Source organism: Butyrivibrio sp. ob235, from assembly GCF_900109475.1.
GTDB lineage: Bacteria > Bacillota > Clostridia > Lachnospirales > Lachnospiraceae > Butyrivibrio.
The window spans coordinates 57672-115342 of record NZ_FOBE01000009.1; the positions used below are offsets into that span (position 1 = coordinate 57672).

Below are 57671 nucleotides of genomic sequence, written 5' to 3' on the forward strand. Positions count from 1 at the left end.
ATTTATTGTTCAGAAGTAATAATGGCGAATAATAGACAGCAATTCTCAATTTGATTCAGCTCCAATTGAATGGGCACTTCCAAGGGAATATACTATATTTATAGGATTATGGCACTAATAAATGAAAAGGTGTTACTGTGGAAAAACCTGTTAAAAATTCACCGAGGTACATTATGTCAGACACAAATACAAGAGAAAAAGACTGGTACAAGCGGATGGCGTTTTACCAGATATGGGTTAGGAGCTTTGCGGACGGAAACGGAGACGGAATAGGTGATCTCTATGGCGTCTACGATAAGCTCGAATATGTAAAGTCGCTCGGAGTAGACGGCATCTGGTTTTCGCCGCTGTATCCATCTCCGAATGCGGACTTTGGCTACGATATCTCGGATTATAAGGACATTCATCCCGATTACGGAACGCTGGAGCAGTTCAAGAAGGTGCTGGATAAAGCCCACAAACTGGGGCTTAAGATAATCATGGACCTTGTAGTAAACCACACCTCAGACGAGCATCCCTGGTTCAAAGAGAGCAGGAAGGGGAAGGACAACCCCTACAGCGACTATTACATCTGGCGGGATAAGCCCAACAACTGGGACAGCTTATTTGAGGGAAAAGCGTGGGAGTACGACGAAGAAAGAGGCCAGTACTATCTCCATATCTTTGCAAAGAAACAGCCCGACCTCAACATGGATAACCCCAAGGTAAGAGAAGAAGTTAAGTCCATCATGCGCTTCTGGCTTGATATGGGAGTTGACGGCTTCAGGGAGGATGTCATCAATTTCATTTCCAAGAAGGAAGGACTTCCGAACGGATTGCCGTTTCTGCCTGCCGTAAACGGAATGCCCTACTACAAGGACGGACCGCATATCCATGAATATCTCGGAGAATTCCGAAAGGTGTGCCAGGAGTATGACTGCTTCCAGATAGGCGAAGGACCTATGACTACGGTGAATTCTGCGCTTAAATACCTGACGGGAGAGAATAAGTCCCTTGACATGATGATCTCCTTTGATCACATGATGGCGGACTGTGTCTATACGGAGTACATTCACAGACCGTTTTCACTTGTAAAACTGAAGAAGGCCTTCACCAAGTGGCAGACAGCACTTGCGGGAAAAGCGTGGAACAGCCTGTATCTTGAAAATCATGATCATCCCAGAATTGTCAGCCGCTACGGAAGTGAACACTATCACAGGGAGAGCGGGACGATGCTTGCCGCATGCTATCTGTTTTTGCAGGGGACACCTTTCATCTACCAGGGGCAGGAGATTGGAATGACCAACATACGCCTTCACTCGATCGACCAGTATGTGGACATCTCCAGCAAGACCAACTATCACACCTACCACACCAAGGATGATGAGAAAAAGCGCATGCGAAGGATACACATCTCCAGCAGGGATTCCGCGAGAACTCCCGTACAGTGGGATGACTCAAAGAACGCAGGCTTTTCTAAGGCAAAACCGTGGTTTTATGTGAATCCGAATTACAAAAAGATCAACGTGAAAGCGCAGGAGAAGGACGAGTTCAGTATCCTCAATTTTTACAGAAAATGCCTGTCTCTCAGAAAGAGCTCCAAGGCGCTCCTCTACGGCGATTATAAGGAATATTATCCGAAGGATGGCAACATCTATATGTATGAGCGAAGCCTCGGGTCAGTGAGTTATCTGATAATCTGCTCTTTTTCAAGACTACCTGTGAAGGTCAGCATTCCTGAAAAATTCATAGGTAAAAAGGGACAGCTGATGCTCTGTAATTACCCGGACAGAAAGCAGTACATGGGCAGTGAGAGTGTGGGCGAGAAACTGAAGGAAGAATTCAGGAGCCTTAAGGAAACCGGTGGGGATTCCGAGGCTATAGGTGACATGATGCGAAAAGAGCTCAGCACCTATGCAGTTCACCATGGTATGTACAGGCCTTATGAGGTGAGAATTTACCGCTTCCGAAATAGATTATAAAAATTTAAGGATTGCTAAATTGTTGCCCCTATTTTATAGCGGTAAAATTAAAGCATGAAACGCATAAAATCATGCTTACTAATTACATATTGTATTCTCATGGCGCTCTTTTCCTTCGCACAAAAGGTCAATGCGAAGGATAGTTTAGAGCGCCAATTTCGTGTACTTTTCATTTCGTCCTATGGCTTTTCAAATGCTGCGGTTCCCGAGCAGCTAAAGGGCTTCGAAGCGGGAATTGATGGGATAAATGTGGATATCTGCTATGAGTTTATGGATGCAGACAAGTATTACGGCGGAATGGATATCCAGAACTTCGATAAATACTTGAAATATAAGATTTATTCGGTTAGATCCTATGATCTGATTGTGGCTTCGGATGATTCCGCTTTGCGATATGTCATTAATAACAGGAACGAGCTGTTTCCCGATACCCCGCTTGTTTTCATGGGTGTGAGCAACAAGACAGAAGCGATGACCGCTGCTGCGATGAAAAATGCGACGGGCATCACGGAGATCCCTGACTTTGAGGGTAACTATGCCCTTATGAAGAAGTTGTTCCCCGGTAGGGATCACCTTAATGTCGTTGTGGATGCGACAATAGCCGGGCAGGGTGATTATGTCGAGTACATGAAGTTCAAGGATGAAAATCCCGACATAAAAAGCACGGTGATCAATACCTCGTATTATACCGCCAATGGACTAAAAGAGCTTTTGGGGTCTCTCGGCGATGACGATATCATTCTTTTCCTTGATTTTGCAAGGGACGGAGACGGGAATTCCTACTCTCTTGCGAATGCGTCCGACTTTATGTCGACCTATGCGCCGGATGTGCCTATCATGAGGCTTGCTTCTTCTGACATAGAACACGGAGTTCTGGGAGGAATTTCCTACTCATTCTACGATGCCGGATGGATTGCGGGAGATGCTGCGAAGAGAATTATTCTCGGGGAAAATGCGGACGATATGCCGCTTATGACTTCCACGGTCACTACTCCTTACTTTGAACAGGGAAGCATGGATCATTTCGGTATTAAGTATTCAATGCTGCCCGATGGTTCGCAGGTTTTGAATGAACACAAAAATCTTGCGAAGTTTTACCGCGAAAATACTATGCTCAGTAACCTTGTTATAGTTATTGTTCTGTTGATGATTGCTATTATTTTCATCCTGAATATAACCAATGCCAAGAGAAAAAGGCTGATGCGTACGGACTTCCTTACCCAGATGCCAAACAGAATGAAGCTTATAGAAGATATGAACCAGACGATTGGGCTGCAGATGCCCTATGGTCTGATTATGCTTGACGTCGATCATTTTAAGGATATAAATGACACCTACGGACATAAGGTCGGAGATGAGATTATTGCCGGAGTGGGTGAGAGACTGAAAAAACTCTCGAAAAATCAGCTGCATTTTGCAAGGCTTGGAGGAGATGAATTTTCCGGACTTTTCACATCACCTTCCAATGAAAAAGCCAAGAAGATATGCGAGAGCATAATAAAGAGTACAAAGGCTCCGTTCAAGACTTCTGCGGGAGAATTGAAGCTCACCGTCAGTATCGGATGCGCAATGTACCCTCTTGATGTGGAAGATCCAAACAAGGTCATGGAGAGCGCCGACAGCGCACTGTACGTGACCAAGGAAAATGGGCGAAATGGTTATACTTTATTTGACAGCATAGATAAGACCTGATGCATTGCGGGCGTAGTAGCCGGTGTCGAACAGCTCTTTTTCTATATTATCAATTGTTATGGTGTACGGCTGAAGGAGATAGGAATTGACTACCTTTATGCCGTTGTTATAATCCTTCGTATTATAGGCACATTCAAAACTCCACGAGGAATTATCTATAAGGTCGTAGTTCGGAGTTTCTCCGGATAAAAGAGCTGTTCCAAGCGATACGGTCACGATGGATTCCTGTTGAAGCGCTTTGTATACGGTCATACTCTGGGTTCCCTCGAAAATATTGTAAATATTCGCGATGTCGCCATCTTGTCCTGTCACAAGGACTGTGTTTGTGCCGGTGTAGTCGGATTCGAGAGCGCGAACTGCGCCGAGGGCGGTGGAGTCGTTGGCACAAAGAACCGCGTCAAGTCTTGTTCCGGGAGGGTAGTAGGAATTGAGAATAATCTGAAGCCGCTGTTGCGCAATATCCGTGGACCACTGCGCGGTGGAGGTCTCATAAAAACCGGTCTGGGTGGACAGCACCTTAAGTTTCCCCGAATCAATATAGGGCTGCAGGTTATCCATTGCTCCCTGATAGAAAAAGCGGGCATTGTTATCAACGGGATCACCCGTTACAAATTCTATGTTTTTCTCGGTGCCTTCCTCTTCAAGACCAAGTTTGTCTATAAGGAAATCTGCCTGAAGTACCCCGACTTTATAATTGTCAAAGGATACATAATAATCAACGGAATCAGTGTTCATGAGGAGTCTGTCATAGGCGATTACTTTGACGTTCGCCTGTTTGGCTTCGTCCAGAATGGAAGTCAGCGCTGCGCCGTCAACTGCCGCGATGACAAGAAGATCTGCGCCGTCCTCAATCATCTCCCTGAGGTCATTTATCTGGGTATCAATGAGATTGTTTGCATATTTGAGCTCCACATCGCAGCCGGCTTTCTTAAATTCATCTTTCAGGAAAAGTCCGTCGCGATTCCATCTCTCCAGGAGATTATCGGGCATGGAAATACCAACCACCGTGCGCCCGTCATCCGAGTGGGTGTCAATGATTTCAGGCTCTGCCTCTGCCAGAGCAGTGTCCCCTGAAACGGCCTTGGTCGGGACACATCCGGCAAGAGACAACGCTGCCAATGAAGTTATAAGAAAAGCTGATAGCAATCTCTTAATCATAGTAATTTACTCTCTGCAAGCAGATTGATGATTACTACATAATTATATCATTTGGTGGGTATGATAAAGATTTTGCAGATGGAAAAATGATATTAAAATTTTATAAAGGAGTCATTTTCATAATTGTTTAATTAGCGTCTTAATTGTGTTAAAATCGATAGTAGTTTTTTCCAAGATATATGGGAAGAGTAGTGAAAAGAGCAATTTGAGGAGTAAGAAAAATGCCACACACTTTTAGTTTTTACAACACGCTTTCAAGAAAAATCGATGATTTTGTGCCGAGGGAAGAGGGCAAGGTTTCAATGTATACCTGCGGCCCCACCGTTTATCATTTTGCACATATCGGAAATATCCGTACATATATAATGCAGGATGCGCTCATCAAGGCGCTTGAATATTGCGGCTACGATGTGAAAAGAGTTATGAATATCACTGACGTCGGCCACCTTTCATCAGATGCCGATACAGGTGAGGATAAGATGCTTGCAGGTGCAAAGCGCGAGCACAAGACAGTTATGGAGATCGCTGATTTTTATACCAAGGCTTTCTTCAAGGACTTTGATGCTGTGGGCAATAAGAGACCTGACGTGATCGAGCCCGCTACAAACTGCATTCCTGAGTTCATACACATGGTTGAGACTCTTCTCGAGAAGGGCTATGCCTATGTTGCAGGTGGTAATGTATATTTTGATACCAGTAAGCTTGAGGACTACTACGTGTTCTCATCTGCTATAGAAAAAGAGGAGCTTCAGGTTGGTGTCCGCGACGATGTTGAAGAGGATACCGCTAAGAAAAATAAGACAGATTTCGTGCTTTGGTTCACAAAGTCTAAGTTTGAGGATCAGGCACTTAAGTGGGACAGCCCGTGGGGCGTTGGTTATCCCGGTTGGCACATCGAGTGCTCATGCATTTCCATGAAGCATCTTGGTGAGTACATCGACATCCACTGCGGCGGTGTTGATAACATTTTCCCTCACCACACCAATGAGATTGCGCAGTCTGAGAGCTATCTCGGACATGAGTGGTGCAAATACTGGTTCCACTCCAATCACCTTAATGACAGAGCGGGAAAAATGAGTAAGTCAAAGGGTGCGGTTCTCACCGTTTCCGTACTTCAGGAGAAGGGCTACGATCCGCTTGTTTACAGATTCTTCTGCCTGCAGTCACACTACAGAAAGCCTCTTGAGTTTTCATTTGATGTTCTTGATAACACAGTGACAGCTTATAACAACCTGGTTAAAAAGGTTGAGGCGCTGATAGCTTCAGATGATGCTCTTAAGGCAGCAGATAAGAATTTGGAGAGCTTCCTTAATACTGTAAGAAACAGTGCTGATGTTGATAAGGCTGTGCTTAAGGAATTTGAGGACAAGTTCGCTGATGCGATTTCAAACGACCTCAACACTTCCATGGCAGTAACACTTCTCTATGATGTGTTTAAGGCTGATACCAATGCTGCAACCAAGCTCGCTATCATCGACAGCTTCGATATGGTTCTCTCACTTGATCTTATCGGACATGCACTTGCAGATGATTCTGCAGACATCGATCCCGAGCTTGAAGCTTACATCAAGGATGCGATCGAGCGCAGAGCAGCAGCCAAGAAGGCTAAGGACTTCGCAACAGCTGATGCTATCCGCGATGAACTCCTCGCCAAGGGCGTTGAGATTAAGGACACACGCGAAGGCGTGAAGTGGACACTTGTCTAAATAAAGCTAAAGCCTTCCCCCTGGGGGGCGCTCGACGTCCGGTGGACGTCGGTCCAGCGCGGACCGAAGCGGAGCGTAGACAGGTGGCGCGTAGCGCCGGATGAGGGGATAAACAAACTAAAGGAATTATGAAGAAGGTCTTGAGAGCAGCGCTCCCAAGGCCTTTTTCTGAAGGGGGTGTTGGGGAATTAGGTGGGAAGATGTGTCAGTTCATCTGATAAAATATGCTTATGAGAAGAATAACTGCTAAAATAAAATCATGTAATCTGAAAAAATAGTCGAGGGGGAATAAGCTTATGAAGAAAATCACCAGAATAGTAGCAGCGGTAATGGCCGGATGTCTTATGCTGTCGTCACCTTCCGGGGTATATGCGGCAAAAAATGCAAAAGAGTTCAACACAAACATAAACCATAAGGTGTATGCGATCGGTAGCTACATCAACTGGGAAGGGGTATCCAACGTATCAGAATTTACGGATGAAAACGGGGATTACTGCTTCGCATATTGCAAAGGGAAGACCGTAACTGTAGTAAGGAATAAAAACGGAAAAGTAAAATCGAAGAAAAAAATTAAGATGCAGTATCCGATTTTCGGTGCTGTTTCCTGCGATCAGGAAGGGAATCTCTACGTTGTCAGCGGTAGGAAGAATAACTCATCCGATCAGACAAAGAATACGGTTTTCATCACAAAGTATTCTAAAAACGGGCAGTTCCTTGCAGCTGTCGGTGATAATGGCAGCGGCTGTTTTCAGAAATACTCTGAAAGGTATGGCTATAGTAGTTCTACCAGAGATACAGATTCCAATACGAAGATCCCGTTTGAAGCAGGGAACTGTGATGTGGCGATAAACGGAAATTATCTTGCGGTCAATTACGGAAGAGGAATGTATAACGGACATCAGAGTAACACCGCGCTGATAATCAACAGAAATACCATGCAGCTGGTGCAGCTTGACAGGTACTATAATTCCCATTCTTTTGCGCAAAGGGCGATTCCGTATCAGGATGGCTTTATCCTTGCAAGCGAGGGAGATGCCTACAACAGATCATTTTCGGTTGGATTCACAACACCCTCTGAGACAGTGCTTCCTCCTGATGAAAAAGCGGCAGAAGAAAGTGCCTGGTCAAATTATGATGCATATGCTCCCGCTTATAAGGACGCAGATAAAGCAGCCCGTGAATATACTACATCGGGATATTCCAGTGTGAGAAATTACGATATATTCCATTTCTGGATAAAAAAGAATTCCGCCTATAACATGTATGTTGTCAACAACAATTATGCCCATATGGGAGGCGTTGCCGTAGCTGATAACAATCATGTCGCACTCGTCGGAACTTCGGTGAAAAACCTGGATAAGAAGGCGGCAAAGCAGAAAGAATGTCTTTTCATACAGATATTTGATCCTACCCAGAGCCTTAAGTCAGAAAGTGCTTTTACGATGAAGACCACAAGGTCCGGAAAATCAGGTATAGCCGGGACACAGGACGTAACTGATTATGGCATTAAGTGGCTTACGAACGGATCATTTACCGTAAGTAACCCGCAGGTAACAGCTGATGCCAAGGGACGCTTTGTGATCCTGTTTGAAAAATATGTTGGCGGAAGTTACAAAGGCGTATATTACATGGTCATAAATAATGATGGAAAAGTGGCAAAGAAGGCTAAGCTCTTTTCGGCAGCTGCCTACCTCAACCCCTGCGAGACGCCCAAGACTTGCGGCAATTATATCTACTGGACATCCAACAGAGGAGGTACTTCAAATCTGCATACATACAGACTTAAAGTAAAATAGTAGGCGATGTTTTTTACATCGCCTCTAATTCGTAACTGACGGAGAAGCCTTCGTGGCCCGGTGCGTCGTCCCAGGTCTTGACTACACGATCAATCGGAACGAGCTGGTCTTCACCCTCGATGTTTGTTAAAAGGGCGACTGCCTGGTTTTTACCTGTGGGAGCAACTACGTCGTTAGAACGAAGTGTCCCTGACAGAATACTGAAAAACTGATCCATTATCTCATCGGACAATTCTTTTCCTTCTTCAGCATTTAACGTGAACTGCACAATCGTTACCTTAGCGTCCGTACGGCGGGACAGGCGGTCGAAGGTGCGATAGATTGCCTGGAGCTTGTTGAAATCAACCTTGAAAGCACCCTTGCCTTCGTTTCTTTCGCCCAGAATTTTCCTGGTTCCGGCGATGCCCTTGGCGATGCTGTCTTCCTCGGTGGTGAGCTTGGGATTGGACTTGCGATACATAGCATAGCCATGTTTGCCGTTTTGTTTTACATTGTATAGAGCCTTGTCTGCAAGCCCGAAGAGCTCCTCGAAATCGGTACCTTCATCGGGAGCACAAACCGCACCGATAGAAGCTCCGAGAGGAATAGTCATATCTTCGCCCATGAATTCCTTGGCCGATTTTACTATCTCTTCGTTGATGTGCTCAGCTTTAGAAGCTACTACACTCTCGTCGTTGGTTCCCATGATATAAGCAATGAATTCATCACCGCCCATTCTGCCTGCAATATCGGTTTCTCGGATGCAGGAGCGAATGATGTCTGCAAACCTGATCAGAATCTTATCACCCATATCATGACCGTAAAGATCATTTACCAGCTTAAAGCTGTCAAGGTCGATCATCATGAGAATTCCCTGCTTGGTTTTACACAGTTCGGTGAGCTCTCGCTTGGAAGCTGCTTTGTTGAGGAGTCCGGTCATGGGATCGGTTGTGGCTTCAAGCTTCCAGGTTCTGGCATTTTTGATAGCCTGTATAATTCTGCGGATAACCCATCCGATAAACGCAACAAGCAGAACTCCCAGAATGAAAAGGATTACCTTAAAATAAGTTCTTTCGTAGAGCTGGGAATCTTTTACTACATCATATACTTCATCTCTTATGATGCTTCTGTCACCTGAATCCAGAACCTGCACGTGGAGCTTATAATTTCCGTAAGGCAGGTTGGTGTAAACAAGACTGCTCATCTCATTCTGCAGACAGGTAATACCTTCATCCTTGGCACCCTCCAAGAAGATCTTCAGAAGAGGGTTGGAAAGTGTGAAGTTGAGGACAGCCACATCAAATTCAATACGTCCCTGGATAGCCGGGATTCTGTAGGTTCCGTTTTCTTCATGTATAATTTCATCGTCCGCGAGAACTCTTGATACGCGGATTTCGTAATCATTATCAAAGGAATTGTAGTCAGTCAGGGATATTTTTCTTACGCCATCGGTACAGCAAAGGTAGAGGTCATCACCTTTGACCGCATTTTTGGCATTGGCTGTAAGCGTTGTGTAGAAACCGCGACTTCTGTTGAGCAGTGTATAACTGTAGTTTTCGTTTTTCAGAAGCGCATCCTCATCTACTACGAAAATACCGGCACTGGAGGTTACCCATGCCTCACCGGATTTTGAGATATATACGTCATAGTTGTTGCTGTAAGGAAAAGCGTTCAGCTTGGTGACAGCACTTCCTGTATAGTAGTAGAGCGAATTACTTGTTACGAGGATGTATCCGCCCTTGCAGGGAACGACCTTCAGGACGACAAGGGAACCAAGGCCGTCATCTTCGTCTATGGTATCAATAATCTTTCCATCTTCTATAATATATACGCCATTTCCGTCAGAGCCCGCGATGATTTTTCCATCATCAGCCTGAACCATGGAGAGAATCTGAGTTCCGAGTCCATCGTCTTCGGAGATGGTTTTCACAACTTTTCCATTATCAATGTAGTTAAGGCCTGTACTGCTGGCTGCAAGAATCTGTCCGTTTGCAAGTTCAAGGGTGGAGCGGAAGCGGCTGCCGACAGTGTTTTCGGTGTTCTCGTTATATGCTTTGAAGCTTCCGTCTTTTCCAAGCACCATGAGACCATCCTGACCATAGGTGCTGGCCCAGATATTGCCCGCACTATCAAGCATCAGGTGACGAACCCTGACTCCTTCAAATTTCCTCTCGTTCATGTAGGAAATCTGCTCATCGGTGTCAAGGTCAATTGCGATAAGGCCATTATCCATGCCGACATAGAGGAAGTTATTCTTGATAAGAAGGCTGTTAACAACGCTTTCATCAACCTTCGCCCGTGCGAAGATATTCACAAAGGGATTAAGGGAATAGCGCTCTACGCCCTGCTTGTTGGAGGCGAACCACATATTGTCCTGATAATCTATGAAAACATCACTGACTGAGCTGCTGAAACCATCAGCAGACATATCGGTAATCTTATCGTTGTTGCCGATAAATCCGAGACCATTTTCGCAGCAGAAGAAATACCCGTCATTTTCCGGGGAATAAAGAAGCTTGTTAAAGTAAGAAATTCCGTTTGTGTGGATTTGCTTCAAGGTTTTGAGGGAACCATTTTCACTGAGAAGGAACTTCAGGGCGTAGTCTGAGCTTGTTCCCACGAGAACTATGCCCTTATCGTTCATAGCTGCAGCAGCATAGTAAACGTTATTTTCATTCTCCATGGATCTCATAGCGAGAAGCTTTCCGTTTTTGATGAAAAACAGCTCGCCGCCGTTGGTGACACCGACGATGATATCGCCTGAAACACTAAGAGTGCGCACGCTGTATATCTGGTCGCCAAGGAACTCTTTTATTTTTCCGTCAGGTGAAATAATGCAGAGCTGACTGGTGGTGCCGACATAGATGTTTCCCGACTTGTCTTCGCAGATGGCACGGATTGCATTGGAAGGAAGACCTTCAGCAGCTGTATAGAAGCTGATATTGCCGCTTTCCGGCTCATAACAGGCAATTCCGCTATCGTTCGTACCAATCCAGAGATGATTCTTACTGTCGACAAACATCTGCATTACATTGTTGATGCGCTCATCAAGCTGGATTTTCTCAAATCTGTAGCCGTCATATCTGTACATACCGGAATAGGTACCGGCCCAGATATAGCCGTCACTTGTCTGGGCAACAGCGTTGATCTCAGCGGATTCAAGTCCATCCTCTGTATCGTAGCCGATTGCTGCGTAGTCTGAGGAGAAGTTTGGCAAAGATGTCTTTGACGCTTCTGAATTGCTGTCGGAGGAAGACTGGGTGTCTCCTTTTGCGGATGCAACCAGCATATTTGTGCCTTTAGCTGCTTCTAATAAGTTTGTGCCTTTAGCAGCAATGGTTAATGAATATGAAGACACTGTTAGTAAGGCTCCGGCCATGCATATCGCCAGTACCACTCTTGTAGAAATGCGCGATTTTTGCTTATTAACACTCTTCATTCATATCCCTCATAAGAAAGCCAATTATTCTATACGGAATAGCAATTAGGCATAATTTGGTAGATTATAAATTCCTACATACACAATTAGTTTATCGTATTGCCAGTGAGGGAGGGTTAAACGGGGATAAAAAGAGTATTAAATTTGCATAACTCATTTCTGGGAATTGGGAATTATTAAAATTTGATAAACTCTGCAGGATAGGAATAGAAATAAAATTATGCCGTGGTATAATAATAAAGCCGCGCCTATAAAACAATATAATCATAAAATGTGATTTATGCTTTTGCTTATTTTGGTTTTTGAGGTAGCTCATGAATAATCTTTTATTTAAATCCACTCAGATATCTATTGTATTTTTTATATGTTTTTTGATTTTTACTCCGATTAATGCCAAAGCCACCAATGGTGAAGCAAATGAGAATAACTGGTACGAGGATTTTACTTATAATCTGGATGAAAACGCAGGAACTATTAAATTGTCAAGATATAACGGTAATAATGAAAATCTTGTCATCCCTGTGAGAGCAGTTATTGATGGTAAGACATACTCAACAATAATAGTAAATCTTTCTTCCCAAAATAGAAATGTTATAAAAAAACTTAGCTTTGAAAACGGGGTTAAGCTTGTTAATGGTATTAAATTCGGAAATATTGATACGCTCGAAGAGATTGATTTTACGGGTGTTGATACCTCTGAAATGACGGATATGAGTTATATGTTTGAATCCTGCTACAACATTAAAAATCTTGATCTCAGCATGTTTGATACACGAAATGTAACCACAATGGAGTACATGTTTAGTGATTGCATGGCACTTGAATCTGTTGATTTGACTAGTTTTGATACATCAAAGGTTACGCTTATTAGACGCATGTTCTCGAGATGTTATCATCTTGAAAGTCTTGATCTTAGTAACTTGAATTTTCAAAGTATAAAAAGGAACGACTCTAATAATAATACTATGTTTGATGAAATGCAGTGGCTGGCAACATTGAAGACACCCATAAATGTTCCGGCTGATAGCAGAATTTCTCTGCCTACCGGCACAAATTATTGTTATTCATATGTTGATGAAAGTGGGGAAAAAATAACATATTTACCTTATGGTGATGCCAGCAGTGTATCCAAAGTGATTACGCTAAAAAATGAAAGTGTTCTACCCGGATATATATACCATGTTGACAGCACAAACAAGAAAATTGATCTTTTCGGTTATAATGGCAATGCACAAACTATCACAATACCACGATATGTGACAATTGATGGAGAAAGCTACTCAGTCAATATTAGCAGCTGCCAGATTCTAAATGCGAAGGAAGTACACTTTGAACCCGGAGTTACTATTTCAGGAAGCTTTTTCGGATCAGAATTTGAGAAAATTGATTTAACCGGAATTATAGGTTTCACAATTGCAAATGGAGATGCTTTATTTTCTAATTGCAGAAATCTGAAGCAGGTAATTTGGGGTAATACTTTTGATATTACCGGAAATAATAGAATCAGTGGGTGGCAGTGGCTATTTACCGATGCACGTAGCCTCAAGGAAATTGATTTGAGCAGATTTTCGCCAAGGACTGTTGAACATATATATCAAGCATTTAAGGGGTGCTATAGTCTGGAAAAGCTGAATTTGAGTTCCTGGGATATGAGCGCAATACAAACAGATGCTATAATGTGCGATTGGGGACTGGATACTTGTCAGAATTTAAAATACATATACTGCCCTAAGAACCTTCCTGCAAATGTTTCCATTCAGCTTCCAGGGATATTTTTTGATCAGAATAACAATATGTATTTTCAACTTCCAACAGGGCTTAGCGAGTCAATCCTTATTGTATCTGAAAAAATAGCAGATGAAGTAGATGGCTTTAACGATAATTCAAATGATACAACCTGGCAGAATGCTTTTAGATATACAAAAGAAGAATACCTGGAATTGGAATTACATGAGTATATCGGGAACAAAAATGCTAATATTTGCATTATGCCGGAGGCGATTATTGCTGGCAGAACGCGTACTACTTTTATTAAAGAGATAAAAATCAGGACGACAGGTACGGTTTCATTCGGTGAAGGATTTAGGCTAAGCGGATCCACTATTTTTAAGAATTCAAGCTTTTCAACAATTGATTTTACAGGAGTAAAAGCAGGAAGCATTAGAGGAAACTCAGACATGCTTAAGGGCTGTAAAGGTATTACAAAAATCATTGCGCCTGTTGGCCTTTCAGCAAATGCCGATGTTGTTCTTCCATATACTTTTGTTGATACTGATGACAATGAGTATGATTCTCTTCCAACCGGTCTTAGCACAACTAAGATTCTTCTTGTAAAGAATGCTGAGGATGCGGTAGTTCCCGAAGAACCTGAAGAAATCGAGCAGATCGGCGGGACATCCGGAACTGAAGGTGGGAATACAGAAGGCGGAAATACTGAAGGAGGACAGGGCGGTTCACAGTCAGGTAACCAGTCCGGTGATGAAGAGCAGAGCGGATCACAGCCCGATGGTCAGACTTCAGAAGAAGCTAGCGATGTGGATACTCCTAAAGTTGGTGAAACTACAAGCTACTCCAATGCTGTGTATGAAATAAGCGGCGAAGGTACTGTAACATATAAGCAGGCGCAGAATAAGAAGAAAAAGAAGGTTACAATTCCCGCCAAGATCAGTATTAGCGGAGAAAGCTATACTGTTACTTCAATCGATAAAAATGCTTTTAAGGGTAACAAAAAACTGACAAGCATCGTGATACCTTCAAGCGTAGTTAGAATTGAAGCTAAGGCATTTTATGGATGCAAAAACCTGAAGAAGATCGTAATCAATGCCAATTCTAATCTTACGATTGGCAAGAATGCTTTTAAGAACCTCCATCCGGACTGCGTTATTCAAGTAAAGGGAGTAGGGGGAAAGACTAAGGATAAAATTGTTAGGGCAATTAAAAAACAAACAAATGCCACTGTAAAGTAAAAATCTTCTTTCGTAAGGCGACTAAACAAGAAAATTTAGAGGCTAAACAGAAATTCAGAGGATAAAAAAGAGCCCCAACTGCATAAAATCTCAGTTGGAACTCTTTATATTTATCTTCTGGCCCTATATTTCAGAGCTATAAATATTGCAACAAGTAATGATACACCGCATGCTGCGAGATATATCAGATTAGTGGGTGAGATGGTTGCTGCTGACATTCCTGAGAAGTCAGGAGGACCACCATTAGAGTCTCCACCGGGGAATCCTGAAGAGTCATCCCTGCCTGAGAAACCACCGCTTGGAGGACCGAAGGATTGCTTGCTGTCACTGCTATCTGAGCTCTGATCAGCATTTTCAGTATTCTGGCTGGCATCTTCTGAGCTTAGGCTTGTAATGTCAGTACTCTGAGCATCAGAAACTTCAGTTGAGTTCTGTTCTTCTGACTCAGAAGAACTATCACTGCCCGGAAATCCGCTCGGAGGTCCACCGCCGGGGCCGCCTCCCATGCCTCCGCCCATGGAGCCCAGGTCGGAGAGTGTGATGGAGGATGCGTCTATCAATGCATCAGGGTTGGATTCCTGCTCGGAATCTGTGGAACCGATAGTTCCGTCAAGCTGTCCCTGGATGCTCTGGCTGCGAAGCTCTACAAAGCTTCTTAAAGTTTCAACACCTTTGTCAAATTCCTCTGTAGTGCAGAACTTGGTAGGATCCTTATCAACATAGTCGCGAATCATCTCATAGGTTGTATCAATAAGATCTGTCATGTAACCGCTGGTGTAGAACTGCTCAATGAAATCAGCAAAGTATTCATGATACATCTCAAGGTATTCATCACAGGAGGTTATCCATGTGAACATAGGTCTGTCATTACTTCCTTCGGTAATGGAAAGAGGTGTATCGATAGGATCATTCACTGCTGCACTTGAATCGGAAGCCTGGAAGGTTCCGTAGGCAAGGTTATAATCCCAGGGAATCATTGACAAAATTCCGTCTTCCTCGTAGAGGTAGTAGTTGTGGATCATTGAACCTGTGTAGCTGTCGCCGTTAACCACAAAGTTATGAACTACCATGTATCTTAAAACCTTGTCTATATCTACAGCTTCAGCGATTTCTTCAGCATCCTGATTCTCGATTCCTTCATTCAGAGACTTAAGTGAATTTATAAGTCTCTTCTTATCGGACTTCTTAATAGTAGTCTTGGCACTGTTGAAAATGGTGGAATAGCTGTCAGTATCATCGTCTATGTACTGGAGCTTTGCATCAGAGCTTCCCATTCCGGAGCCGCCAGAACCGCCAAATCCTCCGCGGCCACCTGAACCACCGTGACCAAAACTGTGATCTCCATCAGAGGATTCACCGGATTCAGCTGAACCTCCAGACTCATCGGAATCCTTATCCTCAAACGGATTCGAAATTCCCATCTTGTCAAAGTCCATGTTCTTCATATCGAAGTCGCCGCCGTTTCCGCGGCCGCCGCCCATGGTCATGGTGTCGGGCTTGTAAAGCTCGCCATAGCTTGTGCCGTTATTTCTCTCAAGGAAAGAATCTTCAACAGCCTCTACCGCAAGGTACAGACCCCAGTCTTCACCGTTTACCGTGATGTAGGTGTAGCTTACAAGAGGAGCATCAACGCCGAATTCTCCCATGAGTTTGTAGGCCAGATAATCCTTCATCATGGTGTAATCCTGGATCAGATTATTCAGGCAAAGCTTATCAAGACCGTAGTAGTTATTGCTTGATTCATAAGCATCAAATTCTATTTTAAAACTGTATCTTTCACTATTTAACTGGGAAACAGTTGAAAGAGAAGTATTTCCCTTACATCTGATGCCGACATTTTTCATGGTCTCTCCGTCAATCACAACGTCGGCCGCCGAGTACTCCTCAGATGCTGCATTAGCAATCAGACTTTCCCAGTCGTCTTCATCTATCTGAATATCTATTGTATGAACATAGCTGTCATCAAAGATTTTGTCGGTATATTCCATCGTAATCGAATCATCTGCGGCAATTCCGATGGAGGTACCGTTCATAAAAATTACTGTCACAAGAATCGCTAGGATAGTGATAAAGATACAGACTCTGTCTATATTCTTGTGTGTTGACATTGCTGGCTCCTTTTTATCCCATGTACTCACCGTTGTAGCTTACAAGTACTGCGCTGTTGATGCCTTCCAAATCTGCAAGTGCATTGATGAAATCTGTGTTATCTTCATTAAGTCTTACTTCGAGGTTCAGCTCAAGGCTACCCTTCTGTGCGCTCTTACTCTTAACAACCATACGATTTACAGTTCCCTTGATAAAATCGCAGGCTCTCTGCTCTGCCTCATGACCTGTGCAGTTAAGCACGATTATGTAGGGCATAAGATGTGATTTTCTGTTTGCGAATACGAGAAGGATGAGACCGATGATCACACTTCCGAAAACTGCGAGCGAGATAAAACCTGCTGCAAGGACGATACCTACTGCAATTGACCAGAACAGGAATGCGATGTCCAGGGGCTCTTTGATCGCTGCTCTGAAACGAACGATGGAAAGGGCACCGACCATACCAAGTGAAAGAACTACGTTACTGGTAACTGCCAGGATAACGAGTGTGGTGATCATCGTAAGTGCTACAAGTGTTACGCCAAAACTGGAGGAGTACATTACTCCCTGATAAGTCTTTTTGTAAATCAGAAAAATGAAAAGTCCTATTGCAAAAGCGAGCACCATGGCAAGTGCCATATCCAGGATGCTGATGCTGCTTACATTTTCCAGAAAGCTTGATTTAAAGATGTCATTGAAAGTCATTTTTTTATTCTCCTTTTTTATGTCTGTTTTCTTATTTTTGAAAAACTGTTTAATGATTGTTGTTTAATACTCACCATATCCATGTTCTATCATGGGTATTCTGCAGGCCTCATATTTTGAGAACGCTCCGCCTCTTGCGTGTGGAAGCTGGACTACGTCCCTTATTATTTCTGGTAAAAATTCGTCCCATTTTACTTCCATGATGCAGATGCCCTTTGCTGCGGGAATTGTGATGCAATCGGTATCAAGAAAATCGGTGTTCCTTAATCCTGTCCGGATATCGTAATCAAGTGTAACCCTGACATTTCCGGGACCGTAGATAAAGGGCTCTCTTGTGTAATCAACGATTGTTTTGGGTTGAAGTCTTTCGGAAACCATTTTTGAGTAAAGCTCTTTTATCAAGGCATCTTCCGACTTCTCCATCCATCCGATGTCGCCGTTTACAATAGATTTTGCCTGATCCTCTGTGAGGTTTGCGGAAATCTTTGTTCCAAGACCGCCTACCTTGCACTTTTTTTCAAGGTGGATCACTGACTTGTTGCCGTTGTAGTATCTTATTCGGAATTTCTGCCTTCTGCTGACGCCCGCCTGCTTTTCAAGCAGTGCTTTGTCATTCGGGGTGTCAAAATACAAGCTTCTTATAAGATACTTTCCGTCTATAGCATGTTCGTCCGCTCTGGCGACTGCCCGGAGTCTTTGACGAATCGTGATCATATCCGCGGTGGTGATTTCATGTTTTAATTCATGTCTGTACTTCACGGTGCCTCTCCCTTCTGTTTTAATCACTTTCGCAATTATATTCCGCTAACCTAAATCAAACCTAAAAGAAATTTAAGTTACAAATTTATTAGGATATATCTGAGGTTACGACGAGTACTTTAGAAGATTTTTTATAATCATTTTATGTAGAATTCATATATTTTTTAGCGAATTCTTTTATATGTTGAAACCTGCGTTGTTATAATTAGAAAGGTGGAAAACAGCAAAAAAGGGGAGCGAATATGATTAATTACAATATTAAGGAAAACCAAAACGGACCAACTATCGGATACGTCAAGGCCGGCGTAATCGAGAAGAATGGTCTTTTTTTCAAGGATTCGGAAGGCACCGGTGAGCTCCTTCCCTATGAGGATTGGAGACTGTCACCTGAGGAGAGGGCGAAGGATCTGGCATCAAGGCTTTCAGTTGAAGAGATAGCGGGCCTTATGATGTACAGCGCGCACCAGATAGTGCCTGCAGAGGCAGGAGGGTGGTTCGGAGCTACCTATAACGGCGGAAAAGCCTTTGAAGAGAGCGGCGCAGCGCCTTCTGATCTGACAGACCAGCAGAGGAAGTTTTTGACAGAGGATCACGTGAGATATGTTCTTGCGATGATGCTGAAAAACGGCGAGATTGCAGCTAACTGGAACAACGAGATGCAGGCGCTCTGCGAGGAGATGCCACATGCAATTCCGGTTAATATAAGTACGGATCCAAGACACGGTGCCGGAAGTGCCTCCGCAGAATTTAAAACCGAAGCGAAGGACACCAGCAAATGGCCGTTGGGGCTTGGACTTGCCGCAACCTTTTCACCGGAGCTTGTAAAAAGGTTTGCGAGAGTCGCAGCCAACGAGTATCGCGCTCTGGGAATTACAACGGAACTCGGACCGCAGATAGATCTTGGAACAGAGCCCAGATGGATGAGAGTTCCCGATACCTGGGGACCTTGTTCTAAGCTTGCCACGGATTATGCGAAGGCATATTGCGAGGGACTCCAGACCGATCCCGACGCTGTAAGCGGTGATGGTAAGACCAAAGGCGGCTGGGGCAGCAAGAGCGTAGCAGCCATGGTTAAGCATTGGCCGGGTGGTGGTCCCTGCGAGTCCGGAAGAGATGCCCATTATGGCTTTGGAAAATTCGCAGTATATCCGGGTAACAATTTTGAGGAGCACTTAAAACCGTTCCTTGAGGGTGCCTTCAAGCTTGACGGCGGCACCAAGGAAGCTTCTTCCGTGATGCCCTATTACACAGTTAGCTATGGAGTGGATCCCTCCGGCAAGAATGTCGGAAACAGCTACAGCAAATATATAATCGGAGATCTCCTTCGAGATAAATACGGCTATAAGGGAATTGTCTGCACAGACTGGGGAATCACCGCAGATCCCGATCCGGAGATGGATTCCTTCGGTTCAAGATGTTACGGAACAGAGGACCTTAGCGAAGCCGAGAGACATCTTCAGATAATTGAAAATGGCGTCGATCAGTTCGGCGGCAATAACAACATAGTCCCGATCCTTGAGGCATATCGCATAGGCTGCGAGCGCCACGGCGAGGAGGCTATGAGAAAGCGCTTTGAGGAGAGTGCGCAGAGACTTCTTGTTAACAGCTTCAGGTGCGGACTATTTGAGAATCCTTATCTTGATGCGAATAAGAGCAAGGAAATCCTCGGCTGCGACGAGTATGTGGAAGAGGGCTTCAAGGCGCAGCTTCAGAGCATTGTTATGGTGAAAAATAACGGGGTACTTCCTATAGAAAGTGGCGCCGCTTCCGACTCTGCTCAGGCAGGTGTTACCAGGAAGAAGGTTTACATACCGGATCGCCATATCGACGAGCACAAGGGCTTTATGCGTTTTATGGAAAAAGCGCTTGATATCCCCGGAGCAAAGCAGGAAGATGTGGAGCCTTTTTATGAAGTAACGAAGGATGCGGCAGAGGCCGACTTTGCAATCTGCTTCATCGAGAGCCCCATCAGTGACGGCTACACAAAGGAGACAGGCTACAGACCTGTGACACTACAGTACAGGGAGTATACTGCAACTGCTTCCAGAGCAGAGAGCATCGGTCAGGGTGACTTCAGGGAAAAAGAGAATCCGAATCGCTCATACCTTAGAAAATCAAATAAGGCAGCCAACGAGAGCGATCTTGATGCGGTAATCGAAACCAAAAAGAAGATGGGTGATAAGCCCGTAATCGTGGTCATCCGCATGAACAATCCCTGCACGGTTTCCGAGTTTGAGGAGTATGCTGATGCGATTCTTGTAAACTTCGGAGTGGAGACTAAGGCTGCACTTACTGTTATCGGCGGTGGCTACGAGCCTACAGCCATGCTTCCCGTGCAGATTCCGAAGGACATGGAGACAGTGGAGAAGCACTGTGAGGACAAGCCTTTTGACTATGAGCCTTACAAGGATTCTATTGGGAATGTGTATGACTTCGGCTTCGGTCTTAACTGGAGCGGTGTAATTAAGGACGAACGTTTTAATAAGTATGTGAAAGGATGAATGGTCTGAAAAGATGAATTGCCCCAAAGGGTAAGTTTTCCGAAAGGAGGGGGATTATGTTTAAGCTAAGGAAGTACTTCACGGTGATTTTTTTACCGGTATTGTTTCTTTCGTTCACGATGCAGGACAGTGCTGCAGCTGCGACTCCGAAGCAGACGACGGCGACGGTGAGCAGACCAGTGCTGACTAAAACGTCAACAGCATCAAAGGCTGCTTCCGATGAAGATTTTATAGGCATTTGGAAGTATGACGATGTTTCGGTCTATATCACCATTGAAAAAGATAAGACCTGGAGTGCAACTAACGTCTACCGCATGAAAGTTGATGGCGGAACTTATGAGATTGATGGAGACAAAATCACCCTCACTTTTGATTCAGACGGAGCAAAAGACAGCTATACGCTTAATAAGAGTGGGAAGCTTGTCGATGTAGGCGGATCGGAGCTCACTAAAGTAGATGAGATGGTGCTGCTCCCGGCGCCCGAGGATAAGCTGACGCAGATGACCAGCTTCCCTGATAAATTCGACAGCGTTGATATCTACTATCCTGAACACATGCTTACATCACCAAGAAAAGACATATCCCACGCCTTGAATTTTTATCCTGAACATGGGAAAGGCACGGTGGATTATTACAGCAGCATAGTTGTTATGTTCCAGCCTCTTACCGAGGAATTCGACCGGGATCTCAAGTACGGCTCAGCCATTGGAAAAAAGGTCATGGGCTACATGCTGGAAGATTTCATCAAGCTTTACTATGAGAAAAAGCTTGTAAAATACATAGGCTCAGATTTCAAGGATTGCGGAAATTACTACAGCATTAAAGGATACCTGTGGCTTGACGGAACTGTCTTTAAGCAGGAACTTGACTATCCGGTGCGCGGCGTTATCGAACTTCGCTATTTTGGCCCTACAGGATATGCGCTTGCTTCCATAGCAATCGCAACAGAGAAACGTGTTGAGAATTATGCGCAGATAGCAGAGAAAATGCTTGATAGCTGTACCTATAAGAACGACTGGACTACTTCTCCCAAGGCAGTCCCTCCGCAGCCGGCAAAAGCAAAAAGCACTAAGAAGAGTTCGAGTAAGAGTAGTAAGAAGAGCGCCGGTAAGAGTTCAAAGAATTCAGGCGGAAGCGATCCCGGAGATTACGGCACCGCATATTATTGGACCGATTCCGATGGCGATGTCTGGTACTGGAACGGCTATGAGAATCAGTTTATAAGCTATGGCTCAGACGGCTATGTAGACGATGACGGTTCCTACTATGAATCGAATGACGCTTATGAGGAGCCCACTTACTACTACGATGACTACGATGCGTATACCGAATGGAACAGCTCCAGCTATGATGATTACGATAGCGACTATGGTGGCTACAGTGACTACAGCGAAGACTACTATGGCGGTGATGACTATGGCGGCTACGACTACGGCTACACCGACTGGTAAAAAACAGGCCCGTGGGGAATCCCACGGGCCGTCCTATTATGACATTTTTTTATACATGTAGTTGCCGAGCATCTGGATTGCCTGCACGAATGCGATAAGAATAATTGAGCAGACGATCAGGTAGTCGGTCTTGTACTGCTGGTAACCGTAACGGATTGCGATGTCACCGATACCGCCGCCGCCGACTGTGCCGGCCATTGCGGAATAACCGATAAGTGAGATTACCAGAAGAACCACACCGTTGAGCATTCTCGGAATTGATTCCTTTACATAAACCCTCATCAGAATCTGGAAGTTCGAAGCTCCGAATGACCTCGCAGCCTCGATGACTCCGGGATTTGTTTCGCGAAGACTTGTCTCAAATACCCTTGCAATGTAAGGAATCGCGGATACCGTAAGAGGCACGATGGAAGCTGTGGTTCCGATCGATTTTCCCACACACATTCTGGTGAAAGGAATGAGAATAACCAGAAGAATGATGAATGGAAAACTTCTGAATACATTTACGATAAAACTCAAAACCTCATAAACAATCTTGTTGGGCTTAAGGCCGTCCGGCGCTGTAAGCGTTAAGATGATTGCGGGGATGAACCCGATTATTACTGAAAAAAGCGTTGACCAGAACACCATGTAAAGCGTCTGCTTGAATGCATTTAAAATGATACCGGTCATTCCGCTGTTTGATAAAATTCCGGACATTATTTGATTACCTCCCATGTAACATCTTTTTTATCCAGAAAAGCACAGACACTGTCCAGATCTTCTTCCTGAATATTGAGGACAAGACTTCCGTAAACATCCTCTCTGAAATCCTCGAGCTTAGCCCAGCAGATATTGAAATCGCGGTGAAGCTCCTGTGACATCATTGTAACGATGGGACGCTGATTGCCTTCTCCGTAGAAAAAGAGCTTAATGTTGAGACCTGTTGTAGGAAGCTTGTCGCTTTCTTCGCGAAGGAAATCTCTGATCTCACGCTCTTTTGGCCAAACGAAGAGTTTCTCGGGCTGTCCTACTGAGAGCACCTGACCGTTACTTAAAAATGCAACCTTTTTACAAATCTGCTTAACTACTTCCATCTGGTGAGTTACCACGATAATTGTGATGCCCATCTCCTGGTTGATCTTCTGAAGAAGAGCAAGTATGCCCTTTGTGATCTCGGGATCGAGCGCACTTGTGGCCTCATCGCAGAGAAGGAATTCAGGATCAAGCACCAGAGCTCTTGCGATAGCTACGCGCTGCTTCTGACCGCCAGAGAGTTCACGCGGCTTTGCATGAACCTTCTCCTCAAGTCCTACAAGATTTATGAGCTTCAAAATCTTTTCCTTCGCCTCGGGAGTATTCGTATTCATGCCCCAGAACTTCATGGGAAGCGCCACGTTCTGATATACATCAAGTCTCTCAAGAAGATTGAAGCTCTGGAAAATCATGCCCATTCTCTTCTGAAGAAGGCGCAGAGACTTTTTATCTCTAATATTAACTTCCTGTCCGTCCACGGTTATGATACCCGAATCATAGGACTCGAGCCCGTTGATACAGCGAAGAAGCGTCGATTTGCCAGCGCCGCTCTGACCGATGATACCGAAAATCTCGTGATCCTCGATCTCCATTGATATTCCTTTAAGAACTTCAGTGTTTTTAAAGGACTTTTTTACATCTTCGATTTTTATCATTTGAAAAACATCCTTAATTAATCATTATTGTGTTGGAATACACTACTGTATTTTACAATAATAAATAAGAAGCAACAACATGAACTGTGATAAAAAGAATGTTATTCAATGTAGTATTTTATGGGGCTGCACATTTGATTTAGGTTTATTCGCGGGGGTAAAATGGAAACATGTGAGAAAGATAAATCTGGCAGAGAGAATTTGTCCATTGGATTTACGACTGAAAGCAAGTAGAAGGGAAAAGATAAATCTGGCAAGGGAAAATCATCTAGTGGTTTTATCTCGCGGGAGCATTGTATTGGTCGGAGATAACTCCAATCGCGAAGAAATGTTTCCTGGATTTACGGTTTGAAGCAAGTAGAAGAAAAAAGATAAATCTGGCAAAGGAAAAATGGCTACTGGATTTATCTAATGGATATAAGCTAGAAAAAAAGATAAATCCGGCAAGGGAAAATCATCTAGTGGTTTTACCTCGCGGGAGTATTGTAGAGTTGGAGATAACTCTAATCGCGAAGAAATGTTTCCTGGATTTACGGTCGCAAGCAAATAGAGGAAAAATGATAAATCCACCAAAAGAAAAAATGCCTACTGGATTTACGGTCAAGAGCAAATAAGACAAAAATCGGAAATAGACCAGGAAGAAACCGAAAAATCAGAAAGAACCAACTAATTATGCAAACCAAAGAAAAACAGATCAGAGAAAAATATGAAAAAATAACAAAGACACTAATAACAAAACACCTGACAATCACTACTATGGAGAGTTGTACGGCGGGGATGGTGGCGTCGCTTTTAACAGATACAGAAGGCTCGTCGGCGGTGCTGAGAGGGGCGTTTATCACCTACAGCAATGAAGCCAAGATAATGCAGGGAGTGCCGGCAGAAATAATTGAAAAGTACGGAGTGTACTCCGAAGAAACAGCGAGGGCTATGGCGGCAGCATGCAGAAAAGCCTACGGAGCTGACTTCGGGATAGGTGTGACCGGTACTATGGGAAATGCCGATCCGGAGAACAACGACAGTGTTCCGGGAGAAGTTTATTTTGCAATTGCAAGCGAAAAAGGACCGGAGTCATTTAGCAGGACTCTTGATCCTGAAGCGACAAGAAATGCATATAAGCTTGTTGTGTGTGACATGATAGCGGATGAACTTATAAGAGAGTTATGGCAAACACTTTAGATTTTAGAATCTTCATTCAAAATCTAATCTGTGATATCATTTATTTATAGATTTAAAAATTACCTTTTCTTATTTTGAAAGGAGCTTTTTTTCTTATGAGTGTGTCACTAATATTTGAAATCATCGGTTATGTGGGATCAGCTCTGGTGCTGCTTTCATTCATGATGGTATCTGTATACAAGCTTAGGATTGTAAACATGATGGGAAGTCTTGTATGTGTGATTTATGGACTTTTGATTCATGCATATCCTACGGTTGTCATGAATCTGGCGCTTGTCGCAATCAATATCTACTATCTTACCAAGATGAGAAGTACTGATAAAAACTATGATCTTGTCAGGGTATCGGGCGATGAAGGCCTTACAAAGTACACGATAGATCTATATAAGGAAGATATAGCGAAGTGCTTCCCCGGGATTTCCATGGATTTCAAGGATGTAAACTGCGGTTTTGTGGTTTGCCACAAAGGAACTCCTGCCGGAATTCTGCTGGGTAACCTCAAGGATCACATACTTGATATAAAGCTTGACTATTCCATTCCGGAATACCGCGACTTCTCTATCGGAGAATTTTTGATGTCCAATCTCATACACGAGGGCATTGATAAACTGGTCTACAACGGCTCGGATGAGCATCATAAAGCGTACCTCAGAAAAACCGGTTTCGTGGAGAAAAAGGGACATTACGAGAGAACACTGTAAAAAAATTGGGTCGGACTTCTTATACGGAGTCCGACCTTTTTATAGCTTCCGATTACTATTTCTTATCGGAAAATGGGTTGATTTTATAACGGTCAGGGATTAAAGTTAATAATCATATCTGACATATAAAAACCCGCTTTAATTATAGGGGCGGATTTAAGAGGAGGACAAAAGTTATGAAAAAGAAGTTTTTGACAAGTATTTTACTTTCTACAGTGCTTACATTTGGCGCTCTTACAGGTTGCGCAGGCTCATCTGCCGGTGACGCAGCAGGAACTGCAGAAAGTACAGAAACCGCTGCAGAAGCAGAGAGCACAGAAGAGGCTACAGAGGCAGAGAGCACAGAAGAGGCAACAGAGGCAGAGAGCACAGAAGAGAGTGCAGATGCCACAGCAGCTCCTGCAGACGGCGACAATAAGATTGTAGTTGGTGCTACACCCGTTCCTCACGCAGAGATCCTTGACAACATTCTTAAGGATGTTCTTGCAAAGGATGGCTGGGAACTCGAGACAGTTGTATTTAACGACTACGTACTTCCCAATACTTCACTTGAAGAGGGTGAGCTTGATGCCAACTACTTCCAGACACTTGGCTACATGAATCAGCAGAACGAGGATGCAGGTCTTCACCTTGCAGCAGTAGCAGGTGTTCACATCGAGCCCATGGGTATCTACTCCGAGAAGTACACAGCTCTTGCTGATATTCCGGACGGCGGTTCAATCGGTATCCCGAACGATCCCGACAACGGTGAGCGTGCTATCGATCTTCTTGTTCAGAAGGGCCTTCTTACATCAAAGGGCGGCTTTGGTACAGACGACAACTACACAGAGGATGCACTTACAAAGGATGCTGAGGCAAACCCGCACGGCTATGTGATCACACCTCTTGAGGCAGCATCACTTCCGCTTTCACTTCCCGATCTTGACGCTGCAGCGATCAACGGAAACTATGCTCTTGAGGCAGGTCTTCCGGATTCACATCCCGCTCTTGATATCGAGGAGTTTGACGATGAGACAACAGTAAAGAGAACCAACTTCCTTGTAGTTAAGCAGGGCAACGAGGATTCTGCCAAGATCCAGGCTCTTGTAAAGGCACTTCAGTCCGACGAGGTTAAGGCATACATCGACGAGACCTATAAGGGCGCGGTTATCTCTTCATTCATTGATGGACAGTAATTAAAAAACATATAAACGATTTAAGCCAATATTAGAAATCACTCCTACCTTAAAAACGCTAAAAGTAGTGCGAAAAAGCATTACTTTTAGTGTTTTTTTATTTTGGTTTAATATATTTTTTCATAAAAAACAGTTAAGATATAAAAGGAGAATACTACAAACCGCTGATTGAAGGGGGCTTTCATGCAAAAAAACAAGTTATTCACCGATGATCTTACGGCAATAATACCTTCAGAGGAAAAGATGTCTGCAATGGAATGGCTTGCAGAGCAGATGCCCGGAGGATTTTTCATATACCGCGCGGATGATTCCACTGAGCTTTTATATGTAAACAGTTCGGTCTGTGATATCTTCGGATGCAGCAGTGTGGATGAATTCAGGGAATATACCGGCAATACCTTCAAGGGAATGGTTCACCCGGATGACTATGACAGCATTCAGTCATCTATAGATAACCAGATAGCCATGAACTCAAACTCAAGACACATGGACTATGTGGTATACAGAATAATCAGAAAAGACGGAACCATACGCTGGGTTGATGATTACGGTCACTTTGCGACTCTCCCGGGCTATGGTGATGTTTATTATGTTTTCATAGGTGATATCACAGAGACCAAGCTCGCCAAAGAAGAAACAGAGAGAGCCAATACCCTTGCAATTGCACTCGAAGAAGCAGAGCAGGCGAATGTAGCAAAGAGCGCATTTTTATCAAATATGAGTCATGAGATCCGCACTCCCATTACGGCCATTCTCGGCATGAACGAGATGATACAAAGAGAGGCGGAGGATTCAGCCATACTGGATTATTCCGAAAACATCAGGAAGGCCGGAGTTAGTCTTCTTGGAATCATCAGTGATATTCTGGACTTTTCCAAGATAGAGACCGGCAAAATGGAATTGCAGTGCGAAAAGTATGCGCCGGATGCACTTATCAGAGATCTTTACAATCTTATCAGATTCAGAGCGGAGGCCAAGGGACTGACTCTGCATTTTGAAATCGATTCAGAAATTCCCAAAGAACTTATAGGAGACGAAATCCGCATAAAGCAGATAATAACGAACATTCTCACTAATGCCGTGAAGTATACGGAGGAGGGAAACGTCAATTTTGCGATGAAGCTGAAGGAGAAGAGTTCGGACTTCGTCACCATGGAGATATCCGTAACCGATACCGGAATCGGAATCAAAAAAGAGGATATGGACAAGCTCTTTGAGCCCTTTGACAGACTTGATTCCAAAAAGACAAGAAGCATAGAAGGATCCGGGCTTGGTCTTGCGATCACCAGACAGCTCCTTTCCCTTATGGACAGTGAGCTCAAGGTGGAGAGCACTTATGAAAAGGGTTCAAAGTTTTATTTCACCCTGACTCAGAAGATTGGAAATGACACACCTATAGGTGATATAACGGAGGAATTCCTGCTTCACGATAACTCCGGACAAGCGCATGGACAGACTTCGTTTATTGCTCCGGGCATGAGGCTTCTTGTTGTGGATGATACGCCGATGAACCTCCAGGTTATTGCGGGGCTTTTGAAGCGCACAAGAATGCATATAGATGTGGCAAGCAGCGGCGCAGAATGCATAGAAAAATTCGGGGCCGAGCACTACGACATGGTCTTTTTGGACTATCGTATGCCGCATATGAACGGGATAGAGACCCTCACAGAGATAAAGAACAAATACCCCGAGAAGTTTGAGAAGACACCTATAATCTCTCTCACCGCCAGTGCGGTTTCGGGTGACAAGGAAAAAATGCTCTCCGCCGGTTTTACCGATTACCTGACAAAGCCGGTAAACATCGACGAGATGGAGCGCATGATGTGCAAATATCTGCCTGACGATTCTGTCTTCATGATAGGTGATGAGGTAAATGATGAGACGTCGAAGCTTCCGAAAATCGCTTTCGACTATCCTGAGCTTGATCCTGCAAAAGGTATCGAGTACTGCGGCGATGCAGAAGATTACATCTACGCCCTTGAAACCTATGAGATGTCCGTTGATGCCAAGGCGGAGCAGATAGAAAACAACCTGAAAGATAATGATATGGATGCATATGTTCTAAATGTGCATTCACTTAAGAGTACTTCCTCTGCCATAGGTGCCGTGAGCATGTTTGAAAAAGCGAAGGCGTTGGAAATGGCTGGAAAGGATAAGGATTTTGCAACAATTCAGAGGGACACTCCGTTCCTTATAAAAGAATACAAAGAGCTAAAGGCTATCATTCACAGGATTATACAGAATTATGAGGCAAATGATGAGACTGCAGCAAAGCCTCTGGATGTTGTTGAAGAAGCAAGAAGTCAAATGCTGGCTAAAGCTCTGGAGGAAGCGGAGCATGCCAATATGGCGAAGACGGCCTTTTTATCCAATATGAGTCATGAGATAAGAACGCCTATGAATGCCATTATCGGACTTGATAACATCGCGCTCAAAAATCCGGATATCGACAGCGAGACAAGAGATATACTGGTGAAGATCGGTGCCAGTGCAAAACACCTATTATCACTTATAAATGACATCCTTGATATAAGCAGAGTTGAATCAGGAAAAGCAAAGCTTAAGAACGAGGAATTTTCATTCGGAAATATGCTTGAGCAGATAAATACCATGACTGAGTCCCAGTGTAAGGATAAAGGGCTTGTGTTTGACTGTCTGGTAAAAGGCCACATGGACGATTTTTACGTCGGTGATGAGATGAAGATGAAACAGGTGGTCATAAATGTCCTGGGTAATGCCGTGAAATACACACCGGCTCCGGGAAAGGTGACTTTCACTGTTGAAGAGACAGAGCGCACGGACGAGAGAGCTGTTGTCAGATTCGTAATAAAGGATACCGGCGTTGGAATGGATGCCGATTATATTCCGAAAATCTTCGAGCCCTTTTCACAGGAAAAAGAGGGAACAAGCAACCAGTATGGCAGTACCGGTCTGGGAATGGCTATCACCAAGAATATAGTTGATATGATGTGCGGCCAGATCGGAGTGCAGTCGGAAAAGGGAAAAGGCTCTGAATTTACCATTACCATACCTCTCGGTATAAGCAAAAAAGAGATAGGCGAGGCAGGCTTTGATCCGACTACTTTGACTACACTTATAGTTGATGATGACGCTACTGCCTGTGAACATGCAAAGATGGTGCTTGCAAGGATTGGCATTGAGGCAGACTACGTCCTGTCGGGTAAGGAAGCATTAACTGCCATGGAAAAGAAGGAATCCCTCAAGTCACCTTACAAACTTGTACTGGTGGATTGGAGGATGCCGCAAATGGACGGTGTCGAACTCACGAGGGCAATCAGAAAGCGCTATGGCGATGATGATATTACTGTTATATTAACGACCTACAACTGGGACGACATCATGGAAGAAGCTCTGGATGCCGGAGTCGATGCATTTATGGCCAAGCCGCTCTTTGCAGGAAGCATTCAGCAGGAACTTAAAAAGATCGTGGAGGGAAGCAGAGAAAAGAGCAGGGGGGATGCACACAAGGCTTCGCTTACCGGAAGAAAGATACTGCTTGCCGAGGATATGAATATCAATGCCCAGATCATGAAGCAGATTCTGAAAATGAAGGAAATAAGCGCTGATGTTGCAACCAACGGAGAAGAGGCGGTAAAGCTTTTTGAAGGAAGTGATGTGTCCCACTATGATGCCATTCTTATGGACATCAGGATGCCTGTAATGAACGGACTTGAAGCAACGAAGGCGATAAGAGCCCTGGGCAGGGAGGATGCGGCGAAAATACCGATCATTGCACTTACAGCCAATGCTTTTGACGAAGATGTGCAGCTATCTCTGGATGCGGGGATGAATGCGCACCTGTCCAAGCCCATCGAACCGGATGCCCTTTTCGGGACGCTGGAAAAACTGATAACTGACTGATTACAAATGAGGAGGTTCCTATGAAGTACATTTTACTTGTGGATGATGATGAGGACATGATAAAAATTGTTGCAAGATGGCTTGAAAAAGCAGGCTATGAAGTATCTTCAGCGGCTTCAGGAAAGGCTGCGGTCGCAGCTGTTTCCGAGAGAACACCGGATCTCGTTCTCCTCGATTACAGCATGCCCGATATGGACGGACCGGCAACGCTTGCTGCTATAAGAGAGGCGGTGCCAGATAAAAATATCCCGGTCCTTTTCAGAACCGGGAAGGATGATTTGTCTTCGCAGGAGATTATGGAAAAATGCAACCCTGCGGGCGTGATATCCAAAGCGGAAGGAAAACCTGCCCTTCTGGCTGCTATTGCTGAGATTTGTTAAACAAATCCTCCTCAAAGAATCTTTGCAGAGCATCGAGGAGTGTCTCCTTCTGGGATGACTTAAGAAGATACCCATCGGGTTTATATTCGAGAATACGAAATACGTGATCCCTGTCATTTTTTCCGGTGAGAAAAATGATGGGGATTTTGTGTGTGTCGGGATTATTTCTTATCATTTTCATGAGCTCGTATCCATCCATCTCCGGCATCTCGTAGTCGAGGATTATGAGATCAGGTATGGTGGTTGCCAGACCCTGAAGCAGATCTTGGCCGTTATCAAAGCATGAAACATGATAGGAAGATGAAAGCCAGTGATCTGCCACGGTCAGATAATCCTTGTCATCATCTACTATGAAAAGGGTTTTCGTCCTGTGATACTCAGCTAAAAGTCTCGAGAAATATTCAAAATCCTTAACAAAGGAATCAATATCGATAGGCCTTATGTAGGTTCTCGAAACGCGGAAGGCACCACCTGATGACATGGCAATATCGATGTCCTGGGGATCTCCGGCAATGCATAAAAGCTTCGAATCATCCTGGCACATCTCAGCCAGAAGGTTCATGGTCAGTTTTATATGGGATTTATCATTGGTTCCCGGATAGTAAATTATAATATCTACTTTTGAGCGGTAAGTGATGATCTTATCGGGTTCGTCCGGAATCACAGTGACCTTAAAGCGGGCCGCGGTCAGACTCTTTTCCAGGCTGGTGGGAACAATTCCGCTGTTTGTTTGAACGAAAAGAACTGATCTGGTGCAGTCTTCCGGTGGCTCGGCTTCTTCGCGGAGGCTCTTTTGTTCCGAAGCTGCCTGTGACAGATGCTTTATATCCTCATCCTCCGTAATCCTTGAAAGGAGTTTTCCATAGGCTTTGTATGAAGATAAAAAGGAAGGCGCGTCGTTTCTTATCATCCGATAATTCCCGTTTTCGGCAGCCTCTTCAAGCGCTGCGGCTTCCTCGCACAGAGACCTGGCACCTATCAGCCGTGCCATGCTTTTTAAGGAATGGACGCTGAGTTTGAACATGGTCCAGTCCTCACATACAAAATGGGTTTGAATTTCGTGAGACTTTGAATTGATTGAGGAATAAAAAATGTAGAGAGCATCAATATAATCTTCTGCGGTCTCACAGTTTGATATGCCTGCAATAAGATCGATACGGGGAACGGATTTAAGCCATACCGGAAGCTTGTCGAGCTCTTCCTTCACAGCATCGTCGGAGACATTACTGCTATCAATATGGTCTATCATGGTATTGACATAGCGCTCTTTTTCCTCGATGGCGAAGCTGTCTTCCTCAGGCAGATAAGTCATAAGGACCTCATACAACTGCCTCGGGTCGACAGGCTTTATAAGGACATCCGCAAAACCGGCTGCCTTATACAGATTTATGTTTGATCTTGCATCTTCTGTTGTGTGGCAGATAACGGGAACCTTTATCTTCTTTTTGGCAAAGATATCCTGTAATGCCAGGAAGGTGTCGACGCCATCCATATCAGGCATGCGATGATCCATCAAAATGAGATCGTAATTTTTTTCCCTGCACATATCAAGGCATTCCTGACCGCTCTCAACCTGATCTGACTGAACTCCGTTGGAAGCCAGAAGGGAAGAGAGAATCATTCTGTTTATGGGCATATCATCCACTATAAGTACGCGTGAGGCTTTGTTCTCCATGTAGGTTCCTCTTTTTCGTAAGTTATTTATCGAATATATCCCTATAAAAATACTATAAGGTATTTTGACCTCTGTTGGTATTAAAGTTTTATTAAACAAGCAATTAAATCTAAACTTGTTTGCATAATCCAATTTAGTATGATAAAGTGGTAAAGAATGAAAAATTTAGAGGAGGGCATTGTTTTATGAAAAAGAAGATAATAGCAGGATTACTTATAACAGCAATGACATTTTCGCTTACAGCATGCGGCGGAGCAAAGACAGACAGCGCCGAAGGCACATCAACTGCAGATACTGCAGAAGAGGCAGCAGAGAGCAGTGATGCGGGCTCCGATGTTGACTATATAAAAGGAAAAGGAAAGCTTATCGTAGGAATCACAGACTTTGCGCCTATGGATTACAAGGATGACAGCGGTAACTGGATCGGCTTTGATGCTGACCTTGCAAAGAAGGTTGCCGAGTCCCTCGGAGTTGAAGCTGAGTTTGTAGAGATCGACTGGGATAACAAGATTCTTGAGCTTGATAACAAGTCAATTGATGTAGTATGGAACGGAATGACACTTACAAACGAAGTTACAAACGCAATGGAGTGCACCAAGCCTTATCTTAACAATGCACAGGTTGTAGTTGTTCCTTCAGACATTGCGGATGAAGTGAAAAGTGCGGAGGATGCAGCTTCCTATAGCTTTGCGGTTGAGGCAGGTTCAGCAGGTGAGCAGGCAGCTACCGATAACGGCTATGATTTTGTATCCGTTACATCTCAGGCTGACGCTGTAATGGAGGTTCAGGCAGGTACTTCGGGTGCATGCATTATCGACCTTCTCATGGCAGGCGCTATGATCGGTGAGGGCACAAGTTATCCCGATCTTTCGCACACAGTTGAACTTACAACAGAGGAGTATGGCATTGGATGCCGCAAGGGATCAGATCTTGCAGCTTACATCAATGATCAGCTTGGGGTTATGTATGCTGATGGAAGCATGATGGAGATTGCAAAACAGTATGGCGTTCAGGATGCCGTAATTGCAAGATAATCCTGATTTTAAAAAATAGCGAAATCTATGCCCCGCTTAATGGCGGGGCATTTGAAACTACGGAAAGAGGAATCTATATATGTTTTGGACCGTTACCTTATCACTGCTTGAGGGGTTCCTGGCAACAATTAAATTATTTGCTTTAACACTTGTTTTTTCACTGCCCCTGGGGCTTCTCATCTGCTTCGGCTCAATGAATAAGCTGCCTCTGATAAGGGTACCTATAAGGTTTTTGATCTGGGTTGTACGTGGAACACCGCTGATGCTGCAGCTCCTTATCATATACTACGGACCCGGAATTTTTCTTAGATTAAACGTATGGGGGACTTCAACCTCCGGAAGATTTATGGCAGCACTTATTGCATTTGTTATAAACTACGCCTGCTATTTTTCTGAGATCTACAGAGGCGGAATTCAGTCAATTCCGGTAGGACAATACGAGGCTGCGCAGGTTCTCGGTATGACGAGATGGCAGACCTTCAAAAAAGTTATTCTCCTGCAGCTCATCAAACGAATCGTTCCACCGATTTCAAACGAAGTTATAACCCTTGTTAAGGATACTTCTCTTGCGAGAGTTATTGCGGTTTATGAGATCATCTGGAACGGACAGGCCTTCATTAAGAGCAGCGGAATCATCTGGCCATTGTTCTATACAGGCGCATTTTATCTGCTCTTTAGCGGACTTTTGACACTGCTGTTCAGATATATAGAGAAGAAGCTGAGCTATTTTAGGTAAGGATGAGAAGGTACACGGAAAATGCCAATACTTGAAGTTAAAGATATAAAGAAAAAATTTGATAATAGCGAGATTCTTAAGGGAATCTCATTCGACATGGAAGAGGGACAGGCGATATCCATTATCGGATCCTCGGGAAGCGGAAAGACAACGCTGCTTCGCTGCCTGAATTTCCTGGAGAGAGCTGACGAAGGAACTATAACCGTAAGAGGAGAGAAGCTTTTTGATGCATCGCTTCCAATGGAAAGCGCGGATGCTCTTCGTGAAAAGAGACTCCATTTCGGTATGGTTTTCCAGCAATTCAATCTCTTCCCGCAGTACACGGCTCTTGAGAATGTTACACTTGCACCGGGACTTTTGAGCGGAGGTCAGGATAGTGATGCGATCATAAAAAGAGGTAAAGAGCTTTTGGATCAGATGGGACTTTCTGACAGAATGGATAACTACCCGCACCAGCTTTCCGGCGGACAGCAGCAGAGAGTTGCCATAGCCCGTGCTCTTGCATTAAAACCCGATATCCTCTGCTTTGATGAGCCCACTTCGGCGCTTGATCCTGAGCTTACCGGTGAGGTTCTGAGAGTAATAAGAGAGCTTGCGAACAAGAATACCACTATGATCATAGTTACTCATGAGATGGCATTTGCAAGAGATGTTGCGGACGAGGTTATTTTCATGGACGGCGGAGTGATCCTGGAGAAGGGACCTGCGAAGGAAGTGATAAATAACCCGAAGGAGGAACGTACAAGACAGTTCCTTTCAAGTGTTCAGTCCGGATCTTAATTTAACATGTGTGGATAATAAAACGGATAGCAAAGAGCTTGCTATCCGTTGTTTTTCGTGATTTACATTGTGGGATTTAAGTTAACCCGCTGTCAGCTTTCCGGTGGTACTGCGTCGAGCTCTATTGTGGCTGTGAAGGTACTTCCGATTCCTTCTTCGCTTTCTGCGATAATATCACCCTTCATGAGACATGCAAGGCGCTTTGCGACGGAAAGTCCAAGGCCTGTACCTGTGCCATACTTGCTGGGATTCCTCTTTTCCTGTGAGAAGGTTCTGAAAAGGCTTGGCATAAAGGCACTGCCGATGCCGCAACCCTCATCTTTTACTACAAATTTTATTCTGTAAAAATCACCGTGCTTTTTGGAAGAAACATATATCTCGACAGTGTCTCCGCGTTCGCTGAACTTTACGGCGTTATTGGTTAAGTTAATCACCATCTGCTGAGTTCGTCCGAGGTCGCAGATGACCTGCGGGTTTGCTCTGTATTCTCTGTGCACGATGACTGTCACATTTTTTTCTTTTGCGAAGGCTTTGGTGATATTCTCAACGCCGTCCACAATATCATCAAGGGATGCTCTTTTCGGGTCGAGGTTTAAGTTACCGCCGTCGATTTTATCAATATCGAGAATATCGCTCATAAGTCTGGAGAGATAGTGACTGGAAGTGTAGATTTTTCTCATATCACTTCGAAGGACGTCGACATCCTCCTGATTCATTCCAAGATAGGACAGAGCGGAGATGGCGTTCATGGGATTCTTGATTTCATTACTCATGCGGGATAAGAATTCCGACATGCGTCTGTTGGCACGCTTTTCATTATCGAGAAGCTTGTCGTTTATTTTATTAAGCTGTTCGATTTTCCTGATGTGTTCCTGCTCCTCGGTGACGTCCATAAAGGAGCCTACAAATCCGATAATAACACCTTCATCGTAAATAGGTGTTTTGGTAGCAATGATCTCTCTTACTTCGCCTTTAACAATACACAGGCCATGAACATTGTGAGTACTCTCACCGTGAAGGACCCGGAGCTCATCCTGCATGAAAGGTTCAGGATCCGGATGCCAGCCCATATCCTCGTCGGTTTTACCGATAACTTCATCAGCTGATTTAAAACCATAAAAATTGAGAAATGCCTGGTTTACTCCGACAAATCTGCGCTGGGTATCCTTCCAGAAGATACAGTCCTGGGTAGTATTTATGATTTTGTCGAACAACTGATCCGCATGTTCGTCAAGTGAAATTGTCTTTAACTTTTCGATATTATCACTCATCTAAATCCTCTTGAAAAAAATACAAGAAATCTCCTTACGCAAAACGTGAAAGTGTATATCAATTATAACACGAAATTCCGTAAATGCTATAGTGGAAGAAATAAGTTCTCGTTTTTAAGTTCATCTTTTATGAATGAGATATCACTGTCCGATAAATTGAACAGCTTAAAACACTTATCATCGAGCTCATTGTAAAGTGCGGTTATCTTGCTTTTGCGTTCGCCCTCGGAGGGTGATTTTGAATCACCGGGGGTCCCGCAAAGCTCTAAGATACTGTCAATTATGGCAATTATTTTGTCTTGGGTATCAGCATCCGCATCCGGGATCGGTATCTGTTCGATGTGCGATCTTAGGATTTTTACCGACCGGAATTTTTTGATGAAATAATATTCGGAGGCACTGCAGTTTAAAATCGCCATAATATATTTCATGCTGAGATTTTTAATGTTCGGAATTACGATATTACAGCTGTTAAGAGACAGCGTTTGTTTGTCGTCATATGCAAAAACAAGTCGTCCTCCGATGAAACGATAGAGCAGCTTTTCAGGTGCCCGGTACATGGAAAGAGGTGCTACCTGCTGGCATTTATCGGGATCGAAGTTTATGTAGCACTTGGGGATTCTGAAGGCATATTTGAAAATATCGGTGCCTTTCAGTATAACTTCGTTGTTTGCGGTCTTTCGTGATTTGAGCATTTCCTTGTTGGCACCTGTCACTATTCCAAGTGCAAACTCGGCATTTCCTTCGAGTCTTTTTGCACCGGGCAGAGTCTCCAGATGGTTAAGGATCCGGTACTCATTGTCGGGCATGAGGAAGTCGAAGGCGTCTCCTGTCAGCTTCCGCTTAGAAGTGATTTTAAAGTAGGAATCCTTTTCATATACGACAGGATTTTTTGAAAGGAAGCTGTCGGTGGACTTTTGTACCTGCATTATCACGGAAGGGCACTGGACATGATCGAATACATCTCCCAGATATTCAAGGTGCGTAAGTGTGGTTGTCTTCAGCAGAAGCTCACGAATTATTCGATGAGTTTTGACAAGAAGGACCGACTCCGGAAGGACGTAGGAAAGTGTACCGCCGTCTTTAAGAAGACCGAGAGCCTGCTCAGTAAAAAGATCAAAGGAATCGGGTGATTTTGCCTTGCCGCATTCGAAAGTATCCTTGAGGTAAGTCTTTTCATCTGCAGTGAAAGAAGAACCCCAGGGAGGATTGCCAAGGATAATATCGTAGGTTTTATCACTCCTGTTTTCATGGAGGAAATCCCTTACTATAAGATGCTCTTTCCAGAAATCGACATCAGGGATTCTGTACTTGAGTGCCAGGTTAATCCTTGCAAGAAGAATACTGGTCTCATCGAGATCATAGCCGTAGAGATTCCCGGCAGGGACACCCGGAGGAAGACATAATAAAAAGTTACCGGTTCCGCAGCCCGGATCAAGGATCTGTTTATCCTGACCTTCTGAGAGGATTGATGCCTCAAAAAGGTGTCCGAGAAGTCTTTGTACGATTGTTCCGGGAGTGTAATAGGTTCCCTCGCTTTTCCTTGCGCGAAGGTGCTTTAAAGATATGTATATCAGACCAAGAGTATCCTCGCCGGGAACGTACTCGAAGTTCCCGGTTAGAGAGATGATGTCCTCAGGTAAGGATGTGTCGTCTTCGGATGGATGAAGCTCCGTGATAAGGTGTGAGTATTTCTCCTGTTCTTCATCCGAAATTCTTTTGGAAATAAGCCTTTTTGCGCAGCCCGCAAGGATGGCTTTCAGCATGGAATCTGTGAGTTCAAAAGGTTTGGTCTGCTCTGAAGATTCTGCTGTTTCTTCAGGTTCTGTAGTAAGAGCACTGCAGCTTTCAAAGTCGGCAATGTCTGAAATAAGTTTGTTAACCAGCGGGAGATTGGGAGAAGTCGCAGGAATATAAGAGCTGTACAGGAGCTTACCCGATACGTAGGTCTTGTTCCTGCGGCTCTTTAAGGATTTGATCTTTCCGTTTTCAAGATCGGCTTTGAGGGAGCTGACGTACTCCTCAGAAAAGAGATACGAGCGTCCCTTTTTTCCTTCAGGCTTAATCTTACCGAGCTTTATCCAGTTTCTCCCTGTGGCGGGAGTGATAGACAGTTCTGCACAAAGGTCAGATAGTGTAAGCATTAGCGCAATCCCCCTCATCCGTCAGCTTTGCTGACACCTTCCCCCAAAGGGGAAGGCAATAGATATTATAAGCATTATTATTCCTATCAGGCTTAGGATAAATCCTGCCACGAGACCCGGGGTGTGGTAAACCAGTTTGATGTCGTGGTGGCCATCGGTCATTTCAAGAGCACTGAACATGGTGTCGGCTGTGAGGAGCTCTGTCTTTTTGCCGTCAACGTAGGCGGTCCATCCCTTGGAATAAGGAATTGATAAGAAGAAAATCTCACTGTCGCCGCAGTCAATGCTTCCTGTAATAGTATTCGTTGCAAAGGAGATGGGATTCTTGTGAAGATCCACATCCGTAAGTGTATGTGCTTTAAGCTCTGTGAGGCGGTCATGCATGGTTGCAAGCGATCTGCAATACACGCTCATCTCATCGAATTTATAGGTGCCTTTTTCATTAAAATTGATCCTGATATAGGTCTTTGCCTCGTTGGCATTTCCGAGATTCACAAGGAAATCGTGCCAGCCTGAGTAGTACCAGGAGCGCTCTGTCTTGTAATCGATATTTTTGCTGATACAGGTGCCGTCAGCGAGCTCTGTGGAGATGATGATGCTGGGCACGTCATTTTTACACTTGATTCGAAGGTTCTTCAGATACAAAAGAGTTTCGCAGCCGGGGTTACCGTTAAAGGTGAGAAGAACGGAGGAACCTGCTTTTGCCTTGAAACCGCCGTTTACTTCCTTTACATCGCCCTCAAGAGTTATGTCATAAGGAATAGACTCAGAGGTGAAAACCGGCTCAGCTTCCGGATATTTGGATGCGATATCATCTTTTAGAACGGCTCCGTAAAGGAGTGCTTCTTCGCGCTGAACAGGAGTCATGGCGCTTAGAGCAGACTCTGATATGGCGCTGTTATAAGTAAAACCAAGAGGCATAGCGTCAGGGTTTTCATAGATTCCAAAGTTGTACTTTTCATAGGACGGTACATATCCGCAGGGTACGAAGGCCTGTTGCTCAGGAGTGTTATATCTGAGAGAGTAGTATCGAACTCCGGCAATCGAATTAAGGACTGCTCTGTCGTCCAGGGCAAAGTATGCAAAGCTCTGCTGGTCGTTTATAGCCATGAGCTTGAAGTACTCGGATACGCTCTTATCGGCAAGACTCCAGAAGAACTGTGTTGAGGATATGCCATCGAGCATAGCAGCGTTCCAGACAAGGTCTCGGCCTGAATAGCGGTAAAAATCATTCGAGGCATCGAGGCCTGAAGCTGCTGCATTTTCTTCGACCACCTGAACTTCGGTGCTCTGAAGCTGGGCATACATTTCCTCGGGAGTGCAGATATCCATGTAATCTCTTATCATGTTGCCCTCGTCGGGGGAGTACGCCATGCGGCCATTTTTCATGATAAATCCGAGTGTTATCATAAGGACCATAATGCTTACGATAGAAGCGACAAAAGCGGGTTTACGCTCTTTTCCTTTTCCCATGAAAGCAGCTGCTTTATTTCCTGTGAAGTCCGTAAATTCAGCGGTTATAAAACCTGCGAAAAGAGCACAGGCAAAAGCCCATCTGTTTACGGCATAGGAGAAGGCTGCAAAGACATATCCGCAAAACGGCAGGCACAGGAAGATGGTAAGAAGTATCATGTAAACCAGTTCCTGGTAGATAGCTGCTTTTGTTCCGGATTCTGTAGAGCCTTTTCTTGCTACTAGATAATACACAGCGCGGATAATAATGAATACAGCAGCTATTACAAATACCGGTGTAAAGCCAAGCTGAGTGTCGTTTGATCCGTGATAGACGAAGCTGTAGACATTTTTCCAGAGCTCCTTGTAATATGCAGCGTCATAGAAGAGCGGGATGGTGATTCCCGAAGCCGCTCTCGGATTATTTGGGAAAGCAACGAGAACAGGCAGCAGGATGAACATGCTCATCAGGGTGCCGATAATTCCGTAGACAAAGAATGTGCCGATGGTACGAAGCATAGCACCGGGTTCGTGTTTTCCAATGTATGAAAAAAGCAGCCGTACGATTACATAGATGATAGTAAGGAGCACGATTATATAGAAAAAGTAGAAATTGTTGGTACCTGCGAGAAAGACGGCAACAGCGAAAAATGCCGGCTTTTTCTCTTTTAAGATCTTCTCCGCCCCGAGAAGAACCAGCGGGAGATAGATCAAAGGGTTCGCAAAGAAGGGATGCCACAGGCCGAGGTACATGAAATATGAACCGAAGCTGTAGGTGAACATTCCTGCAAGAAGTGCCGGCGCGGACATATCTTTTCGCATATATTTTGCATACAGTGAAAAGGTGATACCTGCAAGGTACGCGCGTAGAATCATAACTACCTGGAAGTAGATATGAATATATTCTGTTTTTACAAAAGCGGAAAATAAATTAAGAAGATCGCCGAGGGCATAGTACTGAAGCGTAGGATACATGTCGCTTCCGTATCCTATCCCGAAGGCGAAGGTCTGAAGGCTGAGGGAGTGGTCCTTGAATACATGATAAAAAACTCCGCGGAGCCACTTTGAATAGTAAGCCGCAGCCTTAAGATGCTGCCGCCAGGTATCACCCTCGCAGATGAGGCTCTTGCCGTTTGAATAGAAATATCCATAGACAAGAGCTGACATGGCAGCAAATATGGCTGTGTAGGTAAGATAGAAAACTAATGTCTTCCATCCGGATTTTTTTGAAACATTCTGATCATTATGTATATCCATTACTCGGGAATCCCCTTATTCATCGTCCTCTTCTTCATCGTCGGCATTGTCCTCTTCGGGAGTGGCGGCGGGAGCTGCCTCGGGAGCAGGTGCTGCTTCCTGAGCGGGCTGAACATTCTCTGCGGGAGCAGGAGTTTCAGCGGGAGCAGGAGTTTCTGCAGGAGCAGGAGTTTCTGCCGGTGTTTCAGCAGGTGCTGCATTCGGATCCGTAGTATTAAGAGAATCCGGACTTGCAGGTGTAGCATTTGCATTGCCCACGGCAGGACCTGTGTAGATGATACCCTGCTGGATAAGGCTTGTCTCCTGAGCTAGAATTTCCTGTATATTAGGCTGAGCCATAAATTCAGGTGTGTGGTGACAGGTTACGGAAGGGGTTACAACCGTATTTCCTGCTTCGTCAACACTGGTAGTGTAGTTGCCTGAACCGCTGCCGCCGGGTGACTGTGCCTGAAGTGCTGCAGGCTCCGGAGGAATAAGCTCAAATACACCTGATATTTTGAAAGGACACTGTTCTGTAGCGGGATGCTGATCACTCTGACACAGAATTCCTGAATAGTGAACGTTACAGCTATCAGAGGGAGCAGTACCTTCTTCAAAGTACTCGGTCATAAGTGTGCCATCACAGAGTCCTGCAATAGGCGATTTTCCTGATCTTGAGCATACCGTGGCTGTGACAACGGAAGCGGGTTTCTCGAAGGTGGTGGAGGGCAGGTTCTCATGTATCTTGGACATTACGGCTCTCCACATGTCCTTCGCAAGATGCTGCTCTGCTTTGGTGGTCAGATCCACGTTGTTGTCATAGCCTGCCCAGGTAGTTGCAGTGTAATAGGTTGTGTAGCCTGCAAACCAAACGTCGTTCTCATCTGAGGTAGTACCTGTCTTACCTGCTATGGCGGTTGTTCCGAAGTTAACAGCGGTACCTGTACCCTTGGTTACAACGTCCTGCATTGCACTTGTAAGCAGATAAGCAGTGGACTCCTTGAGGATTCTTGTGGAATCGGAGTTCGTATTATCAAGAAGGGTATTACCTTCGTGGTCGACAACCTTGGTATAAAGCTTGGGCTTGATGTAAACGCCCCCATTTGCGATTGCCGCATAAGCTGCGTTAAGTTCCATGTTGGTGACACCGTGTGTCAGACCGCCGAGAGCTGTAGGAAGCTGAACATCTGTGAAAATCTTACCGTTAATTTCTTCGTTTTCAGCAAGGGTCGTGAAACCGAAATTTTTCAGATAATCAAAAGCAAGCTGAGGAGTGATAACGGTCATCGTCTTAACTGCGATGATGTTCATTGACTGCTCGATCGCGGTTCTTATAGAGGTAAGACCTCTGTAGGACTCGCCGTACCAGTTGTTAACGGGGCGGCCGTCGGGATAATTAAACGGAGCATCGTTAAATACGGTAGCAAGGGTAAGGCCTGCGCTGTCCAGAGCAGGTGCATAGGTTGAGAGCACCTTGAAGGTGGAACCGGGCTGGCGAACAGTGTCTGTTGCACGGTTAAGAGTTCTGGAAGCGGTCTTGTTTCCGCGGCCTCCGACCATGGCTACCACATAGCCTGTGGTGTGATCCTCAATTGTGAGAGATACCTGAGGCTGAGGTGTGAGATTCTTGCGCTCACCGTCGATGGTATCATTTGGTCCGACAACAGCAGCCTTGTAGGCTTCAATTGCCGCATCTGCTTCTTCCTCTGAGTTAAACAGCATGTTGAAGCCTTTGTTCTCCTGCTGGAAATAAGATTTCATCATCTCTGTGCTGTAGTTGGTAGGATTGCCCTCAGAATCAATTGTAGTAAGTGCATAATCGAGAAGGTATTTAGTGCCTTCAGGATAATTGGATTCATCCATGTAAACCGAGTCACAGATCGACTGAATAGCGGGATCCTGTGTTGAGTAGATCTTAAGACCACCGCTGTACAGGAGCGTATAAGCCTGAGTCTCGTTATAACCTGCATCGATCAGGTCGTCGATAAGCTGGTTTGTAAGGGCATCGACGAAGTAGGAGTTGATGGTGTTATCAGCAGTCTCCTTGTCAGCAACCTGAATTCTGGCATAGACATCGTCGTTCATTGCTTCATCAAACTCTATCTGAGAGATGTAGCCCTGTTTCAGCATTTTTTTCAGTACTGTCTCACGGCGCTCAGCGTTCTTGTCCGGATGCGTAATGGGATTAAAACGGCTGGGGTTCTGCGTGATACCTGCGATAACCGCGCACTCTGACAGAGTCAGGTTAGTAACAGACTTGTTGAAATAGCGAAGTGAAGCTGCCTGCACACCGAGAGTGTTAGAGCCCAGGTTGATGGTGTTCATATAGTTAAGGAGGATATCCTCCTTGCTCATGGTTTTTTCAAGCTGAATTGCGAGATACTGCTCCTGAACCTTACGCTTTATCTTGGCGATATCGGAGTTCTCACTGGTCCATCCGGTAAATACGTTGTTCTTAAGAAGCTGCTGGGTTATGGTACTTGCACCCTGAGAGAGATCATGGCTGGTGATACCAATGTAAGCAGCTCTGAAGATACCCTGAATATCAATACCGTTGTGCTGGTAAAAACGCTCATCCTCTATGGCTACGAAAGCGTGAGCAAGATTTTCGGGAATCATGTCCATTGTAACCGGGATTCTGTTTGAATCGGTTGAAACCAGCTTTGCTGTCTGGTTACCTTCCGTATCGTATACAAAGGTTGAATATCCGGTGGGAGTTACATTTATTTTGCCAATCTCCGGCGCAGTATCAATAATACCTCTGAACACACCGATACCTGCGCATACTCCGATAACAGCAATACCGATGCATACTATAAGTATAAGTTCAAATGATATAAGAGAGATTTTCTTCCCCCATTTGGTAGTACCTGAGACTATAGAGTGTTGCTGATCTCTGATACCTTTTCTGCCAAAATTCATAAATTCCTCCAGTAGTGGTATGATATACAGAGCAATTCGTATATCATTTTTTAGTAATATTAATAAGTAGTATTATTCAAACTACTATTATAACAAATATGACAAATAATGGATAGTCTGGGGGAATACATGGGAAAAACGGACAGTTATAAAGTGATATTAGAGCAGGGATGCGGTGAAATAGTTGAAAAGAAATCCCGCTTCATTGCAAATGTCTTACCGGTGGAGAGCGTGCAGGAGGCTGAGGAGCAGATAGCTGCTTTTCAAAAAAAGTTCTGGGATGCCAGACACAACTGCTATGCTTTTGTTATCGGCTCGGATTTTGGGGTGGCAAGGTGCAGTGACAACGGTGAACCCTCGGGTACTGCGGGAAAACCGATTCTTGAAGTCATAAAAGGCGCCGGAGTAACTAACGTCCTTATAATAGTAACAAGATATTTCGGAGGAGTTCTTCTTGGAACCGGGGGACTTGTACGCGCCTACACTCAGGCGGCTCAGGCGGGGCTCGCCGCAGCAAAAGTGGGAGAGATGGTCTATGGCAAGAGATTTCACCTAACCGCCGATTACACACTGGTGAACGGCATTCAGTATTACCTCAGACAGGAGGAGATTCCTCTTGAAAACGAAACCTACACCGACAAGGTGGAGTATGACATCACTGTTCGCATGGAAGACGCAGATAGAATTAAAGATGGTCTTACTCAGAAGACTGAGGGCAGACTTGGCATCGAGGAGACCGGAGAGGGTTATTATCCATTTTGAATTTGATTTGTATAGTCTGAAAAAGTCACAATAATCGATAATAATTATTTTACATAATGCCCTATATATTGTGCACAATCAATATGATAAACTTTAAATCTGAGTATTTAAGAATTATTATCATTTTGTTTGGAGGACACACAATGGACAATTCATTCCCTGAAATAAAAACATTTTTCGGATTTGGATGCATGAGACTTCCAATGAAGGGTACGGAAGTTGATATCGAGCAGTTCAAGGATATGGCGGATTATTTCATAAATAGCGGCTTTAATTACTTTGACACTGCGCATGGCTATATTGATGGTAAATCTGAAAAGGCTATCAAAATCGCTGTTTCCGACAGATATCCGAGAGAAAAATTCCTTTTGACTGATAAACTGACTGAGCCCTATTTCAGCAAGGAAGAGGATATTCGGCCATTTTTCCAGAGTCAGCTCGATGCTTGCGGCGTGGATTATTTTGACTTCTATCTGATGCATGCCCAGAATGCAAAGAATTTCGAGCATTTCAAGAAGTGCAAGGCATACGAGACTGCCTTCAAGCTCAAGGAAGAGGGTAAGATAAGGCACGTAGGGCTCTCTTTCCACGACAGTGCAGAGGTACTGGATAAGATACTCACAACTTATCCCGAGGTAGAGATCGTTCAGATTCAGTTCAATTATCTTGATTATGAGGATCCTGCCGTTCAGAGCCACAAATGTCTTGATGTGTGCAGAAAGCACGGCAAGCCGGTTATCGTGATGGAGCCCGTAAAGGGAGGAAATCTTGTGAATCTCCCTGCAGATGCACAGAAGGTATTTGATGAACTGGGAGCCGGATTATCAAATGCAAGCTATGCCATTAGATTCGCTGCGAGCCAGGACGGAATACGAATAGTCCTCTCCGGAATGAGCGATTTTGCACAGATGAAGGACAACGTATCTTTCATGAAGGACTTTAAGCCTCTGGATGAGGCGGAAATGGGTGCAATAGCCAAGGTTACAGCTATCTACAAGAACCTTGATGCAATTCCCTGCACCTCATGTCACTACTGTGTAGAACAGAATCACTGTCCGATGAATATTATGATTCCGGAGATTTTCTCCTGCATGAACACCAGGAAAATTTTCAACGACTGGAATCAGAAGATGTATTATGCAAATGTGTTAACTTCTGACGGAAAAGGAAAGGCCAGCGATTGCATCGAGTGCGGAGGTTGTGAAACCGCATGTCCTCAACATTTGGAAATTCGCTCCTTGCTAAAAGACGTTGCGAAGGAACTTGAGTAAACGAAAACGGGGTCGCCCGGTATTGGGCGACCCCGACATTTTTTTATTTCTTATTCTTGGCAGCGAAGCCAGCTCTCTTTCTGAGTGTAGGATCAAGGATCTTTTTACGGATTCTAAGAGTTGTAGGTGTTACCTCAAGGAGCTCATCTGTGTCGATGAAGTCGATGCACTGCTCGAGAGACATGATACGCGGAGGTACAAGTCTGAGTGCTTCATCAGCAGATGATGTTCTTGTATTGGTGAGGTGCTTGGTCTTACATACGTTAACCTCGATGTCCTCACTTTTTCCTGAAGTACCGATAACCATTCCTGAGTAAACCTTATCGCCGGGGCTGATGAAGAGCTGTCCGCGCTCCTGAGCGTTGAACAGACCGTAAGTTACAGCCTCGCCTGTCTCGAAGGAGATAAGTGAACCCTGCTTACGATAGGAGATATCTCCCTTGTAAGGTGCGTAGCCGTCGAAGATGGTGTTCATGATACCGTTACCCTTGGTATCTGTCATGAACTCACCTCTGTAACCGATAAGTCCTCTTGAAGGGATGAGGAACTCAAGGCGTGTATAACCGCCGTTTGCAAGTCCCATGTTGATCATCTCACCTTTTCTCTCACCGAGCTTCTGGATAACGCTACCGGAAAACTCCTCCGGAACGTCGATGTAGCACTTCTCCATGGGCTCAAGCCTCTTGCCGTTCTCGTCTTCCTTGTAGATAACCTCAGCCTTACTTACTGCGAACTCATAGCCCTCACGACGCATTGTCTCGATAAGAACTGAAAGGTGAAGCTCACCACGTCCTGAAACCTTGAAAGTCTCTGTTGTTTCGGTGTCCTCAACACGAAGAGATACATCGGTGTTGAGCTCTTTATAAAGACGGTCACGGATGTGACGTGAAGTTACATATTTACCTTCCTGACCTGCAAGAGGTGAATCGTTGACGATGAAGTTCATAGAGATTGTGGGCTCTGAGATCTTCTGGAAAGGAATAGCATTAGGTGCATCTGTTGCACAGAGTGTATCACCGATCTTGAGATCCTCGATACCGGAAATAGCGACGATTGAACCGATGCCTGCTTCCTGAACCTCAACCTTACCAAGACCCTGGAACTCATAGAGCTTACTGATCTTAGTCTTGTAGGACTTGTCAGGCTCGTGATGATTTACTACGAGGACTTCCTGATTTACCTTAACTGAACCGTTATCAATTTTTCCTACACCGATACGACCTACATACTCGTTGTAGTCGATTGTGCTGATGAGCATCTGTGTGCCTGCATCGGGATCGCCGACAGGAGCAGGAATGTAGTTAATGATGGTGTCAAGAAGAGGCTTAAGGTCGCTTCCGGGCTCATCAAGTGACATGGATGAAGTTCCGGCCTTTGCTGATGCAAATACGAAAGGACAGTCAAGCTGCTTATCATCTGCGCCAAGGTCAAGAAGAAGCTCAAGAACTTCGTCGATAACTTCATTGGGACGAGCCTCGGGTCTGTCGATCTTGTTGATGCATACGATTACAGGGAGTTTAAGCTCCATCGCTTTTCCAAGAACGAACTTGGTCTGGGGCATCGCACCCTCAAAAGCATCAACGACAAGGATAACGCCGTTAACCATCTTGAGAACTCGCTCAACCTCACCGCCGAAATCTGCGTGGCCGGGAGTGTCGATGATGTTGATCTTTATATCTTTATAAGAAATAGCTGTGTTCTTGGACATGATGGTGATTCCGCGCTCACGCTCGATATCGCCTGAATCCATAACACGCTCTACGACGTCCTGGCCCTCACGAAATACGCCGCTCTGTCTGAGCAGTCCGTCAACCAGTGTGGTTTTACCGTGATCGACATGGGCTATGATTGCTACGTTTCTGACATCGTTTCTTGTCTGTTTCATTTTTACCTCCGTATGAAATGAATGGTTCAATTTTACAATCCCCTCATCCGGCAGCTTCGCTGCCACCTGTCTACGCTCCGCTTCGGTCCGCGCTGGACCGACGTCCCCCGGACGTCGAGCGCCCCCCCAGGGGGAAGGCATAGAATAAGGAAATAACTAGTTTAATTAATTTCAAAACTCACATAGTATATCATGCACTATACCATGTTGCAATGAGCAGAATGATTAAAAAAATCTAAACAGCGCAATCTTTATTTAATTTTCCGCTTTAACGTTTTAAAATAGAGGTATGAGTATGGACAGCTATGACAAGAACCTGCAGCGCTTTGAACAAGCCCAGGGTGCAAAGATCGACCCCCATGGAATTAAGACAGGGGTAAGAGTTTGCAAAAATTGTGGAAGAAAGCTTCTTCATGGTGTGGAGGGGGATCTCTGCCCCTTGTGTGCTGAGCAGGAGCTCTTTTGTGATGTCCGCGACTATATCCGTGCGAATGATGTGAGGGATTATGAGGTGGCGCAGCACTTTAATATCCCTCTCAGTAAAGTGAAGAATTGGATTAAACAGGGTCGCATTCAGTACAAGGACGACCCTTCAATGAAACAGGTGCTCATGGGAAACTATTGCCAGGTTTGCGGAAGCCCCACAAACTTCGGTACAATCTGTCCCAAATGTATGAAAGAGAGGAAAAAGTCCCAGCAGATCGGTGTTGCTATCGGTCAGCCCAAGCCTGAAGGCAGCAATAAGATGAGATTTATGGAGGATGATAAATAGATTCATTGTGACAACACAGGGGGCGTCACTATATGTATTATTCCAGTTTAGCTTCGTTATCTTTAGTAATATGTTTTATTATAAACAACAAACTGTTTAGAACAGGATATAGCAGGGAATTACCGAAAGCAAAGCTTGAATACAGGCACTTTCTTCACAGCCTTATTCTGTTTATGGTAACAGATATCGCCTGGGGATTATTGTATGAGATGCATATTATCCCGTTGGTTTATCTGGATACTATCGCATATTTCGCATCGCAAGCTATTGCTGTCTTATTTTGGACAAGATTTGTTGTGACCTATCTGGATAGGAACAGCTTTACTGACAGGATTCTTCTTTATGTTGGGAAAGTCACGTTTATCTTTGTTGTTTCATGTCTTGTGATTAACATTTTTACCCCTATAGTATTTTCATTTGACGAAAATGGCATCTTCTTATCACTGCCTATACGATATCTTTTTTTGATTATACAGGATGTTTTTTTTACAGTAGTTGCATTATACACTTTCAGGGCATACTTTAAGGAGGCAAAAAACAAGAGACATCAATATCGGACAATTGCAGTATCAGGGGCAGTTATGGCTGTTTTTATGACATTTCAAACCTTTAATCCGCTTCTGCCTTTTTGTGTGACTGGCTTCTTGATTTCAACCTGTCTCATTCATGCATTTGTTGCAGAGGAAGAGGCAGCTGAAAAGGCTATTCTTCTGGATGGGGCTTTAAAAGAGGCTGAAAAAGCGAATGCTGCCAAGACAGTTTTCCTGACAAATATGAGTCATGAAATTCGTACCCCGATCAATGTAATAATGGGAATGAATGAAATTATACGGCAAAGCTCCAATGATGATAAAATCCTGTCCTGTACAGACAATATTCGGAAGTCCGGGACAAGTCTTCTTTCCATAATACGCGATATTTTAGACTTTACCAAGATAGAGACAGGTAGGATGGAGCTTGTCTGCGAAGAGTATTATTTGCCGGATGTTATCGGAGATATTTATAATCTTATTCGTTTTAGGGCTGAGGAAAAGGGACTTGAACTTCGCTTTGAAATAGATGCTAAGATGCCCGTAAGGATGAAGGGTGATGCGCTGAGAATTAAGCAGGTGATCACTAATCTTTTGACAAATGCTGTTAAATATACGGAAAAAGGAAGCGTAACCTTTAAGGCAACGGTGCTTGAGAAAAAAGAGAACATTGCTGCCATAAGAGTATCTGTGATTGACACAGGAATTGGAATTAAGGACGAGGATAAGGAAAAACTGTTAGCGCCTTTTGAACGGCTCGATACAAATCGCACACGTACTATAGCGGGTACAGGTGTAGGACTTTCTATAACCTCGGCCCTTCTTCGGATGATGGGATCACAGCTTAGCGTGGACAGTATCTATAATGCAGGGTCGAATTTTCATTTTGATGTTTCGCAGGAAATTGCGGAGAACACTCCTATTGGTGAAAACTGGATGGATGCTCTTACTTCTTATAAATATACTGATAAGGCAGAGCGTAGAAACTTTACATCACCGGATAGTCACATTCTGATTGTTGATGATACAGCTTTGAACCTGCAGGTACTTTGTGGGCTCCTAGAGCCGACCGGAATTCAGATAGATACTGCGGAGAGCGGCGCGGAAGGAATCGATAAATTTGCGGCTGGTTCATATGACCTTGTTCTGCTTGATTATTTGATGCCACACATGAATGGCATCGAAACGCTTGCCAAAATAAAGGAAGAATATCCAGAGAAGGCTGCCACAACACCTATTATTTCCATTACGGCAAACGCTGTTGCAGGAGACCGTGAGCGTATGCTTGAAGCCGGTTTTACCAATTATTTGTCAAAACCTGTGGTAGTCGGAGAATTTATGGATATGCTCATTCAGTATCTTCCTGATGAGAAGGTCCATTTAGTCGCGCAGGCATCATCGGAAGAGGTCGAAGAGGCAAAGGAAGATGATGAACTGGAAGGAATTCCGGCAAAGCTTCTGGATATTCCTTGGATCGATGTAAAGCAGGGCGTTGAGTATTGCGGCACTGCCGAGACATATATGATGGCGCTTTCCATGTTTACGGATCATATTGATGAAAAGGCTGATCTGCTTGAGGACTGTCTTACAAATGATGATCTCGAAATGTTTATCGTGACTGTTCATGCCCTTAAGGGGAGCTCACTGACGCTTGGGATGGCGGATTTTTCAGCAAAATCGAAGGAACTTGAATTTGCGGGGAAGAGAAACGATATTGAATTTATTAAGGAGAAGATTGCTGATTACCTGGATGAATTCCGCGGGTTAAAACCCGTTCTTCAGGAGTGCAGTCAGTAGGAGAATGAAATGAAAAAAGAGGAAAAAACAAATGTTATGCGTGTGCTTGACGGAAAGAAGATAGCTTACGAGAGTCACGCCTATAATCCGGATGCGACGATGTCCGGTGAAGAGATAGCAGGCCTTCTCGGCGAGGATCCCGAGAAGGTCTTTAAAACGCTTGTTACGCAGGCAAAAAGCGGAGCCTACTATGTTTTCGTGGTTCCCGTTAAGGAAGAACTTGACCTCAAAAAGGCAGCTAAGGCAGCAGGCGAGAAGGCAGTCAGTATGATCAAGCAAAAAGAACTCCTTCCGCTTACCGGTTATGTGCACGGCGGCTGCTCACCTATAGGAATGAAGAAACAGTTCCCTACATTCATCCACGAGACTGCAATGCAGTATGAGCGGATATTTGTCAGCGCCGGCAAGGTGGGATACCAGATAGAGCTAAGTCCCTCGGACCTTGCTTCCGTTGTGAGGTGCACCGCAGCGGATATTGTGGTGGATGCGTAGATTTTATGTGGCAATTGAATATTACTATTATATGGATTTCATGCAGGTTTCTGATAAAGGCTTTTCTTCATTATAGAAGGAAGCCTTTTTGATTTGTGAATGATGACAGTAATCCATAAAAGATATGAATGATAGACGCAATATAATTAAAACAATAACGTAAATTTGAGCTTAAATAATAAATTGCAAATATAATGCAAAAATAGTTATAAAATATGAGCAAAAAGTATAGACATTCTTAAATTTCTGGAGTAGACTAGATAACGGTTTGTTAAGTTATGTATTAAAAACGTTGTAATAAAACTAGTCTATTCTAGGAGGGTACTAATGAAAGGGAAGTGTTTACTTAGTGTTCTGGCAATGATGATGCTGTTGCTGTTTTTGCCGGGAAACATGGTTGCCAAGGCTGAGCCTAATGCGGGTGAGAAATATACGATCACCTTTGCTACAAGTCAGGGTGGTTTTTATAATATCAGTTCCAATGGCTATTATGAAGCTACCAGGGAACAGGTTATTGATGCCGGATCAGCTATAGGAACCGTGGCTGAACCGTTTGACAGCTATAATAATTATCTTTTTGATGGCTGGTATAAGGACTCGAATTACGATGAGCCTATAAGTGATATTGAAACCTTTGTTCCCGAAGGAAATATGACAATATACGCTAACTGGCGTGCGGTTAATGGAGACAGTGATTTATATGTTACCGTAGATTTTAATGGTGGTACATGTAATGGTTCTACATCTTTCATTGAATATGGCGATTCTGATGGAAAATGGTATATAAAAGGAGGAAAGACACTCCAGTCAACAGGAATGCCTAATGCATATCGAGAAAACTATGGTCTTACCGGTTGGTATACCGATGCAGCTTGCACCCAGCAGGTAACAGAGAATACCGCAATTACTTCCGGACAGACATACTATGCAGGCTGGACTAGAGAATGTTATTCGGTGACATTGGATGCCGGTGAGGGATATTTTAATCAGAATCCGGAGTGTAAAGACGAGAAATGGTCAATTCCTGTTGGATCAAGTATGTATTTAATTGGAAGTGTCTCGGGATATACAAGTGATGGCAAGGTTATCGCCGGATGGTATGAAGATGCCGCTTTGACAAAAGAAATTACTCTTGTTGATGGAAATTATACTCCTACAGAGGATGTGACAGTATATGCAAAGTGGGAACCCGGCTACAAGGTGACCTTTGATTACGGTATTGCTGCTGATGAATTTAGTTCTGACGAATACACACATTCCTATTATGTAAAGAAAAACTCAAAGAGTGACTTGTATCTGACCTATATGACAGGAAAAACCTATGGGGATTATGTGTTTAACGGTTGGTATCTTGATAAGGATTGCACAAGATATGTTACAAGCTTTTATGATGTCCTTGTTTCCGAGGATATGACTTTTTATGCCAAGTGGTCGGAGAAGTGCACCATCACTTATAATGCCGGTGATGGTAAGTTTTATGATGGCAGCAAGACCATGACAGTCAACATTCCTCAGGGTGAGTATTTTTCAACAAAGTATGTAACCTATGCCAATGATTCTTCAAAGGTGTGTGTAGGATGGTCATTAACAGAGGGCGGTCAGGCTGTAGAGATTAATGAGATTACAGCGTACCAGGATACAACACTTTATGCAGTATATGAAGATGGTTGCGAGGTTACCTTTGATGCCAATGGTGGAACAATCTCGTATTATATGGAAACTACTGGTAATGGCGGTAATGGTCGTACGGTTGATGACTCTAAGTTGAAACTGCAATTTAAACGTAATGCTCCATTAAGCAGTAATCTGTATGTTAATTACAACGAAGCTATATATGCTGTTAATGACGACAATCAAATGTTTAGGGGATGGAGTACATCTAAATCTGTGGATGATATAGTTGAGTTGTACTCGTATGTTCCGAACGGAAACAGTGTAACACTGTATGCTATCTGGGGCGACAGATGCACAGTAACTTTTGATGCAAATGGTGGATATTTTTACGATAACAGCCAGAAATCAGAATGCTCAGTGGCTTCCGGTGAAAGAATCGGAGGCTATAGTATTCCTTCATCTGATGATGCAAAAATATTCTCATCCTGGAATACCAGAGCAGATGGAAAAGGCGAGACAATAACAGATATTTATGGTTATGTTGTCACAGAAGATGTCACTTTCTATGCTCAGTGGGATGATGCTTATGTTATAACCTATGATGCAAACGGTGGTTACTTTGTAAACATGGGTACTGCTGTAGATACCAAATATATGTATAAAATCAAAAAGGGTCAGCAGACATATATGGGTAGCTACAATATGAAGAACAGTGATAGTTCTCTTGCTTTCGCAGGATGGAGCACATCTCCTGACAGAGAGGAAAATGTTCAATCTAATACCAGTTACACACCAAACTCTGATATGACATTTTATGCTGTATGGAAAAAGGGTAATAAGATAACGTATCATGCAAATTCAGATGGAGGTTATTTCAGATACGACGGTGAAGACAAAACAGAGATAGAGCTTACTGTACCTGAAGGAGCAACTATTTTGGGGAATTATTATTATATGCCCTCATATGTGAATAATGATGATAACCTACAGTTTTCAGGATATAACACCAAGCCTGACGGAAGTGGCATGGACATTACCTACGATTTCATCCCTACAGGTGATATGGATATTTATGCTAAGTGGGTCAAAACCTATAAGATGTATTTACATGCAAACGGTGGCTATTATACTTCATATAATTCGAATGCCGGTGAGTATTCCGATCTGATGATAGTGAACTGCCAGCAGGGATTGGATGCATGGCCTGGAAGTTACAGTACTCTTAAGCATCCTTCAAATATGGCATTTGCAGGCTGGAGTACTACACCTGATGGAAAGAATACAATCGATAAGGTTGAAAAAATTGATAAAGATGTATATTTATATGCTGTTTGGGAACAGGGTTATCAGATAACCTTTGACGGCAATGGTGGTAAAGTATACCCCGGCATGTGGGAAGAGGACTTCTCTGATGCTTCTGCTCTCGAGGATGCAGTGACAGTAACCCTTAAGAAAGGCAGAAGCCTCGGGTATTACGAAGATGGTGAAATAACTGCTTTAAGAGATGGTTATGTAATCGGAGGTTGGTCAACAACCCCTACAGGCACTAAGCGGATAGACTTTTACGAAACTACTCCTGATAAAGATATGACACTGTATGCTATCTGGAAAAAGGCTGATAAAGTCACCTTCGATGCAAATGGTGGAAAAATCTACGGATCTAATAATAAAACTCAGATTACAAGACAGGTGACGGATGGATCCACATTAGATCGGAGAATGCCTCATGCTACAAATGATAATCTCGGACTTGTGGGCTGGAATACTAAGGCAGATGGAACCGGAATTTATGTAACAGAAAAAACAACGATAAGTTCCGATATGACGCTGTATGCTATCTGGGATGAGGGCTATACAGTTACGTTGGATGCCGGAGACGGAGAGATGGAAGTTCCTTCCACTCATAGTTATACAAGTATCTTCACAGATGTGGTACCAAAGGGTAAAACTATTAAGCTTCCGATTTGCAATATTTACTCAGGCGAAGAATCATTTGTTGGATGGTATGAGGACGCCTCATTCACTAAGAAGGTTTATGAGTATGATCCTGACAATGGGGGTATTTACTATGAATATGAGCCTACAAAGGATGTAACTCTTTACGCGAAGTTTGAAAGAGGATATACCATCACCTTTAACGGAAATGCAGGATGGGTCTTTAACAACGATGAAAAGACCTATGACGTAGCTGTACGAAAAGGAAAGAAACTCGGAAGAGAAATCTGGGCATACACAGACGAGGGAGACGATCAGAGTAGTCAGGGCTTTACAGGTTGGTATATGGACCCCGAATGTAAAACTCTTGTAGCTACCAGAACAACAATTGAGGATTATGTTCCTACAGGTGATATCACACTTTATGCAGGTTTCATAGACGGAGAAGTTAAGGTTAAGGGTGTATCACTCGGAAAGACAAATGCAACTCTGGGTGTTGGTGATTCATTCAATCTGTCTGTTGTTGTAAAGCCTTTCAATGCAACAAATGCTGCAGTAAACTTCGAGAGTTCTGATCTTGACGTTGCTGAGGTTGATGAGGAAGGCAACATCACAGGAAAGAGTGAGGGCAGCGCTGTTATTACTGTAACTACAGTAGATGGTGGCTTCACAGCTCAGTGTGAGATTACTGTTGATGGTAAGAACGCAGAGCAGATTGCCGGCGGCATAGATACTGCTATGAACAAACTTGAGCAGCAGAAGCAGAATCACGAAACTGCGCAGATGAAGAAAACTGTTGAGGAGTCCCTTAAGGGTCTTGGAACCGTTGATTCCATGGCAGATAAGGTTGAATCCAATGGTGCAATCGCTGAAAAGCTTGAGAAACTTGAGGAAACTTATACAGAAGCAGCTGGTGTAACTGTTGTTCAGCCTTCAGAGGATGAGCAGACAAAGGAAACTCTTAAGGAAGTATTCGGAGATGATGTAAATACTAATGCCGCTTCTGTTTCCGGAGCAGGACTTAATGCTGCACCCGAACAGACAGCTAAACTTTCAATTGAGCCTACTACAGAGGAAAACCAGAAAGCTGTCGGCGAGGAGTTCAACAGCGTAGCTCAGATTGATATGTCACTTAAGGTTGGCGAGGGAAATGCGGCAGATGAAGAGCTTCATGAACTTGTAGCCCCCATTACGATCACTCTGCCTATGCCGAAGAACATCTTAGGTTCAAGACTTTACGTTCTTCACTATTATGCTGACGGAACCTATGAGCTTATTAAGCCTAAGCTTGTAAATAATACAATGGTTATCACTGTAAGTCACTTCAGTACTTTTGCTATTGTTGAACTTGCTGAAGGTGAGGCTGTAACAAATAATAACGGCAATGGTAACGGAAACGAGGATGCAGCGCAGCCCGCTAAGGCAGCAGAAACTCCTCAGCCCAGCCAGCCCAGTCAGCCTGCAGCAGTAGCTAATGACACTGCCGCTGCTGACACAACCCCGGCAACTTCTACAAGTGCCGACACAGCTTCTACAAGTGCGGACACAGCCGATAACTCCAAGAAGGACGATGATGATCCGACAAAGGCAAGAATTACTCAGGATAAGCAGGAAATCAATGCTTCCAAGGTAGCAAAGAAGAATCAGAAGATTACTGTTAAGATCGACAGATCCAAGGGTAAGATTACAGCTAAGAACGTATCTTCCAAGAAGCTCAAGAAGTACCTTGATGTTAAGGTAAAGGGCAAGAAGGTAATCTGCACAGTCAAGAAGGGTGCCAAGAAGGGAACCTACAAGGTAAAGATTACTGTTGATAAAAATGGAAAATACAAGAAGACCACTAAGACAATTACTATTGTCGTAAAATAAAAAATAGTTTGAGAGGCCCCATCCGCAGAAATGCGGATGGGGTTTTTGTAATAGTGCTGTATTATAAAAAACTACTAAATATACTCTGCAACCGTGTTATAGAGTCTTCCGGAGTCGACCGGTTTTACAAGGTGTGAATTCATTCCGGCCTTGAGGCTCTGCTCATAATTTTCATGGAAAGCATTTACGGTCATGGCTATGATCGGAACCTTTCTGGATGAAGGAATGGTTGTGTTCTCCCTTATCTGCTTTGCTACAGATAGTCCATCTATATCAGGCATTACAATATCAAGAAGAATCAAGTCG

General features: G+C 44.1%; 35 protein-coding genes (1 of these 35 only partly in view). 21 read left to right on the forward strand and 14 right to left on the reverse strand.

Going from position 1 to position 57671, the window contains the following annotated elements; translation table 11 throughout:
- The first annotated feature begins 173 nt into the window (after positions 1-173).
- Positions 174-1961, forward strand: coding sequence for an alpha-glucosidase (locus BMW61_RS08785; protein ID WP_091821073.1), 1788 nt, complete (start codon positions 174-176; stop codon positions 1959-1961).
- A gap of 54 nt (positions 1962-2015) precedes the next feature.
- Entirely contained in the window at positions 2016-3653 is a 1638-nt protein-coding gene (locus BMW61_RS08790) for a diguanylate cyclase domain-containing protein (protein ID WP_091821075.1), read from the forward strand.
- On the opposite strand, the gene BMW61_RS08795 is transcribed toward BMW61_RS08790, so the two are convergent.
- Positions 3627-4811 carry a substrate-binding domain-containing protein gene (locus BMW61_RS08795; protein ID WP_091821077.1) on the reverse strand — a complete coding sequence of 395 codons (1185 nt, stop codon included), beginning with the start codon at positions 4809-4811 and terminating at the stop codon, positions 3627-3629. The two genes, BMW61_RS08790 and BMW61_RS08795, sit on opposite strands and share 27 nt — an antisense overlap.
- A gap of 221 nt (positions 4812-5032) precedes the next feature.
- Here BMW61_RS08795 and cysS point away from each other — a divergent pair, with 221 nt between their 5' ends.
- Both cysS and BMW61_RS08805 read left to right on the forward strand, forming a co-directional pair.
- Positions 5033-6517, forward strand: a complete 1485-nt coding sequence (gene cysS, locus BMW61_RS08800) for a cysteine--tRNA ligase (RefSeq protein WP_091821079.1) — start codon at positions 5033-5035, stop codon at positions 6515-6517.
- A gap of 296 nt (positions 6518-6813) precedes the next feature.
- On the forward strand, positions 6814-8313 hold the full coding sequence (locus BMW61_RS08805; protein ID WP_091821081.1) for a TolB-like translocation protein: 1500 nt from the start codon (positions 6814-6816) through the stop codon (positions 8311-8313).
- 13 nt (positions 8314-8326) lie between these two features.
- Here BMW61_RS08805 and BMW61_RS08810 read toward each other — a convergent pair whose 3' ends face one another.
- On the reverse strand, positions 8327-11731 hold the full coding sequence (locus BMW61_RS08810; protein ID WP_091821083.1) for a ligand-binding sensor domain-containing protein: 3405 nt from the start codon (positions 11729-11731) through the stop codon (positions 8327-8329).
- Between the two features lie 314 nt (positions 11732-12045).
- Here BMW61_RS08810 and BMW61_RS08815 point away from each other — a divergent pair, with 314 nt between their 5' ends.
- Entirely contained in the window at positions 12046-14697 is a 2652-nt protein-coding gene (locus tag BMW61_RS08815; RefSeq protein ID WP_091821085.1) for a leucine-rich repeat protein, read from the forward strand.
- Between the two features lie 110 nt (positions 14698-14807).
- Here the strand turns inward: BMW61_RS08815 and BMW61_RS08820 are convergent, their stop codons facing one another.
- The 3 genes from BMW61_RS08820 to BMW61_RS08830 form a co-directional block, all read right to left on the reverse strand.
- Positions 14808-16805, reverse strand: a complete 1998-nt coding sequence (locus BMW61_RS08820; RefSeq protein ID WP_091821087.1) for a CotH kinase family protein — start codon at positions 16803-16805, stop codon at positions 14808-14810.
- Positions 16806-16818: 13 nt separating this feature from the next.
- Positions 16819-17490 carry a DUF4956 domain-containing protein gene (locus BMW61_RS08825; protein ID WP_091821089.1) on the reverse strand — a complete coding sequence of 224 codons (672 nt, stop codon included), beginning with the start codon at positions 17488-17490 and terminating at the stop codon, positions 16819-16821.
- Positions 17491-17553: 63 nt separating this feature from the next.
- Positions 17554-18249: a polyphosphate polymerase domain-containing protein gene (locus BMW61_RS08830; RefSeq protein ID WP_022761541.1), complete on the reverse strand. Its 696-nt coding sequence runs from the start codon at positions 18247-18249 to the stop codon at positions 17554-17556.
- A 242-nt stretch (positions 18250-18491) separates the two neighbouring features.
- Here BMW61_RS08830 and BMW61_RS08835 point away from each other — a divergent pair, with 242 nt between their 5' ends.
- Both BMW61_RS08835 and BMW61_RS08840 read left to right on the forward strand, forming a co-directional pair.
- A complete protein-coding gene (locus BMW61_RS08835) occupies positions 18492-20750 on the forward strand; it encodes a glycoside hydrolase family 3 protein (RefSeq protein WP_091821091.1) in 2259 nt (752 codons plus the stop codon).
- 56 nt (positions 20751-20806) lie between these two features.
- Positions 20807-22201: a hypothetical protein gene (locus BMW61_RS08840; RefSeq protein WP_091821093.1), complete on the forward strand. Its 1395-nt coding sequence runs from the start codon at positions 20807-20809 to the stop codon at positions 22199-22201.
- A 36-nt stretch (positions 22202-22237) separates the two neighbouring features.
- On the opposite strand, the gene BMW61_RS08845 is transcribed toward BMW61_RS08840, so the two are convergent.
- Positions 22238-22900 carry a methionine ABC transporter permease gene (locus tag BMW61_RS08845; protein ID WP_022761544.1) on the reverse strand — a complete coding sequence of 221 codons (663 nt, stop codon included), beginning with the start codon at positions 22898-22900 and terminating at the stop codon, positions 22238-22240.
- A complete protein-coding gene (locus BMW61_RS08850) occupies positions 22900-23871 on the reverse strand; it encodes a methionine ABC transporter ATP-binding protein (RefSeq protein ID WP_091821096.1) in 972 nt (323 codons plus the stop codon). The genes BMW61_RS08845 and BMW61_RS08850 overlap by 1 nt, the downstream gene beginning before the upstream one ends.
- 672 nt (positions 23872-24543) lie before the next feature.
- Between BMW61_RS08850 and BMW61_RS08860 the strand changes: the two genes are divergently transcribed.
- From BMW61_RS08860 to BMW61_RS08880, 5 genes are all read left to right on the forward strand, one after another.
- Positions 24544-25050, forward strand: coding sequence for a CinA family protein (locus BMW61_RS08860; RefSeq protein WP_091821100.1), 507 nt, complete (start codon positions 24544-24546; stop codon positions 25048-25050).
- Positions 25051-25145: 95 nt separating this feature from the next.
- Positions 25146-25751 carry a hypothetical protein gene (locus BMW61_RS08865; RefSeq protein ID WP_091821102.1) on the forward strand — a complete coding sequence of 202 codons (606 nt, stop codon included), beginning with the start codon at positions 25146-25148 and terminating at the stop codon, positions 25749-25751.
- A gap of 176 nt (positions 25752-25927) precedes the next feature.
- The gene (locus tag BMW61_RS08870; RefSeq protein WP_091821104.1) at positions 25928-26926 is read left to right on the forward strand and encodes a MetQ/NlpA family ABC transporter substrate-binding protein; all 999 of its coding nucleotides are present in this window, start codon (positions 25928-25930) and stop codon (positions 26924-26926) included.
- Between the two features lie 183 nt (positions 26927-27109).
- Positions 27110-30808, forward strand: coding sequence for a response regulator (locus BMW61_RS08875; protein ID WP_091821106.1), 3699 nt, complete (start codon positions 27110-27112; stop codon positions 30806-30808).
- A gap of 20 nt (positions 30809-30828) precedes the next feature.
- Positions 30829-31188 carry a response regulator gene (locus tag BMW61_RS08880; RefSeq protein WP_091821108.1) on the forward strand — a complete coding sequence of 120 codons (360 nt, stop codon included), beginning with the start codon at positions 30829-30831 and terminating at the stop codon, positions 31186-31188.
- Here the strand turns inward: BMW61_RS08880 and BMW61_RS08885 are convergent.
- Entirely contained in the window at positions 31169-32863 is a 1695-nt protein-coding gene (locus tag BMW61_RS08885; RefSeq protein ID WP_091821110.1) for a response regulator, read from the reverse strand. The two genes, BMW61_RS08880 and BMW61_RS08885, sit on opposite strands and share 20 nt — an antisense overlap.
- A gap of 185 nt (positions 32864-33048) precedes the next feature.
- On the opposite strand from BMW61_RS08885, the gene BMW61_RS08890 reads away from it, so the two are divergent.
- From BMW61_RS08890 to BMW61_RS08900, 3 genes are all read left to right on the forward strand, one after another.
- Complete coding sequence (locus BMW61_RS08890) at positions 33049-33897, forward strand: transporter substrate-binding domain-containing protein (RefSeq protein WP_091821112.1); 849 nt, start codon at positions 33049-33051, stop codon at positions 33895-33897.
- 79 nt (positions 33898-33976) lie between these two features.
- Positions 33977-34633 (forward strand): amino acid ABC transporter permease, encoded by a 657-nt coding sequence (locus BMW61_RS08895; RefSeq protein WP_022761552.1) that lies wholly within the window; start codon positions 33977-33979, stop codon positions 34631-34633.
- Between the two features lie 21 nt (positions 34634-34654).
- Positions 34655-35413, forward strand: a complete 759-nt coding sequence (locus BMW61_RS08900) for an amino acid ABC transporter ATP-binding protein (protein ID WP_022761553.1) — start codon at positions 34655-34657, stop codon at positions 35411-35413.
- Positions 35414-35505: 92 nt separating this feature from the next.
- On the opposite strand, the gene BMW61_RS08905 is transcribed toward BMW61_RS08900, so the two are convergent.
- The 4 genes from BMW61_RS08905 to BMW61_RS08920 all read right to left on the reverse strand — a co-directional run bounded on the left by BMW61_RS08905 (position 35506) and on the right by BMW61_RS08920 (position 44438).
- The gene (locus BMW61_RS08905; RefSeq protein WP_091821114.1) at positions 35506-36684 is read right to left on the reverse strand and encodes a PAS domain-containing sensor histidine kinase; all 1179 of its coding nucleotides are present in this window, start codon (positions 36682-36684) and stop codon (positions 35506-35508) included.
- Between the two features lie 86 nt (positions 36685-36770).
- A complete protein-coding gene (locus BMW61_RS08910; protein ID WP_175475145.1) occupies positions 36771-38828 on the reverse strand; it encodes a TaqI-like C-terminal specificity domain-containing protein in 2058 nt (685 codons plus the stop codon).
- A gap of 21 nt (positions 38829-38849) precedes the next feature.
- On the reverse strand, positions 38850-41537 hold the full coding sequence (locus BMW61_RS08915; RefSeq protein ID WP_091821119.1) for a YfhO family protein: 2688 nt from the start codon (positions 41535-41537) through the stop codon (positions 38850-38852).
- A gap of 15 nt (positions 41538-41552) precedes the next feature.
- A complete protein-coding gene (locus BMW61_RS08920; protein ID WP_091821122.1) occupies positions 41553-44438 on the reverse strand; it encodes a transglycosylase domain-containing protein in 2886 nt (961 codons plus the stop codon).
- A gap of 129 nt (positions 44439-44567) precedes the next feature.
- On the opposite strand from BMW61_RS08920, the gene BMW61_RS08925 reads away from it, so the two are divergent.
- Positions 44568-45200, forward strand: coding sequence for a YigZ family protein (locus BMW61_RS08925; protein ID WP_175475146.1), 633 nt, complete (start codon positions 44568-44570; stop codon positions 45198-45200).
- Positions 45201-45343: 143 nt separating this feature from the next.
- Positions 45344-46471: an aldo/keto reductase gene (locus BMW61_RS08930; protein ID WP_091821128.1), complete on the forward strand. Its 1128-nt coding sequence runs from the start codon at positions 45344-45346 to the stop codon at positions 46469-46471.
- A gap of 43 nt (positions 46472-46514) precedes the next feature.
- On the opposite strand, the gene typA is transcribed toward BMW61_RS08930, so the two are convergent.
- Entirely contained in the window at positions 46515-48356 is a 1842-nt protein-coding gene (typA, locus tag BMW61_RS08935; RefSeq protein ID WP_091821176.1) for a translational GTPase TypA, read from the reverse strand.
- Between the two features lie 295 nt (positions 48357-48651).
- Between typA and BMW61_RS08940 the strand changes: the two genes are divergently transcribed.
- The 4 genes from BMW61_RS08940 to BMW61_RS08955 all read left to right on the forward strand — a co-directional run bounded on the left by BMW61_RS08940 (position 48652) and on the right by BMW61_RS08955 (position 57365).
- Entirely contained in the window at positions 48652-49128 is a 477-nt protein-coding gene (locus tag BMW61_RS08940; protein ID WP_022761561.1) for a hypothetical protein, read from the forward strand.
- A 32-nt stretch (positions 49129-49160) separates the two neighbouring features.
- Positions 49161-51455: a response regulator gene (locus BMW61_RS08945; RefSeq protein WP_091821130.1), complete on the forward strand. Its 2295-nt coding sequence runs from the start codon at positions 49161-49163 to the stop codon at positions 51453-51455.
- Between the two features lie 9 nt (positions 51456-51464).
- A complete protein-coding gene (gene ybaK, locus BMW61_RS08950; RefSeq protein ID WP_091821133.1) occupies positions 51465-51947 on the forward strand; it encodes a Cys-tRNA(Pro) deacylase in 483 nt (160 codons plus the stop codon).
- Positions 51948-52274: 327 nt separating this feature from the next.
- Positions 52275-57365 (forward strand): InlB B-repeat-containing protein, encoded by a 5091-nt coding sequence (locus BMW61_RS08955; protein ID WP_091821136.1) that lies wholly within the window; start codon positions 52275-52277, stop codon positions 57363-57365.
- A 74-nt stretch (positions 57366-57439) separates the two neighbouring features.
- On the opposite strand, the gene BMW61_RS08960 is transcribed toward BMW61_RS08955, so the two are convergent.
- Positions 57440-57671, reverse strand: partial view of a response regulator gene (locus BMW61_RS08960; RefSeq protein WP_175475147.1) — the end only. The gene runs 965 nt beyond the window's last position; the window shows 232 of its 1197 coding nt (coding positions 966-1197); the start codon falls outside the window, past its right edge; the stop codon is at positions 57440-57442.

What these genes read in the sequence shown, in the direction of transcription:
- BMW61_RS08890 (WP_091821112.1), top strand. Translation starts at nt 33,049, where the DNA reads ATGAAAAAGAAGATAATAGCAGGATTACTTATAACAGCAATGACATTT.
- BMW61_RS08920 (WP_091821122.1), bottom strand. Translation starts at nt 44,438, where the DNA reads ATGAATTTTGGCAGAAAAGGTATCAGAGATCAGCAACACTCTATAGTC.
- BMW61_RS08870 (WP_091821104.1), top strand. Translation starts at nt 25,928, where the DNA reads ATGAAAAAGAAGTTTTTGACAAGTATTTTACTTTCTACAGTGCTTACA.
- BMW61_RS08815 (WP_091821085.1), top strand. Translation starts at nt 12,046, where the DNA reads ATGAATAATCTTTTATTTAAATCCACTCAGATATCTATTGTATTTTTT.
- BMW61_RS08945 (WP_091821130.1), top strand. Translation starts at nt 49,161, where the DNA reads ATGTATTATTCCAGTTTAGCTTCGTTATCTTTAGTAATATGTTTTATT.
- BMW61_RS08825 (WP_091821089.1), bottom strand. Translation starts at nt 17,490, where the DNA reads ATGACTTTCAATGACATCTTTAAATCAAGCTTTCTGGAAAATGTAAGC.
- typA (WP_091821176.1), bottom strand. Translation starts at nt 48,356, where the DNA reads ATGAAACAGACAAGAAACGATGTCAGAAACGTAGCAATCATAGCCCAT.
- BMW61_RS08915 (WP_091821119.1), bottom strand. Translation starts at nt 41,537, where the DNA reads ATGGATATACATAATGATCAGAATGTTTCAAAAAAATCCGGATGGAAG.
- BMW61_RS08810 (WP_091821083.1), bottom strand. Translation starts at nt 11,731, where the DNA reads ATGAAGAGTGTTAATAAGCAAAAATCGCGCATTTCTACAAGAGTGGTA.
- BMW61_RS08905 (WP_091821114.1), bottom strand. Translation starts at nt 36,684, where the DNA reads ATGAGTGATAATATCGAAAAGTTAAAGACAATTTCACTTGACGAACAT.
- BMW61_RS08895 (WP_022761552.1), top strand. Translation starts at nt 33,977, where the DNA reads ATGTTTTGGACCGTTACCTTATCACTGCTTGAGGGGTTCCTGGCAACA.
- ybaK (WP_091821133.1), top strand. Translation starts at nt 51,465, where the DNA reads ATGAAAAAAGAGGAAAAAACAAATGTTATGCGTGTGCTTGACGGAAAG.
- BMW61_RS08900 (WP_022761553.1), top strand. Translation starts at nt 34,655, where the DNA reads ATGCCAATACTTGAAGTTAAAGATATAAAGAAAAAATTTGATAATAGC.
- BMW61_RS08925 (WP_175475146.1), top strand. Translation starts at nt 44,568, where the DNA reads ATGGGAAAAACGGACAGTTATAAAGTGATATTAGAGCAGGGATGCGGT.
- BMW61_RS08845 (WP_022761544.1), bottom strand. Translation starts at nt 22,900, where the DNA reads ATGTCCGGAATTTTATCAAACAGCGGAATGACCGGTATCATTTTAAAT.
- BMW61_RS08850 (WP_091821096.1), bottom strand. Translation starts at nt 23,871, where the DNA reads ATGATAAAAATCGAAGATGTAAAAAAGTCCTTTAAAAACACTGAAGTT.
- cysS (WP_091821079.1), top strand. Translation starts at nt 5,033, where the DNA reads ATGCCACACACTTTTAGTTTTTACAACACGCTTTCAAGAAAAATCGAT.
- BMW61_RS08805 (WP_091821081.1), top strand. Translation starts at nt 6,814, where the DNA reads ATGAAGAAAATCACCAGAATAGTAGCAGCGGTAATGGCCGGATGTCTT.
- BMW61_RS08875 (WP_091821106.1), top strand. Translation starts at nt 27,110, where the DNA reads ATGCAAAAAAACAAGTTATTCACCGATGATCTTACGGCAATAATACCT.
- BMW61_RS08930 (WP_091821128.1), top strand. Translation starts at nt 45,344, where the DNA reads ATGGACAATTCATTCCCTGAAATAAAAACATTTTTCGGATTTGGATGC.
- BMW61_RS08785 (WP_091821073.1), top strand. Translation starts at nt 174, where the DNA reads ATGTCAGACACAAATACAAGAGAAAAAGACTGGTACAAGCGGATGGCG.
- BMW61_RS08795 (WP_091821077.1), bottom strand. Translation starts at nt 4,811, where the DNA reads ATGATTAAGAGATTGCTATCAGCTTTTCTTATAACTTCATTGGCAGCG.
- BMW61_RS08910 (WP_175475145.1), bottom strand. Translation starts at nt 38,828, where the DNA reads ATGCTTACACTATCTGACCTTTGTGCAGAACTGTCTATCACTCCCGCC.
- BMW61_RS08790 (WP_091821075.1), top strand. Translation starts at nt 2,016, where the DNA reads ATGAAACGCATAAAATCATGCTTACTAATTACATATTGTATTCTCATG.
- BMW61_RS08955 (WP_091821136.1), top strand. Translation starts at nt 52,275, where the DNA reads ATGAAAGGGAAGTGTTTACTTAGTGTTCTGGCAATGATGATGCTGTTG.
- BMW61_RS08885 (WP_091821110.1), bottom strand. Translation starts at nt 32,863, where the DNA reads ATGGAGAACAAAGCCTCACGCGTACTTATAGTGGATGATATGCCCATA.
- BMW61_RS08820 (WP_091821087.1), bottom strand. Translation starts at nt 16,805, where the DNA reads ATGTCAACACACAAGAATATAGACAGAGTCTGTATCTTTATCACTATC.
- BMW61_RS08865 (WP_091821102.1), top strand. Translation starts at nt 25,146, where the DNA reads ATGAGTGTGTCACTAATATTTGAAATCATCGGTTATGTGGGATCAGCT.
- BMW61_RS08860 (WP_091821100.1), top strand. Translation starts at nt 24,544, where the DNA reads ATGCAAACCAAAGAAAAACAGATCAGAGAAAAATATGAAAAAATAACA.
- BMW61_RS08940 (WP_022761561.1), top strand. Translation starts at nt 48,652, where the DNA reads ATGGACAGCTATGACAAGAACCTGCAGCGCTTTGAACAAGCCCAGGGT.
- BMW61_RS08835 (WP_091821091.1), top strand. Translation starts at nt 18,492, where the DNA reads ATGATTAATTACAATATTAAGGAAAACCAAAACGGACCAACTATCGGA.
- BMW61_RS08840 (WP_091821093.1), top strand. Translation starts at nt 20,807, where the DNA reads ATGTTTAAGCTAAGGAAGTACTTCACGGTGATTTTTTTACCGGTATTG.
- BMW61_RS08880 (WP_091821108.1), top strand. Translation starts at nt 30,829, where the DNA reads ATGAAGTACATTTTACTTGTGGATGATGATGAGGACATGATAAAAATT.